General features: G+C 70.7%; 34 protein-coding genes (1 of these 34 only partly in view). 10 read left to right on the top strand and 24 right to left on the bottom strand.

Translation table 11 applies throughout. The features are described from left to right. Positions 1 to 31 precede the first annotated feature (31 nt). The 8 genes from ABD093_RS06820 to ABD093_RS06785 all read right to left on the bottom strand — a co-directional run bounded on the left by ABD093_RS06820 (position 32) and on the right by ABD093_RS06785 (position 8466). Positions 32 to 334 carry a hypothetical protein gene (locus ABD093_RS06820; RefSeq protein WP_343923322.1) on the bottom strand — a complete coding sequence of 101 codons (303 nt, stop codon included), beginning with the start codon at positions 332 to 334 and terminating at the stop codon, positions 32 to 34. Positions 335 to 366: 32 nt separating this feature from the next. After that, complete coding sequence (locus ABD093_RS06815) at positions 367 to 1047, bottom strand: TM2 domain-containing protein (protein ID WP_193117228.1); 681 nt, start codon at positions 1045 to 1047, stop codon at positions 367 to 369. A gap of 63 nt (positions 1048 to 1110) precedes the next feature. Then, positions 1111 to 3423 carry a bifunctional cytidylate kinase/GTPase Der gene (gene der / locus ABD093_RS06810; protein ID WP_343923319.1) on the bottom strand — a complete coding sequence of 771 codons (2313 nt, stop codon included), beginning with the start codon at positions 3421 to 3423 and terminating at the stop codon, positions 1111 to 1113. A 20-nt stretch (positions 3424 to 3443) separates the two neighbouring features. After that, complete coding sequence (locus tag ABD093_RS06805) at positions 3444 to 4553, bottom strand: prephenate dehydrogenase (RefSeq protein ID WP_193117230.1); 1110 nt, start codon at positions 4551 to 4553, stop codon at positions 3444 to 3446. Further along, positions 4550 to 5362, bottom strand: coding sequence for a pseudouridine synthase (locus tag ABD093_RS06800; protein WP_319021553.1), 813 nt, complete (start codon positions 5360 to 5362; stop codon positions 4550 to 4552). Before ABD093_RS06800 ends, ABD093_RS06805 begins: the two co-directional genes overlap by 4 nt. A gap of 86 nt (positions 5363 to 5448) precedes the next feature. Beyond that, on the bottom strand, positions 5449 to 6321 hold the full coding sequence (locus ABD093_RS06795; RefSeq protein ID WP_319021554.1) for a ParA family protein: 873 nt from the start codon (positions 6319 to 6321) through the stop codon (positions 5449 to 5451). 182 nt (positions 6322 to 6503) lie between these two features. After that, positions 6504 to 7502 carry a site-specific tyrosine recombinase XerD gene (locus tag ABD093_RS06790; protein WP_193117232.1) on the bottom strand — a complete coding sequence of 333 codons (999 nt, stop codon included), beginning with the start codon at positions 7500 to 7502 and terminating at the stop codon, positions 6504 to 6506. A gap of 10 nt (positions 7503 to 7512) precedes the next feature. Beyond that, entirely contained in the window at positions 7513 to 8466 is a 954-nt protein-coding gene (locus ABD093_RS06785; RefSeq protein ID WP_193117233.1) for a heme o synthase, read from the bottom strand. Positions 8467 to 8765: 299 nt separating this feature from the next. Between ABD093_RS06785 and tkt the strand changes: the two genes are divergently transcribed. The 4 genes from tkt to pgl all read left to right on the top strand — a co-directional run bounded on the left by tkt (position 8766) and on the right by pgl (position 15496). Beyond that, the gene (gene tkt, locus ABD093_RS06780) at positions 8766 to 10865 is read left to right on the top strand and encodes a transketolase (RefSeq protein ID WP_193117234.1); all 2100 of its coding nucleotides are present in this window, start codon (positions 8766 to 8768) and stop codon (positions 10863 to 10865) included. Between the two features lie 170 nt (positions 10866 to 11035). Continuing rightward, positions 11036 to 12148, top strand: coding sequence for a transaldolase (gene tal, locus ABD093_RS06775; protein WP_343923316.1), 1113 nt, complete (start codon positions 11036 to 11038; stop codon positions 12146 to 12148). A 73-nt stretch (positions 12149 to 12221) separates the two neighbouring features. Beyond that, positions 12222 to 13784: a glucose-6-phosphate dehydrogenase gene (zwf, locus tag ABD093_RS06770; protein ID WP_343923314.1), complete on the top strand. Its 1563-nt coding sequence runs from the start codon at positions 12222 to 12224 to the stop codon at positions 13782 to 13784. Next, entirely contained in the window at positions 13781 to 15496 is a 1716-nt protein-coding gene (gene pgl, locus ABD093_RS06765; protein ID WP_343923312.1) for a 6-phosphogluconolactonase, read from the top strand. Before zwf ends, pgl begins: the two co-directional genes overlap by 4 nt. Before the next feature lie 357 nt (positions 15497 to 15853). Here the strand turns inward: pgl and secG are convergent, their stop codons facing one another. From secG to uvrA, 9 genes are all read right to left on the bottom strand, one after another. Further along, positions 15854 to 16096 (bottom strand): preprotein translocase subunit SecG, encoded by a 243-nt coding sequence (gene secG, locus ABD093_RS06760; protein WP_193117338.1) that lies wholly within the window; start codon positions 16094 to 16096, stop codon positions 15854 to 15856. Positions 16097 to 16223: 127 nt separating this feature from the next. Next, positions 16224 to 16997 (bottom strand): triose-phosphate isomerase, encoded by a 774-nt coding sequence (gene tpiA, locus ABD093_RS06755; RefSeq protein ID WP_193117238.1) that lies wholly within the window; start codon positions 16995 to 16997, stop codon positions 16224 to 16226. Next, entirely contained in the window at positions 16994 to 18196 is a 1203-nt protein-coding gene (locus tag ABD093_RS06750) for a phosphoglycerate kinase (protein ID WP_343923310.1), read from the bottom strand. Before ABD093_RS06750 ends, tpiA begins: the two co-directional genes overlap by 4 nt. A gap of 157 nt (positions 18197 to 18353) precedes the next feature. Continuing rightward, a complete protein-coding gene (gene gap, locus ABD093_RS06745; protein ID WP_193117239.1) occupies positions 18354 to 19358 on the bottom strand; it encodes a type I glyceraldehyde-3-phosphate dehydrogenase in 1005 nt (334 codons plus the stop codon). Between the two features lie 148 nt (positions 19359 to 19506). Beyond that, positions 19507 to 20505 carry a DNA-binding protein WhiA gene (whiA, locus tag ABD093_RS06740; protein ID WP_193117240.1) on the bottom strand — a complete coding sequence of 333 codons (999 nt, stop codon included), beginning with the start codon at positions 20503 to 20505 and terminating at the stop codon, positions 19507 to 19509. Beyond that, complete coding sequence (locus ABD093_RS06735) at positions 20489 to 21628, bottom strand: gluconeogenesis factor YvcK family protein (RefSeq protein ID WP_193117241.1); 1140 nt, start codon at positions 21626 to 21628, stop codon at positions 20489 to 20491. Before ABD093_RS06735 ends, whiA begins: the two co-directional genes overlap by 17 nt. After that, positions 21625 to 22521, bottom strand: coding sequence for an RNase adapter RapZ (gene rapZ / locus ABD093_RS06730; protein ID WP_193117242.1), 897 nt, complete (start codon positions 22519 to 22521; stop codon positions 21625 to 21627). Before rapZ ends, ABD093_RS06735 begins: the two co-directional genes overlap by 4 nt. 41 nt (positions 22522 to 22562) lie before the next feature. Beyond that, on the bottom strand, positions 22563 to 24503 hold the full coding sequence (gene uvrC / locus ABD093_RS06725; RefSeq protein WP_343923306.1) for an excinuclease ABC subunit UvrC: 1941 nt from the start codon (positions 24501 to 24503) through the stop codon (positions 22563 to 22565). Positions 24504 to 24512: 9 nt separating this feature from the next. After that, the gene (uvrA, locus tag ABD093_RS06720; RefSeq protein ID WP_343923304.1) at positions 24513 to 27374 is read right to left on the bottom strand and encodes an excinuclease ABC subunit UvrA; all 2862 of its coding nucleotides are present in this window, start codon (positions 27372 to 27374) and stop codon (positions 24513 to 24515) included. 72 nt (positions 27375 to 27446) lie between these two features. On the opposite strand from uvrA, the gene ABD093_RS06715 reads away from it, so the two are divergent. The 3 genes from ABD093_RS06715 to ABD093_RS06705 all read left to right on the top strand — a co-directional run bounded on the left by ABD093_RS06715 (position 27447) and on the right by ABD093_RS06705 (position 31888). Continuing rightward, entirely contained in the window at positions 27447 to 28136 is a 690-nt protein-coding gene (locus tag ABD093_RS06715; RefSeq protein ID WP_343923302.1) for an MBL fold metallo-hydrolase, read from the top strand. Next, entirely contained in the window at positions 28133 to 29875 is a 1743-nt protein-coding gene (locus ABD093_RS06710) for a bifunctional 3'-5' exonuclease/DNA polymerase (protein ID WP_343923300.1), read from the top strand. The genes ABD093_RS06715 and ABD093_RS06710 overlap by 4 nt, the downstream gene beginning before the upstream one ends. A 225-nt stretch (positions 29876 to 30100) precedes the next feature. After that, positions 30101 to 31888 (top strand): HNH endonuclease signature motif containing protein, encoded by a 1788-nt coding sequence (locus ABD093_RS06705; protein WP_343923298.1) that lies wholly within the window; start codon positions 30101 to 30103, stop codon positions 31886 to 31888. 202 nt (positions 31889 to 32090) lie between these two features. Here the strand turns inward: ABD093_RS06705 and ABD093_RS06700 are convergent, their stop codons facing one another. Beyond that, positions 32091 to 32666 carry a hypothetical protein gene (locus ABD093_RS06700; RefSeq protein WP_193117247.1) on the bottom strand — a complete coding sequence of 192 codons (576 nt, stop codon included), beginning with the start codon at positions 32664 to 32666 and terminating at the stop codon, positions 32091 to 32093. 209 nt (positions 32667 to 32875) lie between these two features. Further along, positions 32876 to 33376: a GNAT family N-acetyltransferase gene (locus ABD093_RS06695; protein WP_193117248.1), complete on the bottom strand. Its 501-nt coding sequence runs from the start codon at positions 33374 to 33376 to the stop codon at positions 32876 to 32878. Between the two features lie 94 nt (positions 33377 to 33470). Between ABD093_RS06695 and ABD093_RS06690 the strand changes: the two genes are divergently transcribed. Both ABD093_RS06690 and ABD093_RS06685 read left to right on the top strand, forming a co-directional pair. Beyond that, positions 33471 to 33941: a pyrimidine dimer DNA glycosylase/endonuclease V gene (locus tag ABD093_RS06690; protein ID WP_193117341.1), complete on the top strand. Its 471-nt coding sequence runs from the start codon at positions 33471 to 33473 to the stop codon at positions 33939 to 33941. A gap of 181 nt (positions 33942 to 34122) precedes the next feature. Further along, positions 34123 to 34503 carry a hypothetical protein gene (locus ABD093_RS06685; RefSeq protein ID WP_343923295.1) on the top strand — a complete coding sequence of 127 codons (381 nt, stop codon included), beginning with the start codon at positions 34123 to 34125 and terminating at the stop codon, positions 34501 to 34503. Positions 34504 to 34544: 41 nt separating this feature from the next. Here ABD093_RS06685 and ABD093_RS06680 read toward each other — a convergent pair whose 3' ends face one another. The 3 genes from ABD093_RS06680 to coaE all read right to left on the bottom strand — a co-directional run bounded on the left by ABD093_RS06680 (position 34545) and on the right by coaE (position 39236). Next, on the bottom strand, positions 34545 to 36260 hold the full coding sequence (locus ABD093_RS06680) for an ABC transporter ATP-binding protein (RefSeq protein ID WP_343923293.1): 1716 nt from the start codon (positions 36258 to 36260) through the stop codon (positions 34545 to 34547). A gap of 114 nt (positions 36261 to 36374) precedes the next feature. Then, the gene (gene uvrB, locus ABD093_RS06675) at positions 36375 to 38477 is read right to left on the bottom strand and encodes an excinuclease ABC subunit UvrB (protein WP_343923291.1); all 2103 of its coding nucleotides are present in this window, start codon (positions 38475 to 38477) and stop codon (positions 36375 to 36377) included. A gap of 135 nt (positions 38478 to 38612) precedes the next feature. Then, positions 38613 to 39236: a dephospho-CoA kinase gene (coaE, locus tag ABD093_RS06670; protein WP_226849968.1), complete on the bottom strand. Its 624-nt coding sequence runs from the start codon at positions 39234 to 39236 to the stop codon at positions 38613 to 38615. 109 nt (positions 39237 to 39345) lie between these two features. Here coaE and ABD093_RS06665 point away from each other — a divergent pair, with 109 nt between their 5' ends. Continuing rightward, positions 39346 to 40326, top strand: coding sequence for a trimeric intracellular cation channel family protein (locus ABD093_RS06665; protein ID WP_343923288.1), 981 nt, complete (start codon positions 39346 to 39348; stop codon positions 40324 to 40326). Between the two features lie 52 nt (positions 40327 to 40378). On the opposite strand, the gene aroD is transcribed toward ABD093_RS06665, so the two are convergent. Together aroD and aroB are read right to left on the bottom strand one after the other, a co-directional pair. Then, positions 40379 to 41233, bottom strand: coding sequence for a type I 3-dehydroquinate dehydratase (gene aroD, locus ABD093_RS06660; protein WP_343923286.1), 855 nt, complete (start codon positions 41231 to 41233; stop codon positions 40379 to 40381). An 11-nt stretch (positions 41234 to 41244) separates the two neighbouring features. Beyond that, positions 41245 to 41272, bottom strand: the end of a protein-coding gene (gene aroB, locus ABD093_RS06655; protein WP_343923284.1) for a 3-dehydroquinate synthase. 1055 nt of this gene lie beyond the right edge of the window; 28 of the gene's 1083 nt are visible here — the last part of the coding sequence; its start codon lies off the right edge, out of view; the stop codon is at positions 41245 to 41247.

The following is a 41272-nucleotide window of genomic DNA, read 5'->3' as shown; positions in this document are numbered from 1 at the left end:
CCGTTCTACGTCAACGACGCGACGCTCCCCATCACCACGAACCGGGAAGAGCCAGGATGACAGGCAGGAACGCGAGGCCGAACGCCAAGACCATGAACACGACATAGGCGAGGGCGATCAGGAGCCCCACGCCGAGGAGCACCCAGAAGATGATCCAGCCGACCTTGTTCATCTGCTGGGCCTGCCGCGGGTCCGCGTTCAGCTGCACGAGGGCGATGATCCCGAAGATCGCCGGGATGGTCCCTCCGCAGAGGAATCCGACGACGATCAACCAGATCGCGCTGGTCTGGATGGATCCCCGATCGGGGGAATATTCCTGGGGCGGATAGCTCATCGTGCTCCTCCGGCGGCGTGGTCGATCACGGGTCAGTCGGTGAGCGGACGACCGCGGGCGTCACGCTCGAAGGTGGGCGACTTCGCGAGCACCATGATGCCCTCGATGATGCCCCACCACGCACCGAACCCGCAGGTGATCAGGGTGACGAGGATCTGGACGATCCCGATGGTGGTGTAGCCCAGCAGGAAGCGGTGCACACCGAAGCCGCCGAGGAAGATGCCGAGCAGGCCGACCACGAGGCGGCTCTGCGCCTGGGGATCGTGCGGGGCCCCCATCGGGGCCGGCTGGCCGCCCTGCGGGCCACTCTGCGGACCGTATCCGGCGGCGCCGGGCTGTCCGAAGGGATCTGCGCCCGACGGGACGGGCCCACCGGCCGGGGTCCAGTTCTGCTGGCCCGCACCGGACGCCTGGCCGTACGGGTCCGACGCCGACGCGCCCGATCCCTGGCCGTACGGCTGCTGGGCCGCGGGCTGTCCGGCCTGCGGGGCACCGTAGGAGTTCTGCTGGCCGTACTGCTGATCGCCCTGTTCGCCACCGGGCGCGCCGTAGGGGTTCTGCTGACCGTCCTGCGGCTGCGCCCACGGGTCCTGTGCGGGCTGGGCATCCTGCGGGGCGGCCCACGGGTCCTGACCAGGGGTCCCCTGCCCCGCCTGCTGGGCGTCGTCGCCGCCCTGAGGCGTCCAGGGGCCGTTGTCGCTCGGGGTGCTCATGTCCCCAGACTACTGGCTCACCGGCCACCTCAGCACGCCGGGCCCGCCTGGCCCGGCGTGCGCTCAGCGGCGGCGCTTCTCGCGGATCCGCACACCGATCACGATCGGCGACCCGGTGAACTCGAAGTCCTCGCGCAGGCGGCGTTCGATGAATCGCCGGTACCCGTGCTCGAGGAACCCGCTCGCGAAGATCACGAAGCGGGGCGGACGGGTGCGGGCCTGCGTCGCGAAGAGGATGCGGGACTGCTTGCCGCCGCGCAGGGGGTGCGGATGCGCCGCGACCAGGGTGCCCAGGAAGGCGTTGAGGCGCCCGGTGGGGATCCGGATGTCCCACGACTCCAGGGCACGCTCGATCGCGGGCACGAGACGGTCGGCGTGACGGCCCGTCTGGGCCGAGATGTTCACGCGCGGGGCCCAGGCCACGTGCGCGAGATCCTTCTCGATCTCCCATTCCAGCTGCTTGTGACGTTCCTCATCGATGAGGTCCCACTTGTTGAACGCGAGCACGAGCGCACGGCCCGACTCCAGCACCATGTCGATGATCTTGAGGTCCTGGGCGGAGATGGGCTCCGAGGCCTCCAGCAGCACCACGGCCACCTCGGCACGATCCAGGGCGGCCCGGGTGCGCAGCGAGGCGTAGTAGTCCGCTCCCTGCGACTGCAGGACGCGCCGACGGATCCCGGCGGTGTCCACGAAGGTCCAGTCCTTGCCGGCGAGGGTGATCCTCTCGTCGACCGGATCGCGGGTGGTGCCGGCCTCGTCGTCGACGACGACGCGCTGCTCCTTGGCCAGGCGGTTCAGCAGGGAGGACTTGCCCACGTTGGGCCGACCCACCAGCGCGACGCGTCGCGGCCCGTTGTCGACCGGGGCGCCCCGTCCCTCCTCCGGCATCGCCGCGAGCATCGCGTCCAGCAGGTCGCCGGAGCCGCGCCCGTGGAGGGCGGAGACGGGGAACGGCTCGCCGAGGCCGAGGTTCCACAGTCCTGCGGCCTCGAGCTCTCCGCGCTGGTCGTCGACCTTGTTGGCGACCAGCACCACCGGGCACTTGGCCGTGCGCAGCACCTTGAGGAGCTGCTCGTCGGTCGTGGTGATGCCGACGTTCGCATCGACGATGAACATCACGACGTCGGCCAGGGAGATGGCGACCTCCGCCTGCTCGGCGACGCGATAGGCCATGCCCTGGACACGGTCCTCCCAGCCGCCGGTGTCCACGAGCCAGAAGTCCTTGCCGGCCCACTCCGCCTCGTAGAACACGCGGTCGCGGGTGACGCCGGGGCGGTCCTCGACCACGGCCTCACGGCGACCGAGGATCCTGTTGACCAGGGTCGACTTGCCGACGTTGGGGCGGCCGACGACCGCGACGACCGGCAGGTTGCGCTGCACGGAGGGACGGGGGTCGTCGGCGTCCTCGCCCTCGAGCAGGGCCAGGTCCTCCTCGTCCAGGTCGTAGCCGGAGAGCCCAGCGCGCAGTGCGGACTCGACGTCCTCGTCGGACGGTCCGTCGGAGTCCGTCGAGCCAGTCGAGTCGGTCGAGCCGGTGGAGTCGTGCGCGTCGTCGGCACCGGTCGAGCCGCCGAGGCCGGCGACGGGCTCAGCGGCGCGCGGGGCGGGCTCGGGCGCGCCGTGGAGGGCGCTCTCCTCGGCCTCCTCAGCCTCCGCCACCAGTATGAGCACGCGCTCGACGACGTCCGGGACGTCCAGACCGGTGGTGTCGACCGTGTGCACGCCCTCGGCGGCGGTCAGGAACTCCGAGACGGTGGAGTCGTCGCGGTCCCGGCGCAGCACCTGGTCAGCCATGGCGGCGCGGGTCTCCTCGGAGTCCTCGAGGTCGAGCTCGCTGGCCCGACGTCTCATCCGCTCCTGGTCGGACGCGGTCAGCAGGACGCGCACCTGGGCGTCGGGGGCGACCACCGTCGTGATGTCGCGGCCCTCGGCGACGCAGAATCCGCGCTCGGCCGCGGTCGCGAACAGGACCTCGCGCTGTCGGCGCTGGAGGATCGCGCGCACCAGGGTGTTCGTGGCGACGGCGCTGACCTGCTCGGAGATCCGCTGCGTGCGGATCTCGGTCGTGATGTCGGTGCCGCCGACGACGACCGTCGCGCCCTCCGGGTCGGTGCCCAGGTCCAGGTCCAGGGAGTCGGCGACCGCCGCGACGGAGTCCCGATCCGCAAGGTCGATGCCCTGCTCGAGGCAGGTCCAGGCGACGGCGCGGTACATCGCACCGGTGTCGAGGATCCCGCCGTCGAGGGCCTCGGCGAGAAGGCGGGAGACGGTCGACTTGCCGGAGCCGGCCGGGCCGTCGATCGCGATGGTGATGCCGGCCCCGGGCTCCGGGCTCGCGAGGGCGGAGGGGTCGTGCGGCGCGCTGGTGTGCATCCCCCAAGGATAGGGGTCGCTCAGGCGTCGGCGACGGTCCAACCACGTTCCGCGAGCGATCGCGTGAGCAGGTCCTCACGCGTGGCGTCGATCGCGACGTGCGCGAGGCCCACCGCGCGTCCCAGTTCGTGCTCGAGGCGGAGGTCCTCGAGGTTGACGCCGATCTGCCCGATCTCCGTGAGCAGCCGCGCCAGCTCGCCGGGGCGGTCCGGGACCAGCACGGTCACGGTCGCGAAGGCGTCGGTGCCGCCGCCGTGCTTCCCCGGGATGCGTCGCACCCCGCGGTTGCCGTCGGCGATGAGTCCCGCCAGCGCCCGTCGTGAGCCGATGGAGGGATCCGGGGAGCCGCGCAGCGAGTCGAGCGCAGCCAGGATGTCGTCGAGGCGCACGCGCACGTCGCCGAGCACATCGGCGACCGCCGCGGCGTTCGCGCCGAGGATCTCGACCCAGAGGCGCGGATCGGAGTCCGCGATCCGGGTGGTGTCCCGCAGACCCTGCCCGGCCAGTCCGAGCGCCGCCTCGGTGGGCTCCAGGAGGGTGCCCGCCACCAGGCTCGCCATCACCTGCGGGACGTGCGAGACATGGGCGACCGCCGTGTCGTGCGCGGAGGCGTCCATCGTCACCGGGACGGACCCGATCTCGGTGGCCAGGCCCTTCAGCGCGGTCACGGCCTCGGGCACCGTGCCGGGGTGCGGGACGATCACGAAGGGGCGGCCCTGGAAGAGGTCCCCCCGGGCGGCGATCACGCCGGAGACCTCGCGGCCGGCCATCGGGTGGGCGCCGATGTAGCGCGGGAGGTCCTCGGCCCGGGCGAGCGCCCTCACGCCCTCGAGCACCGTGGTCTTCACGCTCGCCACATCGGCGACGACCGCCTCGGGCCAGGTGCGCAGCGCCCGGTCGATGACCTGGGCGGCGACGTCAGGCGGCGCGGCCACCAGCACGAGCTGCGGCGCCGGATCCTCGGGGGCGGGGAGAGCCCCGACCCCGAGCTCGACGGCGAGGGCGGTGGTGCCCGGGGAGACGTCCTCGACCTGGACCGCGGCCCCCGCCCGCCCGAGCGCCATGCCCAGGGATCCGCCGATGAGGCCCGTGCCGATGACGCGCACGGGCGAGGGCACCAGAGTCGTCACAGGCCGACCTCGGCCATCAGGGTGCCGAGCTCGCGTCCCGTCAGCTCGCGGGTCTCCCCCGCGGCGAGATCGCCGAGCACGACAGGGCCGATCCGGGTGCGCATGAGCGCCGTCAGCTCGAAGCCCTGGGAGGCGAACATCCGGCGCACGATGCGATTGCGGCCCTCGTGGAGGGTGACCTCGACGACGGCCTCGCGGCCGTCCTGCGCGAGCACCCGGGCACGATCGGCGTGGGCGGGGCCGTCCTCGAGCTCCACGCCGTCGCGCAGGACCTTCACGAGCCCGCGGGGCGGGCCTCCGGGGGCGTCGAAGCGGCAGACGTAGGTCTTCTCGACCTCGAAGCTGGGGTGGGTGAGGCGGTGGGCGAGCTCGCCGTCGTTGGTCAGGAGCAGCAGCCCCTCGGTCTCGTAGTCCAGCCGCCCCACGTGGTAGAGACGCTGGGAGAAGGGCGCGGTGAACTCGGCGAGGTCGCGCCGGCCCTCCGGATCGCTCATGGCGGAGACGACGTGGCGCGGCTTGTTGAGCACGACGGTCACCTTGGCGTCGTCCAGCTGGAGGCGGCGGCCGTCGACGTGGATCACGTGGGCCGACGCCTCGATGCGGATGCCCTGCTCGCTCACCACAGCGCCGTCGACCATCACGCGGCCGGTGGAGATCAGCGTCTCGCACGCGCGCCGGGAGCCGAAACCGGCGCGGGCCAGGATCTTCTGCAGCCGCTCCGCACCCTCCTGGTGGAGATCCGGCCCGTCGCCGTCCGCGGACCGATCGGCCTTCGGGCGCGGCGACCCCTGGTCGTCGCGCAGCTTCACGGTGCGAGGCGGGGTGAAGGCGCTGCGACGACGCGGTCCCCGACCCGAGGCACCCGGACGCCCGGCCTCCGCCGTGGGACCGGCCATCAGGCTGCCGCGCCGCGGGAGATGAGCTCCCGTGCCAGCTGCCGGTAGGCGTCGGCGCCCTTGGTGGACCCCGCGAAGGAGATGATCGGCTCCGCGGCGACCGAGGCGTCCGGGAACTTCACGGTGCGGTTGATCGTGGTGTGGAAGACCTTGTCGGGGAACGCCTCCACGACGCGCTGGCACACCTCGCGGGCGTGGAGGGTCCGGGGATCGAACATCGTGATGACGATCCCGTCGATCTCCAGGCGCGGGTTGATGCGGTCCTGCACCTTCTCGATGGTCTCCACCAGGAGGGCCACACCGCGCAGGGCGAAGTACTCGGCCTCGAGCGGGATGATCACGCCGTGGCTGGCCGCGAGCGCGTTGACCGTGAGCAGGCCCAGGGACGGCTGGCAGTCGATGATGATCACGTCGTACTCGTCCGCGACCGGGCGCAGCACGCGGGCGAGCGCCATCTCGCGAGCCACCTCGTTGACCAGCTGAACCTCGGCGGCGGACAGGTCGATGTTCGCCGGGAGCACGTCGAGGTTCTCGGTGGAGGTGGTCTGGATGACGTCGCGCACGTCGTGCTGCCGATCCATGAGCAGGTTGTAGACCGTGACGTCGAGCTCGTACGGGTTCACCCCGGTCCCGGCGCTGAGCGCACCCTGCGGGTCGAGGTCCACCAGGAGCACCTTGCGGCCCAGCTCCGCGAGGGCGGCGCCGAGGTTGATGACGCTCGTGGTCTTCCCCACGCCGCCCTTCTGGTTCACCATCGAGATGATCCGAGCCGGTCCGTGACCGTCGAGAGGGGCTGGCTCCGGCAGCTCCGGCATCGGTCGGCCGGTGGGGCCGAGGTCGATGTCCAGCTGCTGGTTGGAGGTCGAGCTCACGTCGTTGTCCTGTCGTCGGCGTCGAGGGGCTGTGCGCGGGAGGGACGGGCCGCCGTGGGGACGGCGGGCCACGGGTCCCAGCCCGGGGAGCGGCGGCTGCGAGCAGTCGTCGAGGTCTTGGGGGCGGCGATCCGGGCGGACAGGTCTGTTCTCGTCCTCCCTCGGCGCCATGCCGGACAAGTCTAAGCCCCCCGCTGAGCACGGGGGTGGGCGCTCGCATGCGTTTCGCGCAGCGAGTCGACCGTCACCTGCGTGTAGAGCTGCGTCGTGGTGACCGAGGCATGCCCCAGCAGCTCCTGGACGCTGCGCACATCGGCACCGCCGTGCAGCAGATGCGTCGCATAGGAGTGGCGCAGCGTGTGCGGGCTGATGGGCTCCGTGAGCGCCGGCTCCGCGGCCTCCGCCGCGCGCCGGACCACCTGCCAGGCGGCCTGACGCGTCAGGCGGGTGCCGCGGGATCCGAGGAAGACGGCCGGCGTGCCGGTCCCCCGGGCCGCCAGGGCCGGTCGGCCGCGGGTGAGGTACGCATCCAGCGCCTCGAGCGCGAACCGCCCGACCGGTACCACCCGCTGCTTGTCACCCTTGCCCCGCAGGAGCGCCGAGCGCTGCTCGCGGTCCACGTCATCGAGGTCCAGACCGGTCGCCTCGGAGATCCGGGCACCGATCCCGTAGAGCAGCTCGAGGAGCGCGCGGTCGCGCAGCGCCCGCTGCGCGGAGTCCCGTCCGGTGCCGGGCCGACCTGCCGCCTCCAGCAGCGCCTCGACCTGGTCGATGGCCAGGGGGTGCGGCAGGCGGGAGGGCAGTGATGGTGTGGGGACCAGGCGCGCGGGATCGCCGGTGGTCGAGACGCGCTCGGCATCGAGGAAGCTGTGCAGGCCGCGCACCGCGGCGAGCGACCGTGCCGCGGAGGCCGCGGACAGCGCCGAGCCGCCGTCGGCCCCGGTGCGGAGAGCCTGCAGCCACGCCGAAAGGACCTGAGGATCCACCGCGACCGGGTCGATCTCGGCATGGGCCAGATGCGAGAGGTAGCGGGTCAGGTCCCGACGGTAGGCGGCGAGCGTGTTCGCCGAGAGGCCGCGCTCGATGCGCAGATGGCTCAGGTACTGCTCGAGGATCCGGCTGTCCCCGGGGCGCAGGGCGGCCTGCTCCCGGGATGGTCGCGGATCACCCCCCGGCGTCACAGGGCCAGGCTCACAGCGTGACGAAGGGATCGATCGCGAGGGCCACGAAGAGCAGCGTGAGGTAGGTGATCGACCCGTGGAAGACGGTCATCGGGCCGAGCTTCTTGCCGCTCAGACCACGACGAACGCGCACCGCGTACCGGATCACGAGGAAGGCGAACCAGGCGCCGACGGCCACGGCGCTGACCCCGTAGACCCAGCCGGTCTCCCCCAGCGGGATGATCGCGAGGCTCGCGGCGATCATGAGGAACGTGTGCATGATCATCTGCCCGGCGACGCTCGTGCGCGTGGCCACCACGGGGAGCATCGGCACGCCGGCGTCGGCGTAGTCCTGGGAGAACTTCTCGGCCAGCGGCCAGTAGTGCGGGGGCGTCCAGAAGAAGATCACCAGGAACAGCAGCACCGCGGTCCACGAGACCGTGCCGGTCACCGCGGACCAGCCGATCAGCACCGGCATGCAGCCGGCGACGCCGCCCCAGACGATGTTCTGGCTGGTGCGACGCTTGAGGATCATCGTGTAGAAGACGACGTAGAGCAGGATGGCGCCCAGCGCGAGGGCGGCCGACATCCAATTGACCAGGAGGCCCAGCCAGAGGGTGGACCCGATGGAGAGCGCGATGCCGAACACCAGCGCCGCCCGTGGGGAGATCTCGCCCGTGACGAGCGGACGGTTCCGCGTGCGCTTCATCTTCGCGTCGATGTCGCGGTCGAGATACATGTTCAGCGTGTTGGCGCCGCCAGCGGCGAGATAGCCGCCCACCAGCGTCGCGACGATCAGCCACCACGACGGGAATCCGCCTGCGGCGAGGAACATCGTCGGGATCGTCGTGATGAGCAGCAGTTCGATGATCCGCGGCTTGGTGAGGGCGACGTACGCACGGATCACGGACCGCGCAGTGCGTTGCGGGGTGTGGTCACCGCCCTGCCCTGCGTGCCGGATCGAAGCTCCCTGGGTGGCGGTCACCGCCCACCGTCCTTCCTCCTGAGCGCGACGCTGCCGTCGCGTGAACCCGACCAGTCTAGGTGCTCGAGCTGTGCGAACCCAGTGTTCACAGGGTGAGTCCCGGCACCGTACGGGCACACCGCAGGGCCGCGGCGAGGCAACTGGCTGGACGGGAGCGGTGAATGGGCCCCGGCCCTACTAAGGTAGAGCCATCGCTTCGCGTGGACCCCCATCGCGACGGACCCCGTCGAGGGTGATCTGCCGAAGCTGTCGTCCGAGCGGCCATCGCGGCCGCACTCCGGTGAAAGGAAGCAATCGACGTGACCGAAACGTTCAAGGCCCCCGAGGGCTGGACCGAGCTCGACAAGCGCGCAGTGGACACCGTCCGCGTCCTGGCTGCGGATGCGGTCGAGAAGGTCGGCAACGGCCACCCCGGCACCGCCGTGAGCCTCGCACCCGCCGCGTACCTCCTCTACCAGGACGTGATGCGTCACGATCCGACCGATCCGAGCTGGCTGGGCCGCGACCGCTTCGTGCTGTCCGCCGGGCACTCCAGCCTCACCCAGTACATCCAGCTCTACCTCGGCGGCTTCGGCCTCGAGAAGAAGGACATCGAGGAGCTGCGCACCTGGGGCTCGAAGACCCCGGGCCACCCCGAGAACTTCCACACCAAGGGCGTCGAGATCACGACCGGCCCCCTCGGCCAGGGCATCTCCTCCTCCGTCGGCTTCGCGATGGCCCAGCGCCGCGAGCGCGGCCTGCTCGATCCCGAGGCGGCACCGGGCACCAGCCCCTTCGACCACTTCACCTACGTGATCGCCTCCGACGGCGACCTCGAGGAGGGCGTCAGCAGCGAGGCGAGCTCGCTCGCCGGGACCCAGCAGCTGGGCAACCTCATCGTCCTGTGGGACGACAACGAGATCTCCATCGAGGGCGACACCTCGATCGCGTTCACCGAGGACACCGCGGCCCGCTACGCCGCCTACGGCTGGGACGTCCGGACCGTGGACTGGACCAACGGAGGCACGGGGTACGTCGAGGACGTCGCGGCGCTGAAGGCCGAGATCCTCGAGGCCCAGAAGGTCACCGACAAGCCCACCTTCATCCAGCTGCGCACCGTCATCGGCTGGCCCATTCCCGAGCTCGCCGGCAGCCACACCGTGCACGGCGCCAAGCTCGGTGCCGAGGGCGTCGCCGGCCTGAAGAAGGCCATCGGCTTCGATCCGGAGCAGCAGTTCCAGGTTGACGAGGACGTGCTGGCCCACACCCGCTCCCTCGCCGAGCGCGCCGCCGCCGACAAGGCCGAGTGGGACACGGGCTACCAGGCCTGGCGCTCCGCGAACGCTGACGCGGCAGCCCTGCTGGACCGTCTCGTCTCCCGTGAGCTCCCCGAGGGCTTCGCCGAGGCCTTCCCGGCCTTCGAGGCCGACGAGAAGGGCATCGCGACCCGCGCCGCCTCCGGCAAGGTGCTGGGCGAGCTCGCCTCCGTCATGCCCGAGCTGTGGGGCGGCTCCGCCGACCTCGCGGGCTCCAACAACACCACGATGAAGGGCGAGCCCTCGTTCCTCCCCAAGGAGTACAGCTCCTCCGAGTTCGCCGGTGACGAGTACGGCCGCACGCTGCACTTCGGCATCCGCGAGCACGCGATGGGCGCGATCCTCTCGGGCATCTCGCTGCACGGGCTGACCCGTCCGTACGGCGGCACCTTCTTCCAGTTCGCCGACTACATGCGCGGCGCAGTGCGCCTCGCCTCGCTGATGAAGGTCCCGGCCACCTACGTGTGGACCCACGACTCCGTCGGCCTCGGCGAGGACGGCCCGACCCACCAGCCGGTCGAGCACCTGGCCGCCTACCGGGCGATCCCGAACCTCTCGATCGTGCGCCCGGCGGACGCCAACGAGACGGCTCAGGCCTGGAAGATCCTGCTCGAGCGGGACAACGGCCCCGTCGGCCTGATCCTCAGCCGTCAGGCGATGCCCACCTTCGACCGCAGCGAGTACGCCGGCGCCGAGAACCTCGCCAAGGGCGGGTACGTCATGAAGGACGCCTCCACCGGCACGCCGGAGGTCATCCTCATCGCCACCGGTTCCGAGGTGCAGTACGCCGCCGAGGCGCAGAAGCAGCTCGAGGCCGAGGGCACGCCCACGCGCCTGGTCTCGATGCCGTCCGTCGAGTGGTTCGACGAGCAGGATGAGGACTACAAGGAGTCCGTGCTCCCCTCCTCGGTCACCGCCCGCGTCTCCGTCGAGGCCGGCATCGCCATGCCGTGGTACCGCTTCCTCGGCACCCACGGCCGCGCGGTCTCGCTCGAGCACTATGGCGCCTCGGCCGATGCGAAGACCCTGTTCCGTGAGTACGGCTTCACGCCGGAGGCCGTCGTGGCCGCCGCGAAGGACTCGCTCTCCGCAGCAGGCTCCTGATCGACCGCGGGGCGGGGCCTCCGGGCCCCGCCCCGCACCTCTCCTCCGTCCTGCCCGCCCCATCGCTCGACGTTCCTTCCGCCACAGGTGGGAAGGGTGCCGTCCCGGATCTCGTTGAGCAGGACACCAGCAGTTCGACACAGGGCGCGCAGCGCCCGGAAGGAACGCACATGACCCAGAATCCCCGCACGCAGACCCTCTCCGATGCCGGCGTCTCCATCTGGCTCGACGACCTCTCGCGCCAGCGCATGGACTCCGGCAACCTGCAGGAGCTCATCGACACCCGCAACATCGTCGGCGTGACGACGAACCCGTCGATCTTCCAGGCGGCCATCTCCGGCCGCTCCGAGTACGACGCCGACATCGCCCGCCTCGCCGGCGAGGGCAAGGACGTCGACGCGGTCGTCGAGACCGTCACGACCGATGATGTGCGCCGCGCCGCGGACCTCTTCGCGGACGTGTACACGACCTCCCACGGCTTCGACGGCCGCGTGAGCATCGAGGTCGATCCCCGCCTCGCCCACGAGACCGAGAAGACCATCGCGCAGGCCAAGCACCTGTACGAGGTCGTCGGTCGCGAGAACGTCATGATCAAGATCCCCGCCACGGTCGAGGGCCTGCCCGCCATCACCGCGGCCATCGCCGAAGGCATCAGCGTCAACGTGACCCTGATCTTCTCGGTGGCCCGCTACGAGGAGGTCATCGACGCCTACCTCACCGGCCTCGAGCAGGCCGCAGCGGCCGGCAAGGATCTCTCGACGATCCACTCGGTCGCCTCCTTCTTCGTCTCCCGCGTGGACGCGGAGATCGACAAGCGTCTGACCGATCTGGGCGGCGAGGCCGTGTCCCTGCAGGGCGCCGCCGGCGTGGCCAACGCCCAGGCGGCCTTCGGCAAGTACCTCGAGGCCTTCGGCTCGGAGCGCTACTCGGCGCTGTCCGCGAAGGGCGCGAACGTGCAGCGGGCGCTGTGGGCCTCGACCGGCGTGAAGAACCCCGAGTACTCCGACACTCTCTACGTCGACAACCTCGTCGCCGATCCGAGCGTGAACACGATGCCCGAGAAGACCCTCGACGCGACGGCCGATCACTCCGAGCCCGCCGCCTCGCTGAACGCCGAGATCGCCACCTCCGCCGAGGGCGTGCTCGAGCGCGTCGCCGCCGCGGGCGTGGACCTTGACGACGTCTTCGCACTCCTCGAGCGCGAAGGTGTCGAGAAGTTCGAGAAGGCCTGGGAGGAGCTCCTCGCGACCGTGTCGGAATCGATCGACTCCGCCCGCGCCTGAGTTCCCCACGAGCACGGTCCAGCCCTCCGGGGCGGGCCGTGCTCTTGCCGTCCGTGTCCGAGAAAGGACCATCGTGACCGATACCTCCACTCCCCCTGCCGGGGCCGACGCCGAGGACCGCCTCAACCCGCTGCGCGATCCCCGCGACCGCCGACTCCCCCTCATCGCCGGGCCCAGCTCCATGGTGATGTTCGGCGTCACCGGCGACCTCGCCCGGAAGAAGCTCCTCCCGGCGATCTACGACCTCACCCACCGCGGCCTGCTGCCCCCCAGCTTCGGCCTCGTCGGCTTCGGCCGTCGTGACTGGTCCGACGACGACTTCGCCGACTACGTGCGCACCTCCGTGTCCGAGCACTCCCGCACCGGCTTCTCGGAGAGCGTGTTCGAGCAGCTGCGCGGCGGGCTCCGCTTCGTCACCGGCACCTTCGACGACTCCGCCGCCTTCGAGAAGCTCACCGAGGTCGTCGGCGAGCTCGACCGCACCCGGGGCACGGGCGGCAACCACGCCTTCTACCTGTCGATCCCGCCGGACGCCTTCCCCAAGGTGTGCGGCCAGCTCGCCGAGTCCGGGCTCAACACCCCGCGCGACGGCTCCTGGCGCCGCGTCGTCATCGAGAAGCCCTTCGGCCACGACCTCGCCTCCGCCCGCGAGCTCAACGACGTCGTCGAGAAGGTCTTCCGTCCCGAGGACGTCTTCCGCATCGACCATTACCTCGGCAAGGAGACGGTGCAGAACATCCTCGCGCTGCGCTTCGCCAACCAGCTCTACGAGCCGGTGTGGAACGCCGGCTACGTCGACCACGTGCAGATCACGATGGCCGAGGACATCGGCATCGGATCGCGCGCGGGCTACTACGACGGCATCGGCACCGCCCGCGACGTCATCCAGAACCACCTGCTCCAGCTGCTCGCCCTGACGGCGATGGAGGAGCCGGTCTCCTTCCGCGCCTCGGATCTGCGGGCGGAGAAGGAGAAGGTGCTCTCCGCGATCGAGCTCCCCGAGGACCTCGGGGAGCACACCGCCCGCGGCCAGTACGTGGGCGGCTGGCAGGGCGGCGAGGAGGTGCGTCCCTATATGGAGGAGGACGGCATCCCCGCCGACTCCACCACCGAGACGTTCGCGGCCATGCGCCTGGACATCGCGACGCGCCGCTGGGCGGGCGTCCCGTTCTACCTCCGCGCCGGCAAGCGCCTGGGACGACGGGTCACCGAGATCGCCCTGGTGTTCAAGCAGGCGCCGTTCCTGCCATTCCGTTCCACCGACACGGCGGATCTGGGCCAGAACGCGATCGTCATCCGGGTCCAGCCCGACGAGGGCGTGACCATCCGCTTCGGCTCCAAGGTGCCCGGCACGCAGATGGAGGTGCGGGACGTGACCATGGACTTCGCCTATGGCATGAACTTCACCGAGGAGTCGCCGGAGGCCTACGAGCGTCTGATCCTGGACATGCTGCTCGGCGATCCGCCGCTGTTCCCCCGCCAGAAGGAGGTCGAGCTCTCCTGGAAGATCCTCGACCCCATCACCGACTACTGGGCCGAGCACATGAAGCCGGCGCCGTACCGCCCCGGAACCTGGGGCCCCGACACCGCGCACGAGATGCTCGCCCGTGACGGACGTACCTGGAGGCGACCGTGATCACCACCCTGACCGACACCACCGCATCGGCCATCGACAAGACGATGATCGAGATGCGGGAGACCTTCGGTGCGAACACCATCGGCCGTGTCCTCACGCTCATCATCATCGCGACCGGCGACATCGAGGAGCCCCTCGGCGCCGCCATCAGCGCGAGCCACGAGCACCCTGCCCGGGTCCTCGTGGTCCATGCCGACCCCGACGCCGAGACCTCCGGGCTGGATGCCGAGATCCGCGTGGGTCGCGATGCCGGAGCCGGCGAGATCGTCATCCTGCGCGCCCGCGGCGACATCATGGCGTCCCTGGACACGCTGGTCATGGCCCTCCTGCTGCCCGATGCCCCGATCGTCACCTGGTGGCCGGAGTCCGCTCCGTCCTCCCCTGTCCATGACGTGCTGGGCTCCATGTCCCAGCGGCGCATCACGGACTCGGCGGCGTGCTCCGGGCCCATCGCGACCCTGAAGCGGCTCCGCCGCGGGTACTCCCACGGCGATTCGGACCTGGCCTGGTCGCGGCTGACCCGCTGGCGCGGGCTCGTCGCGAGCGCCTACGAGGTCCCGCCGGTCTCCGTCCCCACGAAGGTCGAGGTCGCTGGCTCCGAGGAGAACCCCTCCGTGGTGCTCATGGCGGCGTGGCTCTCGCGCAGCCTCGGCGTCGACGCGCAGATCGTCGACCCCTCGGACGGCGCCCCCGACTACGCCGGGGTGCACGGCGTGCGACTGACCCGTGAGGACGGCACGATCGATCTCACGCGCGTCAGCGACGAGGCCATCGTGCTCACGCTGCCGACCGATGATTCCGGTCAGCACGTGACGATGCCGCGACGCACCCTGAACGAGCTCCTCGCCGAGGAGCTGCGCCGGCTCGACCCCGACGAGGTCTACGGCGAGGTCCTCGCCACCGCCTTCAGCGGGATCGACGACATGGGCACGTACGCCAGCGGGAAGCCGGCACCGACGGATTCGATCAGCGCCGATGCGGAGGCCGTCGCGGCGGACGCCGCAGAGGCCACCGCGGCGCAGCTCGCCACGGCCCTCGAGGCGCGCTCCTCCGCGCACCTCGTGGTCACCGGCGGCACCGTCGGCACGGCGACCGCGAAGGCACTCCCCGCCGCGCTCTCCGCCGCGGGTGTCGACGTCTCCCGCCTGCACATCTGGTGGGGCGATGAGCGTTTCGTCGACCCCGACTCGAGCGACCGCAACGAGGTCGGAGTCCGCGACCCCCTGCTGGAGCCGCTCCAGGAGGCCGGACTGCCCGCGCGCAACATCCACGTCATGCCCTCGCCCGCCGACGGCATGTCCCTGGACGATGCCGCGGCCTGGTACGGGCAGCAGCTCGACCTCTCTGGCGGCGACGAGCCCTTCCGCACCCGCGGCCGGGCGTTCTTCGACGTGCTCCTGCTGGGGGTCGGGCCCGACGGCCATATCGCCTCCCTGTTCCCGGAGCATTCGGATCAGCGATCCGTCAGCGCGAGCGCCATCGCGGTGACGAACTCGCCGAAGCCGCCGCCGGAGCGGATCTCGCTCACCTGGCCGGTCCTGAACTCCGCCCGCCACGTGGCACTCCTGGTCGCCGGCGAGGAGAAGGCCGAGGCCGTGGCGGCGGCCCACGGGGAGATCAACCCGTGGCCCGTGCCGGCCTCCGCCGTGCGCGGCCTGGAGTCGACGACCTGGTTCCTCGACACCGCGGCGGCCTCCCGGCTGGATGACTGACCCGCTGGACGCCTGACCCGCTGACAGCCCGGACCGGCCGCCGCAGATCCTCGATCTGCGGCGGCCGGTCCGTCGTCGCGGCGGTGGAACGGTCCCAAGCTCAGCCACGTTCTGGGAAGATCTGACCATGCTGGCCACCACTCGCTCCCGGATCGCCGCCTCCCTGATCCAGGAGAGGCGGGCGCAACGAGATCTCGCGGCGCGCCTGCACTACCTTGACGGCCACGGCCCGTACTGAGCGGAGCCGCCCCGCTCCGGGTCCCACGACGTGCCGCGGGCAGCGAACGCCCCGGACAGCACGAAGGGCCGATCACCTCACGGTGACCGGCCCGTCGTGGGAGTGTCAGGGGTGAGCGCTCAGAGGAAGCGCTCCACCACGCCGAGACCGACGCAGGCCGCGCCCCACAGCACGGCGACCGTCACGGTCAGCCGGTTGAGGTTCCGCTCGGCCACGCCGGAGGCGCTGGCCGAGGAGGAGACGCCGCCGCCGAACATGTCGGAGAGGCCGCCGCCGCGTCCCTTGTGCAGGAGCACGAACATGATGGCGAGCAGGCTGAGAACAGCCAGCGAGATCTGAAGGATGAGCTTCAGGAGGGGCAGATCCACGAGGGCGAGCACCTTCCACGAGGTCGGACGGACCGATCCAGCATACGGCACGGGCCGGACCCCGAGCAGGTCCGGCCCGCGTGGCGCGGCTCTCGCCGGGGCGGAGCCGCGCGATGGGCTCTCAGCCCTGGAAGCCCACGATCTTCGCGAACTCCTCGGCCTTGAGCGACGCGCCGCCGACGAGGGCGCCGTCGACGTCGGCCTTGCCCATCAGCTCGACGACGTTCGAGGACTTCACGCTGCCGCCGTACAGGACGCGCACGGCATCGGCGACGACGTCGCCGTGGAGCTCGCGCAGCGCCTCACGGATGGCGTGGCAGACCTCCTGCGCATCATCCGCGCTGGCGACCTCGCCGGTGCCGATGGCCCAGACGGGCTCGTAGGCGATGACGACCTGCTTCGCCTGCTCGGCGTCCACGCCCTCCAGGCCGCCCGTGAGCTGGGCCAGGGTGTACGCGACGTGGTTGCCGGCCTTGCGCTCCTCGAGGGGCTCCCCGACGCACAGGATCGGGGTGAGGCCCGCCGCGAAGGCGGCCTTCACCTTCGCGCTCGTGACCTGCTCGTCCTCGCCGTGGTACTGGCGACGCTCCGAGTGCCCCACCGCGACATAGGTCGCGCCGAGCGCCGTCAGCATGGAGCCGGAGACCTCACCGGTGTAGGCACCGGACTCGAAGGCGGAGATGTCCTGGGCGCCGTAGGCGATCGGCAGCTTGCCGGCGTCGACGGCGACCTGGACGGTGCGCAGGTCGACGAACGGGGGAAGCACGACTGCCTCGACCGCGTCGGTGTTGAAGCCCTTGAGCTGGTCGCCCAGCTCCTCGACCAGGGCGAGGCCCTGCTTCCAGTCGAGGTTCATCTTCCAGTTGCCCGCCATCAGCGGGGTACGGGTGCTCACTTGGTGCCCTCCTCGAGGATCGAAATGCCCGGCAGGTCCTTGCCCTCGATGAGTTCGAGGCTCGCTCCACCGCCGGTGGAGATGTGCGAGTACGCGGATTCATCGAATCCGAGGATGCGGACCGCGGCGGCGGAATCGCCACCGCCGACCACGGTGTAGCCGTCGGCCGTGGCGAGCACCTCGGCGACGGACTTGGTGCCCTCGGCGAAGGCCTCGAACTCGAACACGCCCATGGGCCCGTTCCAGAACACGGTCGCGGCGTCGGAGACCTTCTCGGCGAACAGCTTCGCGGTCTCCGGGCCGATGTCCATGCCCTCCTGGTCGGCCGGGATCTCGGTGGCCTTGACCACGGTGGCCGGGGCGTCGGCGGAGAACTCGGGCGCGACGACGGTATCGACCGGCAGCACCAGCTCGACCCCGTTCTTCTCGGCCCGCTCCATGTACTCACGGACCACGTCGAGCTTGCTCTCGTCCAGCAGGGACAGCCCGACCTCGTAGCCGAGCGCCTTCTGGAAGGTGTACGCCATGCCGCCGCCGATGAGGATGCGGTCCGCCTTGCCCAGCAGCGCGTCGATGACCCCGAGCTTGTCGGCGATCTTCGCGCCGCCGAGGATCACGACGAACGGACGCTCCGGTGAGTCGGTGACCTTGCGCAGCGACTCGACCTCGCGCAGCACCAGCTCGCCGGCCGCCGAGGGCAGCAGCGAGGCGAGCTCGTAGACGGACGCCTGCTTGCGGTGCACGACGCCGAAGCCGTCGGAGACGAAGGCATCGCCGAGGGAGGCGAGGGCCTGGGCGAACACGTGGCGCTCACCGTCCTGCTTCGCCGTCTCCCCCGGGTTGAAGCGGAGGTTCTCGAGCACGGCGACCTGGCCGTCCTGAAGCGCGGCGACGACGCCACGGGCGGAATCGCCGATGGTGTCCGTCGCGAAGGCGACCTCCTGGCCCAGCAGCTCGCCGAGCCGACCCACGACGGGCTTGAGGGAGTACTTGTCCTCCGGGGCGCCCTTGGGGCGACCGAGGTGGGAGATGACCACGACCCGGGCACCGGCCTCGACGAGGCGGGTGAGGGTGGGCAGAGCGGCGCGGATGCGGCCGTCGTCGGTGATCGTGGTGCCGTCCAGCGGGACGTTGAGATCGGCTCGGACGAGCACGCGCTTGCCGCGCAGCTCTCCGAGCGAATCGATGGTCTTCAGCACGATAGGTGTTCCTTCGGTTCGAGGCCGGGCGGCGCCGGGGCGCCGCGACGGCCGTGGGACGAGCGGAGCCCGCCGGAGGCCGACCCCTCGGGGTGGCGACCGGCGGGCTCCGGAGATGTCCTGGTCGTCCGGGGACGACACGGGTTTCAGAGGGAAGTCAGAGCGACTTGCCCACGAGCTGCGAGAGCTCGACGAGGCGGTTTGAGAAGCCCCACTCGTTGTCGTACCAGGAGAAGATCTTCACCAGGTTGCCGTTGACCTTGGTCAGCTGCGCATCGAAGATCGAGCTGTGCGGGTCACCCTCGATGTCCTTGGACACGATGGGGTCCTCGGTGTAGCGCAGGATGCCCTTGAGGGGGCCCTCCGCCGCCTTCTTGACCGCGGCGTTGACCTCTTCGGCGGTGACCTCGCGGGACGCCTCGAAGGTCAGGTCGGTGATCGAGCCGGTCGGGACCGGCACGCGCAGCGAGTAGCCGTCGAGCTTGCCCTTGAGCTCCGGGAGCACCAGTGCGACGGCCTTGGCCGCGCCCGTGGTGGTCGGGATGATGTTCAGCGCGGCGGCGCGTGCACGACGCGGGTCGCTGTGCGGGCCATCCTGCAGCACCTGGTCGGAGGTGTAGGCGTGGATGGTCGTCATGAGGCCCTTGACGATCCCGAACTCGTCGTTCAGCACCTTGGCCACGGGAGCGAGGCTGTTGGTGGTGCAGGACGCGTTGGAGACGATGTGGTGCTTCTCCGGGTCGTAGTCGCCCTCGTTGACACCGATCACGAAGGTCGCGTCCTCGTTCTTCGCCGGAGCGGAGATGATGACCTTCTTGGCGCCGGCCTCGAGGTGGGCCTTGGCCTTCTCGGCGTCCGTGAAGATGCCGGTGGACTCGATGACGACGTCCGCGCCGATCTCGCCCCACGGGATGTTCTTGGGATCGCGCTCGGCGAACGCCTTGATCGTGGTCTCGCCGACGGTGATGGTGTCGTCGTCGAAGGAGACGTCGTACGGGAGCACGCCACCGATCGAGTCGTACTTGATGAGATTCGCGAGCGTGGCGTTGCTCGTGAGGTCGTTGACGCCGACGATCTGGATGTCAGCCTTCTGCTCGAGCGCGGCGCGCAGGAAATTGCGGCCGATACGACCGAATCCGTTGATTCCGACCTTAATGGTCACGGTTCCTCCTAGATTCGCAGGGGATCTGCGAAATATGGACAGTGGCGCGCACGCCCTCGTACGCTCGGACGGCGCCGGCTGTGACCGACGACCGGGACGATCCTATCAATGTCACAGAGTGCTTCTGCAGGACGTTCATCCCCCGGGATCAGGAGACGGGATCGGGAGAGGGCGGCAGCTGCTCCTCGTTGACGCCGTCCTCGGTGCCCGGCATCCCCAGATCGTCGGCCTTCTTGTCCGCCATGGCGAGCAGCCGACGGATCCTCCCGGCGACCGCATCCTTCGTGAGCTGCGGGTCTGCGAGGCGCCCGAGCTCCTCGAGGCTGGCCTGGCGGTGCTCCAGGCGCAGCTGTCCGGCGGCCTGCAGGTGCTCGGGCACGTCGTCCCCGAGGATCTCCAGCGCGCGCTGGACGCGCTGCCCGGCGGCCACGGCGGCCCGCGCGCTGCGTCGGAGGTTCGCGTCGTCGAAGTTCGCCAGCCGGTGCGCGGTCGCCTTCACCTCGCGCTTGGTACGGCGGTCCTCCCACGTGACGACGGTCTGGTGGGCGCCCATCCGGGTCAGGAGCGTCGAGATCGCGTCGCCGTCGCGCAGCACCACCCGATCCGCACCCCGGGCCTCACGGGCCTTGGAGGCCACTCCGAGACGGCGGGCGGCGCCGACCATGGCGAGGGCGACCTCCGGCCCCGGGCAGGACAGCTCGAGGGCCGAGGACCTGCCGGGCTCGGTGAGGGTGCCCCGGGCGAGGAAGGCCCCGCGCCAGGCGGCCTCGGCATCGACCGCGGCGCCGCCGACCACGAAAGGGGGCATGCCGCGCACGGGCCGGCCCCGGGCGTCGAGCAGTCCGGTCTGCCGGGCGAGCATGCCGCCCTCCCTGTCCACCCGCACGATGTAGCGCGTGGTGCGACGGATCCCCGACGGGGCGAGCACCGCGAGATCGGCCCGATGGCCGTACATGTCGCCGATGATCGCGTGCAGCCGGCGGGCGACGGCCGCGGAGTCCAGCTCCGCCTCGACCACGACCCGCCCGGCGACCAGGTGCAGACCGCCGGCGAAGCGCAGCATCGCCGCGGCCTCCGCCTTGCGGGCGGAGGGCCGTGTCACCTCGAGGTGGCTCAGCTCCTCCTTGGCATCACCCGTCAGTGCCATGCGGGTCCTCCTCGTTCGATGGTGCGTCCGCCGTCGATGCACTGTACGGGGTGGCCCTGGCAGCGTCGCCCCGCGTGCTCGGATTCGACTCGACATCACCGTAGGCGTCGTCGAAGAGATCACGATAGGCGGCGGCCAGGCGCACCGGGTCGTGGTGGGGCTGGCCGTCCCCGACGCTCACCTGGCGCAGCAGCGTGCGGATCCCGCGCGCCTCGGCGGCCTCGGAGAGCTCGAGCGCATCGTCGAGGGTCGTGGGGTCGGCCAGCAGGGCGTCGAAACGGCAGTCCCCCGCCTGCTCGAGCAGCACCTCCAGCATGTCCAGGCTCGTCATCCCCTCGGCCTCCTGCGAGCCGACGGACAGGTTCGTGGTGATGCAGCGACGGGCGGGACTGGTGCGGATCGCCTCGGCGATCTCCGGGATCATCAGGTGCGGCAGCACCGAGGTGTACCAGGAGCCCGGTCCCACGATGATCCAGTCGGCACGCCCGATCGCCTCGAGCACCGCCTCGGGCACGCGGGGCCGCGGCGGGTCCAGCCGCACCTGCTCCACCCGTCCTTCGGCGGTCGCGACCTGCCACTGCCCGGCGACGGTGCGCAGCTCACCGTCGCCGCCGCGCACGTCGGCCTCGATGTCGAGGGGCTCGAGCGCCATCGGGAGCACGCGTCCGCGTGCCCCGAGCAGCTCGGCCATCTGATCCAGGCCCTCGATCGGGTCGCCGAGGATCTGCCACAGGGAGACGATCAGGAGATTGCCCAGCGCGTGCCCGTCGAGCTCGCCGTCGGTCTCGAAGCGATGCTGGATCACGTCGCCCCAGATGGATCCCCAGTCGGAGTCCTCGCACAGCGCGGCCAGCGCCATCCGCAGGTCGCCCGGCGGCAGCACGGGCATCTCGGTGCGGATCCTGCCGGAGGAGCCGCCGTTGTCCGCCACGGTGACCACGGCGGTGATGTCGTCGGCCAGGAGGCGCAGCGCACGCAGGTTCGCGGCGAGCCCGTGGCCGCCGCCCAGGGCTACCACGCGCAGGGGACGCTGCGGGTCACCGCGGCGGCCGCGGCGGGCGCTGGCGGACCGGTCGGCGGTGCGCAGGCGATGGCCGCCGGAGCGGGAGGCGATGGTGCTCATTCGCGCCCCAGATCTCGGTGCCGGATCCGGACGGCATGGCCGGCGCTGCGGAGCCTGTCACCGATCCGCTCGGCGACCGCGACGGAGCGGTGCTTGCCCCCGGTGCAGCCGATGGCGAGGGTGGTGAAGTGCTTGTTCTCGGCGCTGTAGCCACGCAGCACGGGCGTGATCATCTCGAGGTACCTGTCCACGAACTCGGCGGCGTTGGCGTCGCCGAGCACGAAGTCGGCGACCTCCTGATCGGTGCCGCGCTTGGGCTTCAGCTCGGGCACCCAGTACGGGTTGGGGATGAAGCGCACGTCGCTGACGTGATCGGCCTCGAGCGGGATCCCGTACTTGAACCCGAAGGACAGCATCGTCACGGTGAGCTGCTGCTCCTCGCTGGTCCCGAAGACGGTGCGCATCTTCATCGTCAGCTGGTGCACGTTCAGCGGGGAGGTGTCGATGACCAGATCGGCCATCGCCCGGTAGGGCGCGAGCATCTCGCGTTCGCGGCGGATCCCCTCGAGCACGCCCTCCTCGCCCTGCAGCGGATGGGGGCGACGCACGGAGTCGAAGCGCCGCACGAGGGTGGACTCGTCGGCCGTGAGGAACAGCAGGCGCAGGCGGAGGTCGGCGCGACGCAGCTCGGCGACCACATCGGCGAGCTCGGAGAAGAACGGGCCGGAGCGGGGATCGACGACGACGGCGAAGCGGTTCTCCCGGCCCACGGCCGAGGCGCGCAGCTCGTAGAGGGTGCCGATCAGCTGCGGGGCGATGTTGTAGACCACGTACCAGCCCATGTCCTCGAGGGCATGGGCGGCCGTCTCACGGCCGGCACCCGCGAGACCGGTGATGATCACGACGTCTCCCGTCGTGTCGGAGCGAGGGGCCAGCGAGGACTCGTCGTGCACGAGGCGCTCCTTCCAGGGTCACGGCGACGCGGACGGGCGGGTCAGCGGTCGAGGATCTCGCCCGTGGCCATGTCGACCGCGACGTCGAGCGGTTCATCGCCCTGTGGAGAATCCGTCGCGGCGTCCGTGTCGGTCGCCTGCTCGGATCGTAGCGCGACCATGATCTGCGCGGCCAACGCGGGCCCGACCCCGTCGACCTCCTGCAGCTCCTCCTCGCCCGCCTCGCGGATCGCGGAGACGGTCACGAATCCGTCGAGCAGGGCGCGCCGACGGGCCGGACCGAGCCCGGGGATGCCGTCCAGGGCGCTGGACTGCATCGCCCGGCCCCGCTTGGAGCGGTGGTAGGTGATCGCGAAGCGGTGCGCCTCGTCCCGCAGCCGCTGCACGAGGAAGAGCGCCTCGCTGGTGCGCGGCAGGATCACCGGGTACTCGTCCCCGGGGAGCCAGATCTCCTCCAGACGCTTCGCGATGCCGGCCAGGGCGATATCGGTGACCCCGAGGTCGTCGAAGGCTCGCTGCGCGGCCGCCACCTGCGGCGCGCCGCCGTCGACGAGGATCAGGGAGGGCGGGTACGCGAAGCGGCGCGACTCCTCCTCCGTCTTCTCCGGCGGATCCAGGTGGTGCTTCAGGCGGCGGGAGATGACGTCGTACATCGACGCGGTGTCATCGCGCGCAGCCTCCCCGCTGACCGAGTACCGCCGGTACTCGCTCTTCTTGGGCAGGCCGTCCTCGAAGACGACCTGCGAGCCGACGACATTGGTCCCGTGGGAATGGGAGATGTCATAGCACTCGATGCGCAGGGGCGGCTCCGCGAGATCGAGCGCCTCACCGAGGTCCTCGAGGGCCTTGGTGCGTGCTGTGATGTCACCGGTGCGCTTGAGCCGGTGGAGCCGCAGCGCGTCGACCGCGTTGTCGGTGACGGTGGCCAGCAGGTCCTTCTTCTCGCCTCGCTGCGGGATGCGCAGGTCCACCTGCTTCCCGATCAGTGCGAGCACCTGCTCGCGGTTGGTGGGCTGGACGGGGACCAGCACCTCCCGGGGTGCGGCGCCTTCGGTGTACAGCGTGGTCAGGGCGCGCTCGATGAGGTCCGGGGCGCTGGACTCGTCGAGGATCTCCGCGGTCCAGCCGCGCTGGCCGCGGATCCGGCCCCCACGCACGTGGAAGACCTGCACGGACGCCTCGAGCTCATCCTGCGCGAGGCCGATGAGGTCCGCGTCGGTGGCGTCGGAGAGCACCACCGAGTTCTTCTCCATGACCTTGTCCAGCGCCGCGAGGTCATCGCGCAGCCCGGCGGCGGTCTCGTAGTCCATGGCGGCGGCCGCGTCGCGCATCTGCTTCTCGATGCGCCGGGTGTAGGTCGCAGTGTTGCCGGCCATGAAGTCCGCGAACTGCTCCGCGAGGCGGCGATGCTCCTCCTGCGTGATGTCGCCGACGCACGGCGCGGAGCACTTTCCGATGAACCCCAGCAGGCACGGCCGGCCGGACCGCTCCGCCCGCCGGTACACGCCGGCGGTGCAGGAGCGGATCGGGAACACCCGCAGCATCAGGTCGAGCGTCTCGCGGATGGCGCCGACCTGCGGGTAGGGCCCGAAGGTGCGATCGCCCTTGGCGCGCGGCCGACGGGTGATGTGCACCCGCGGCACCTTCTCCCCCATCGTGAGAGCCAGGTAGGGATAGGACTTGTCGTCGCGGAACTTGACGTTGAACCGCGGGTCGAACTCCTTGATCCAGGTGTACTCGAGGGTGAGCGCCTCGACCTCGGTGCCCACGACGGTCCATTCCACGCTCGCCGCGGTGGTGACCATGCGCCGGGTGCGCTCGTGGAGCACCGAGAGGTCCTGGAAATAGTTCGAGAGCCGCTGGCGGAGGTTCTTCGCCTTGCCGACGTAGATGACGCGCCCGTGCTCGTCCCGGAAGCGGTACACCCCCGGGCGGACGGGGATGGTGCCCCGCTCGGGACGGTAGGTCGACGGATCAGCCATGGCTCGCGCTCACACGCCCCGGCCCGCGCGCCCGACCTCGAGCAGCGGGGCGAGGAACTGCCCCGTGTAGGACCCGGCCACGGCGGCGACCTGCTCCGGGGTGCCCTTGGCGACGATCTCGCCGCCGCCGGCTCCTCCCTCGGGGCCGAGATCGATGACATGGTCCGCCGTCTTGATGACGTCGAGGTTGTGCTCGATGACGAGCACCGTGTTGCCCTTGTCGACCAGACCGCCGAGCACCTCGAGCAGCTTGCGCACGTCCTCGAAGTGGAGGCCGGTGGTGGGCTCGTCCAGCACGTAGATGCTGCGACCGTTGGAGCGCTTGTGCAGCTCGGAGGAGAGCTTCACCCGCTGCGCCTCGCCGCCCGAGAGCGTCGTCGCGGACTGCCCGAGCTTCACGTAGCCCAGGCCCACGTCCACGAGGGTCTGCATCTGACGACGGATCGGGGGGACCGCGTCGAAGAACTCGAGCGCCTCGGAGATCGACAGGTTCAGCACCTCGGCGACGTTCTTGTCCTTGAACTTCACCTCGAGCGTCTCGCGGTTGTAGCGCTGACCGTGGCAGACCTCGCACTGGACGTAGACGTCGGGCAGGAAGTTCATCTCGATCTTCAAGGTGCCGTCGCCCGAGCAGGCCTCGCAGCGGCCGCCCTTGACGTTGAAGGAGAAGCGCCCGGCGGTGTAACCGCGCACCTTCGCCTCATTGGTCTGGGCGAACAGGGTGCGCACGCGGTCCCACACGCCCGTGTAGGTCGCGGGGTTCGAGCGCGGGGTGCGCCCGATCGGCGACTGGTCGACGTGGACCACCTTGTCGAGATGCTCGAGGCCGGTGACGCGCTTGTGCCGGCCGGGGACGATCCGGGCCCGGTTGAGCTCCTTGGCGAGCACCGAGTAGAGGATGTCGTTGACCAGGGACGACTTGCCGGAGCCGGAGACTCCGGTGATGGCGGTCAGCACGCCCAGCGGGAAGCTGACGTCCTGTCCCTTGAGGTTGTTGGCGCGCGGGCCGATGACCTTGATCATGCGGTCCTTGTCGACCGGCCGCCGCGCGAGCGGGAGCGGGATCTCGAGGTCGCCGGAGAGGTAACGACCGGTCAGGCTCTCGGGGTTCTTCTTGAGGTCCTCGACGCTGCCGGAGTGGACCACCCTGCCGCCGTGCTCACCGGCCAGAGGACCGATGTCCACGACCCAGTCGGCGGCGTTGAGCGTGTCCTCGTCGTGCTCGACGACGATGAGGGTGTTGCCCAGGTCGCGGAGCCGGTTCAGGGTGGTGATGAGGCGGGCGTTGTCGCGCTGGTGCAGACCGATCGAGGGCTCGTCGAGCACGTACAGCACACCGACGAGTCCCGAGCCGATCTGGGTGGCCAGGCGGATGCGCTGGGCCTCGCCGCCGGAGAGGGTCGCGGCGGCGCGCTCGAGGCTGAGGTAGTCCAGGCCCACGTCGAGCAGGAAGCCCAGGCGCGAGCGGATCTCCCGCAGCACCTCGTCGGCGATCGCGGCCTCGCGCACGCCGAGCCGGAGCCCCTCGTGGAAGGTGAGCGCGTCGCGCAGCGACATCGCGCAGACCTCGGCGATGGAGCGGCCGCCCACGGTGACCGCGAGGACCTCGGGGCGCAGCCGCGCCCCCTTGCAGGCGGGGCAGGGAACCTCGCGCATGAACTGCTCGTAGCGCTCCTTGGCCCAGTCCGACTCGGTGTCCGAGTGACGGCGCTCGAGGAAGTGCATGATGCCCTCGAAGCCGGTGGAGTAGGTGCGCTCGCGGCCGAAGCGGTTGCGGTACTTCACGTGGACCTTGTGGTCCTTGCCGTGCAGCAGCGCCTCGGTGGCGCGCTCCGGGAGGGCCCGCCAGGGCACGTCCATCGAGAAGCTGAGCTCCTCGGCGAGCGCCGCCATGACCTCCTGGTGGTGATCGGAAGAGCCCATCGTCCAGGGGGCGATGGCACCCTCCGCGAGGGTGAGGTCCTCGTCGGGGATCACGAGCTCGGGGTCGACCTCGAGGCGCATGCCGATGCCGGTGCACTCGGGGCAGGCGCCGTAGGGGGCGTTGAAGGAGAAGGTGCGCGGCTCGATGTCGTCGATCGCGAGGGGGTGGAGGTTGGGGCAGGCCCGCTTCTCGGAGAAGCGACGGGTGCGCTCCGCGTCCTCCTCCTCGAGGTCCACGTAGTCGACCAGGACCACGCCCTCGGCGAGGCGGAGCGAGGTCTCGACGGAGTCCGTGAGGCGGCGACGCGCGTCGGGCTTGGCCGCCAGGCGGTCCACGACGACCTCGATGGTGTGCTTGAACTTCTTGTCGAGCGAGATCTCCTCGTCGAGCCGACGCGTCGTCCCGTCGATCCGCGCGCGGGCATACCCCTGGGAGCGCAGCGAGCTCAGCAGATCCGCGTGCTCGCCCTTGCGGCCCTGGACGACGGGTGCCAGCAGCTGGAAGCGGGTGCCTTCGCTCTGCTCGAGCAGCGTGTCCACGATCTGCTCCGCCGAGGAGGAGCTGACGGCCTCGCCGCACACCGGGCAGTGCTGCACGCCGGTGCGGGAGAACAGCAGGCGCAGGTAGTCGTAGATCTCGGTGATCGTGCCGACGGTGGAGCGCGGGTTGCGGTTGGTCGACTTCTGGTCGATCGAGACCGCCGGGGACAGGCCTTCGATGAGGTCGACGGAGGGCTTGTCCATCTGGCCCAGGAACTGCCGGGCATAGGCGGACAGCGACTCCACGTACCGACGCTGACCTTCGGCGAAGATCGTGTCGAACGCCAGGGAGCTCTTGCCCGAGCCGGAGAGCCCGGAGAAGACCACCAGCCGGTTCCGGGGGATATCGATGTCGATGTTCTTGAGGTTGTGCTCGCGCGCACCGCGGACGACGAGGGATTCAGTCACCGGATCATCCTACGAGCGGGACACGACGTTCGAACAGCTGTTCGCCGGAGACGAACGCGACATACTGGGGCCATGGACGAGAGCGAATACACCGGACACGTCGAACCCCATGGTGAGAGCGGCGTACGCACGCTGAAGGGCCTCCAGATCCGCAAGGCGTCGGTGGGACCGATGGACAACAACGCCTATCTGCTGACCTGTCGGTCGACGGGGGCGCAGCTCCTGATCGACGCCGCGGCGGAGCCCGATCGCCTGCGACGCCTGGTCGCCGAGGGCGCGGAGCACAACTGGCTCGATCTCATCGTCACCACGCACAGCCATCACGATCACGTGGGCGCGCTCGAGGAGCTGGCCGCCGCCACCGGGGCCCGCACCGCCGCGGGGGCGGAGGACGCGAAGGAGATCGTCGCGAAGATCGACCTGCCGCTCACCCACGGCCAGGTGCTCGAGTTCGGGGAGCAGTCGGTGCGGATCATCGCCCTGCGGGGCCACACCCCGGGCTCGGTCGCCGTGCTGTGGAGCGGGGTCGACGACGCCGGGGACCCCAGCGACCACCTCTTCACCGGGGATTCCCTCTTCCCCGGAGGAGTGGGCAACACGGGTGATGATCCGCAGCGCTTCACCCAGCTGCTCGACGACGTCGAACAGCGGATCTTCGCGGAGCTCCCGGACTCCACCTGGGTCTACCCCGGCCATGGCGACGACACCACGCTCGGTGAGCAGCGTCCCGCGCTCCCCCAGTGGCGCGAGCGGGGCTGGTGAGCACGGGGCCGTCCCCCGTCTGGTGCGTCGTCGGCCGGGGCACCGGCGGGCGCACCGCCCTCGTCGACCTCGACGCGCAGGGAGAGCGGATCGGCTCCCGCGAGCTCGAGCCCGCGCAGCTGGCCGACGCCGTCTCCCGGCGCGAGGCCGAGCACTCCCCCCGCTGGGTCTGGAGCGATACACCCACCTGGTACGCCCGTCTCCTCGCCGCCGGAGTGACGGTCGCCCGCTGTCACGACCTGCGCCTGATCCACGTGATCCTGCGCCACTCGCAGCTGGTCCGCGACGCCGAGGAGATCCGTGATGCGACCGCATGGGACGCTCCCCTCGATCTCCCGCTCGAGGACCGCACGGTCGGAGCGACCCTCTTCGACCTGGATGCGTCGTCGGCCCGGCGCGGAGGGGTCCCGCACGATATCGACGCGGCGCTCGCGGAGCTGGCCCGGCAGCTCGCCGCGATCGACGCCGCCACGGCTGCTTCCCGACTGCGACTGCTGGTCGCCGCCGAATCCGCGGGGGGCCTGATCGCGGCCGAGCTGCATGCGGCCGGGATCCCCTGGGACGTCGCCGAGCACGACCGGATCCTCACCGAGTCCTTGGGGCCGCGTCCCGCACCCGGCCATCCGCCCTCGAAGATGGTCGCCTCCGCCTCCGAGGTGCGCGCCGCGCTGGGCGACCCTCAGCTGGCGCTGGACTCGCCGCCCCGCCTGCTGCGCGCTCTGCATCGGGCGGAGATCGACGTCGAGTCCACCTCGAAGTGGGAGCTGACGCGCTACGACCATCCGGCGATCGAGCCGCTGCTGCGCTACAAGAAGCAGTCGCGCCTGCTCACCGCGAACGGCTGGGCGTGGATCGACGAATGGGTGCACGAGGGCCGTTATCGACCGGTGTACGTGCCGGGCGGGGTGGTCACCGGGCGCTGGGCCAGCAGCGGCGGCGGGGCCCTGCAGATCCCCCGTCAGCTGCGGCCGGCGCTGCGGGCCGACGAGGGCTGGCGTCTGGTCAGCGCCGACGTGGCCCAGCTGGAGCCGCGAGCGCTCGCGGCGATGTCCGCCGACGCGGCGATGGCCACCGCCGGCGCCGGCAAGGACCTGTACTCCGGCATCGTCGAGGCGGGGATCGTCGCTTCTCGGCAGGAGGCGAAGGTGGGGGTCCTCGGCGCGCTGTACGGCGGCACCACCGGGGACAGCGGCCGCGTCGTGCCGCGGCTGCGGCAGAACTTCCCCGACGCGATGGCCCTCGTCGACGGGGCCGCCGCGACCGGCGAGCGCGGCGGGACCGTCTCGACCTGGCTGGGACGCTCCTCCCCCGCACCCGAGACCGCGTGGACGCAGGCGCAGACCAGTGCCTACCTCCCCGATTCGGCGGCCGGTGAGCAGGAGCGCGCGAGGCGCTCTGCCCGGGATCGCGGACGCTTCACCCGCAACTTCGTCGTGCAGGGCACCGCAGCGGAATGGGCTCTGTCGTGGCTGGCGGCGCTGCGCCTGGCCCTGGCCCGTTTCGAACCGGTGGCCCCCGCGGCCGGGGCGCACGCGTCGGGCCCGGTGTTCGCCCGCCGCGCACACCTCGCGTTCTTCCTCCACGACGAGGTGATCGTGCACGCCCCGGCCCACCAGGCCGATGCCGCGGCCACCGCGATTCGAGAGGCCGCCGACGCCGCCGGCCGTCTGCTGTTCCCTGGCAGCCCGGTCGACTTCCCGTTGGACCTGACGATCACCGAGCGCTCCCCCGCGAAGTGAGGCGCCGCCTCGGCGCAGATGCGTACACGCTCGCGGACGTCCACACACACACACCCACACGCACACACGTGGTCGGACGGACGGACGGACTCGCACAAGAGCGCGGGCCGAGCTGCTTCCTCCACACCGCCGCCCCGTCCACACTGCGCAGGGTCCGGACAACGGATCGGCGGCCGACGGTTTGACTGGAACGGAGTCCAGAGCTCCTGCCGGTTGGAGGCCGCCATGTCCCTGATCCCGCTGACGCCCGGGCCCGAAGTGCCCGATGGGCCCGGGCCCGATCCGCTCGACGAAGTCCCCGAGCCCCACGCCGACCGCGAGCCCGAGCCCGACCTCAGCCGCTGCCACGGCACCGGCTCCAACCCCAACCCCAACCCCAACCCCGACAGTGGATCAGCAGCTGCCAGCGGGACGAGCGAGCACTCTCCCGAGCAACCCCTCACTCCCCGGGCCCGTCTCGATCGCCAGGGAGCCGAGGAGCTCGGCGAGCGCATCCAGCAGCAGGCGGCCATGATCGCCGAGGCCACCTGCGAGCTGCTGCTCACCCTCGGAGACTTCGATGCTCGGGGAGGGCTCGACTGGTACACCGGGCTGAAGTCGACGAGCCACTGGTTGGCGTGGGCCTGTTCGATGACGCCGGGCACCGCCCGGGAGCATGTGCGGGTGGCGCGCGCTCTCCCGGGAATGCCCCTGACCGTCGCAGAGTTCCGCACCGGCCGTCTGTCCTACTCGAAGGTCCGGGAGATCAGCAGGGTCTCCGACCGGGTCGAGGAGTCGGTGCTGGTGGAGATGGCCCGGGCGATGACCGCCTCCCAGCTGGCGCGCACCATCTCCTCGTTCCGAGCCGTCGACGGCAGCCGCCTCTCCCAGGACGCCATCCGCCATGCGCGCTGGCAGACCAGGGAGGACGGACTGGTCGAGATCCGCGCAGTCCTCCCCGCGGAGATGGGCGCCGAGCTGATCACTGCCCTGGACCTCTCCCTGGCTCGCGACGGCCACGACCCCGACCGTGGCGCCCTCGACGACTCTGCCGCCCCCGCCGACTCGGCCCCTGTCGCCGGCTCCTCCCTGTCGAACGCCGACGACGGGGCCGAGGAGGTCGACAGGACGGCGCGTTACGCCGCCGACTCCACGACACCCACCCTCGAGCAGCGCCAGGCGGACGCTCTGCACAACCTCGCCCGGACCTTCCTCTACGCCGAGCCGGAGGATCGCTCCGGGGAGGACCGTCATCTGGTCGTCGTCCAGGTCAGCGCGGAGGCACTCACGGGATGCGTTCCCGCGGGAACGTCTCCCTCCTCCCCTGCCGCGGTCCTTTCGGTCGGCCCACCGTCGCCCTCCCCCGGGGACGCCGCTCCGAAGAACCTCGCCGCGGCAGGATCACCGACGCCGGCTCCTGCCGAGGGCGTTCCCGCGGGAACGTCTTCACTCTGCGGGGTCGTCGGCCTGGGACCTCTGGAGCCCCGCACGGCAGAACGTCTGGCCTGCACCGGGAAGGTCGCCCTCATGATCACCGACGCCGGCGGGGAGGTGCTCGATCTGGGCCGCTCCCGCCGGCTCGCCTCCCGTGCCCAGCGCCGTGCTCTGAGACTCCGTGACGCCGCCTGCACCTTCCCCGGCTGCCACCAGACCCGGCATCTCGATGCTCACCACACGACCCCCTGGTCCCAGGGCGGTCCGACGGACATCGACGGACTCGCCCTGCTGTGCCGCCGCCACCACGTGATGGTCCATGAGGGCGGGCTCCGTCTCGTCCCGATCGCTGCCCCATCCATCCCGTTCCCACCTCGATTCGAGGTGGTGGACGCAGCGGGCCGACCCGTGCAGGCACGATGGCCGGCGATGCTGGAAACCCTGGCGCTTCGTCTCGTTCCTCCGGCCGGGCGCGAGACCGGGGGCGGTATCGATCCGGACCCGGAACGGATCGCCGCGACCACCGGCGGGGCCGACTTCCGTCTCGCCGATTGCGTCGACGCCCTCTGCCGCAACGTCGTGCACCCCACCGCCGCCTGATCTCGCGTTCCGCGTGCCGTCACTCGTGTCGGACGGCAGACGGAGCCTCGGCGAGCGGCGATCACGGGACGTTCCCGCAGGAACGGGACCGGCGGAACGGATCGGTCCCGACCCAGCTCCTCGGACGCCCTCGGGCCAGTGCCCGGGGATCTCCGGGGTTCGGTGCGCTCGACAACGCCGGCGGGCGAGCGGAACCTGCCGATCAGCTGTCGGAGTGCGACGCGTGCCCGGACTCGTCGGTGTCGGATGCCGTGATCGCCACCGTGATCAGCCCGGTCGCCAGCCCCATGATCAGCCGCGGCGCAGGGACTCCCCGCGAACGCAGGGCATCCTCGATGCGATGGTCCACCCAGATCGCGGCTGCACCGGCTCCCACGAGGAGAGACCCGAGCCCGAGGGACAGCACGAGCCGGAAGCCCTGTGATGTCGGGACCTCGTCCTCACCTGCGTCCTCGCCCTCGTTCTCGTCCTCGTCCTCGCCCTCGTGGGCGGATCCTGCCGGGTCGTCCGCCCCAGCCGTCTCCCCCACCGTCTCGGCCTCGTCCCTCGTCTCCACAGCCGCTGCCGTCAAGGGGGCGGAACCGGCGTCGCGGGCCGGTCGCTGGCCAGGCTTCCCGAAGGCGGCGTAGGTCAGGACCGCGGTCAGCGCTCCAGGGATGACGACATAGGCGATCCGGAGGGGACGCGGCAGCCGGTGGAGCGGAACGGTGCCCAGTGCCGCAGCAGCCACACCTCCCACGGCAAGGGGAAGGATCTGGTCCTGTCGTGGTGCGTGCATCGCTCGGGTCGCTCCTGGGGTCGGGGCCTGTGGTCGGTTCCTGGGGACGACGCTGTCGCGCAGCAGTCTGCCGCGCCGACGTCTTGCGCGCCGTCGTCGTCGCTCCGGTGATCGACGGTATCGAAGCAGACGGCGTCAGGACCCCGACGATCGGATGGATCGTCGCGACGACCGACGGGCCGGGGCGCGGCTGGAGCGCGCTGTCACCCTCACAGCTCGCGGACGTGCACCTGCATGTCAACGGGTTCGCCGAGCTCATTCGTGCTGGGGACCTCACGCGTACGGGTGAACCCCGCCTTCTCGGCGACTCGTCCGGAGGCGACGTTCTCGGCCTCGCAGCGGATCACTGCGCGTTCCCCCTCCGCCTGTTCGCTGAGCTGCGCGCAGAGCAGGCCGACCGCGTGAGCCGTGATCCCCTGCCCGCGCATCCAGGGGGCGATCGCATAGGCGATGTTCACGTCCCCGGGACCGATGCCGTCCTGCGGATCGGCGTCGTGGTCGATGGAGCCCACGCATCGCCCGTCCACCTTGATGGTGAAGGCCCGTTTGGTGCTGCCAGCAGCCGCCCGCTGCTCCAGGAGCTGCACATACCGCCTGGTGCCCTCGACCGTGCTGCGTCCGCCGGAGAACCAGCGGATCGTCTCCTCGTCCTCGGCAGCGACCAGGTCCTCGGCGTCCTCGACCGACAGGGGCTGCAGAGTGATCTCCATGCAGCGATCATGCGGTGTCGCCGCGGGCACGTCCATCGAATACTGGTCCCCGTCGACCGACCGCGTCGTCAGCCACATGCCGCATGCTGGGACCATGCGCCTGTGGTCCCTGCATCCCCGTCACCTCGATCGCCCCGGCCTGACCGGCTGCTGGCGGGAGTCGCTGCTCGCTCAGGCCGTGCTCGCCGGACGGACGACGGGATACCGTGCGCATCCGCAGCTCGAACGGTTCCGCGCTCAGGACGATCCGCTCGCCGCCGTCGGGATCTACCTCGAGGCGATCGCCGAGGAGGCCACCGAGCGCGGGTACCGGTTCGACCGCACCCGTATAGACCACCGACCGAGCGCCGACGGGGAACAGCGAGACGGCGCGCCCTCTGCCGACGGTCGCATCCCCGTGACCACCGGCCAGGTCGCGCTGGAGTGGGAGCATCTGCTGCTCAAGCTGTCCGACCGGGACGCCGAGCGCTGGGAGCGGGAGTCCGCCCGGACGGGACCGGAGCTGCATCCGCTGTTCGTGGCGGTGCCGGGCGATGTCGAGTCCTGGGAACGCGCCGGCAGATGACGGGGCGCTGGGGAGTCCTCCCCATCGGCTTCGACGCACGATCGGCATAGCCTCCGAGCAGACGCCATCCGCAGCCGGAGGAGGACCCATGAGCACGAGCACGACGACGACCACCCGGGCGGCCGAACGCCGAAGCGCCGGCATTCTGAGGACGCGCCGCTGCGTGCTTCTCCTCCTGCCGATGAGCACCCTCGTCGCCGGGTGCGGGCTCGGGGAGGCCCTGAACCCGTCCCCGACAGTCACTCTCACCGTGATCTCGAGCGATTGGACCGGCTGGAGCAAGGATCAGCCAGCGCCGGAATCAGCGTCCGAGAGCGTCACGAAGGGATCCGAGTTCACGCGCGACGGCGTGGGCGGCGAACTCACCTTCACGGTGAAGTCGGTGGACGACGAGGAGCTCACGCTGCGCACGAGCCAGCCGATGTCCGAGCGCTCCGAGACCGGCGGGATCGACCTCACCACCAACCAGAAGTCCTTCACCGTCGCCGTCGGTGACACTCTGGAGATCACGACCCCGACCATGGACGGCGGGACGACGTACGCGATCACCTACGAGGAGTGATTCCGCAGGACGTGGCCCGTCACCTCTGACAACGCTGCCCGTCACCTCTGCTCGGCGAAGATCGCGGCGAACCTGCCGTCGAGCGCGAGCAGCTCCTCGTAGGTCCCCTGCTCGGCGACCCGGCCCTCATCGATGACGTAGATCCGGTCCATCTCCTTGAGCGTCCAGGCACGGTGCGAGACGACGACCGTGATCCTGGTGTGCTTCGTCCGCTGCAGCTCGTGGAAGATCTCCTGCTCGGCCTCCGCATCGATCGCCGACGTCGGCTCGTCCAGCACCCAGACCGGCGCATCCCGGAGATAGATCCGCGCCAGCGCCAGCCGCTGCCACTGGCCCCCGGAGATGCCCACCCCGCCCCACTGCTCACCGAGCTGCTGGTCCAGACCGTCCGGCATGGACTCGACCATGGCTTCCGCGTGAGCCGATCGCAGCGCGGTCCAGACCTCTTCGTCGGACACGTCCTCTCGCGGCGACCCCAGACGCACTGCGTCGCGCACGGTCAGCTCGAAGCGCCCGAACTCCTGGGTCAGCAGCCCGAACCTCGCGAGCCAGGCCGCCTCCCCGAGCTCGGTGCGGGTTGCCCCGTCGAGCCGGGCCTCCCCCGCCTGCGGCGTCACCAGTCCGAGCAGTGCGTTGACCGTCGTCGTCTTTCCCGCGCCGTTCACGCCGACCAGCGCCACCACCTCGCCGAGTCGAGCCTCGATGCTCACGTCGGTGATCGCGTCCGTATCCCTGCCGCTGTAGCGATGCGTGAGGCGCTCCGCCCGGAGCTCCCGGACCGCAGGGGCGACGGGATGCACCCGGCTGGGCCGGGCCACGGCCAGAAAATGATGGAGCCCTCGTGCCAAGGGAAGAGTCTCGATCGCGAGCCCCGCATTGAGCCCGGCACCGGCAGAGGCGGTCATCGCAGCCATCACGCCATAGATGCCGGCCACGGCCGATGACTCGAAGTGGGCGCCGACCACCACGGCGAGGATCGCCCCGCCCAGCAGGACTGTCGATACGATCCCGCTGGCGGCGTTCCCGAGCGCCTCGGGCCGCAGCGCCTTGGCCATGATCGAGTCGACGATCCGCCAGCGCACCGCGACCATTTCCCCGACCCGCTCGGAGGTGCCCAATCCGGCGAGCTCGGTCGCCGGCCGTTGACGCACGATGAGCTCACGGAGGTAGCGCTCTCGGTCGTAGTGCGGGCTGACCTCCGCCCACTGCCGTTCCCAGACACCTGAGAGATGCCGGGAGTAGATCAGAGGCGGGATCAGCGCGATCAGCGTCAGCACACCGGCGATAGCGCTGAACGAGAAGACAGCGGCGATCACGCCGATCGAGGACAGAAGTCCCATGAACGCTGTCATGTACTGCTTGAACGACCACGAAATGCCTTCACCGATCGCTCGGGAGTGCCGTTCCACCTGCGACGAGATCGAGGAGTTGACCAGTTCTTCCGGCGAGATCCTCGCCGCTTCGCGCACGAGCGAGGCATTCAGCTCGGCCTGGAGCCTCTGGGCGGCGCGCATCTGGAAGTCGCCGCAGATCATCGAGATCGACGGCGTCAGTCCCACGAGCAGGATCATGGCGAGCAGCGCGCCGGCGATGTCCTGAAGCCGTTCTGCCTCCCCGAGGGCTGCGATCAGCTCGGCGATGACGAGCACCTGCAGCGCAGGAACCGCTGCGAGGACGAGCGCCACCAGCGTCGTGCAGACAACCATGACCGGAGCGGCCGCCAGGGCACGCCGGGAGATCCATGCGATGGTGCGCAACGATGCTCCCCTGTCGAACTCGACCTGGATGCCTCCGGGCGGCAACCCTGTCGATCGTCCCACGCCAACCGGCCCGATGCGGGGCGAACGGTCGGACCGATTCGGGGACAGTCCCTACGAGCGCTGCACCGCCCGCAGCTCCTTCTTGAGCTCCTGGACCTCGTCGCGCAGCCGAGCCGCCTGCTCGAACTGGAGGGTCTCGGCGGCCTGGTGCATCTGCGCGGTCATCTCGTCGATCATGCCGGTCAGGGAGCCGACGGGATCGTCCCCGAGGTCGACCGTGCGGCCGCTGACGGCGTCCACCGCATTGGCCCGGGCGCGGTCGCGCGAGACCCGCTCCTTGCCGGAGCGGTAGTCGGTGGCCATGAGGGTGTCGGTGTCGATGTCCTCGCGGGCGAGCATGTCGGTGACGTCCGCGATGCGCTTGCGCAGCGGCGTCGGGTCGATGCCGTGCTCCGTGTTGTACGCGACCTGGATCTCGCGGCGGCGGTTGGTCTCGTCGATCGCGGACTGCATCGAGTCGGTGATCCGGTCGGCGTACATGTGCACCTGGCCGGAGACGTTGCGGGCGGCGCGGCCGATGGTCTGGATCAGCGAGGTGCGCGAGCGGAGGAAGCCTTCCTTGTCCGCGTCGAGGATCGCGACGAGCGACACCTCCGGGAGATCCAGCCCCTCACGCAGCAGGTTGATGCCCACCAGCACGTCGAACTCGCCCGTGCGCAGCTGGCGCAGCAGCTCGATGCGGCGCAGGGTGTCGACGTCCGAGTGCAGGTACTGCACCCGCACGCCGTTCTCCAGCAGGAAGTCCGTGAGGTCCTCCGCCATGCGCTTGGTCAGCGTGGTCACCAGGATGCGCTCATCGCGCTGGACCCGCTTCTCGATCTCCTCGCGCAGATCGTCGATCTGGCCCTTGACCGGCTTGACGATGACCTCGGGGTCGACCAGGCCCGTCGGCCGGATGATCTGCTCGACCACGCCGTTCGCCTTGCCGAGCTCGTAGTCCGCGGGGGTCGCGGAGAGGTAGACCGTCTGGCCCGTGCGCTCGGTGAACTCCGAGAAGGTGAGCGGCCGGTTGTCCAGGGCGCTGGGCAGGCGGAACCCGAAGTCGACGAGCGTGCGCTTGCGGGAGCGGTCGCCTTCGAACATCGCCCCGATCTGCGGCACGGTGACATGGGACTCGTCGATGACCAGCAGGAAGTCCTCGGGGAAGTAGTCCATGAGGGTGTTCGGGGCGGTGCCGGGGTCACGGCCGTCGAGGTGCCGGGAGTAGTTCTCCACGCCGTTGGTCGACCCGACCTGGCGGAGCATCTCGAGGTCGTGCGTGGTGCGCATCCGCAGCCGCTGGGCCTCGAGGAGCTTGTTCTGGTGCTCGAGCTCCTCGAGCCGCTCGGCGAGCTCGACCTCGATGGTGCCGATCGCGCGGGAGAGGCGCTCGGGGCCGGCGACGTAGTGGGAGGCCGGGAAGATGTGGATGTGGTCCTCGGCGCGGATCACCTCGCCGGTCATCGGGTGCAGCGTGTACAGCGCGTCGACCTCGTCGCCGAAGAACTCGATCCGGATCGCGAGCTCCTCGTACATCGGGATGATCTCGACAGTGTCGCCGCGCACGCGGAAGGTGCCCCGCTCGAAGGCGACGTCGTTGCGGTCGTACTGCATGTCCACGAAGCGGTGCAGCAGCTCATCGCGGTCCAGCTGCTGGCCCACCTGCAGCTGCACCATCCGGTCCACGTACTCCTGCGGGGTGCCCAGGCCGTAGATGCAGGACACGGAGGAGACCACGACGACGTCGCGGCGCGTGAGCAGGGAGTTGGTGGCGCTGTGCCGCAGCCGTTCCACCTCGGCGTTCACGGAGGAGTCCTTCTCGATGAAGGTGTCCGACTGGGGGACGTACGCCTCGGGTTGGTAGTAGTCGTAGTACGAGACGAAGTACTCCACCGCGTTGTTCGGCAGCAGATCCCGGAACTCGCTGGCCAGCTGCGCGGCGAGGGTCTTGTTGTGGGCCATCACCAGGGTGGGGCGCTGCACCTGTTCGATCAGCCAGGCCGTAGTCGCGGACTTGCCGGTACCGGTGGCGCCCAGCAGCACCACGTCCTGCTCGCCGTCGTTGATACGACGCGTGAGGTCGGCGATCGCCCGCGGCTGATCGCCCGAGGGCGAGTAGTCGGAGACGACCTCGAAGGGATGCTCGGCGCGGACCAGATCAGTGACGGGACGCATGCGTCGAGCCTACGTCCCGGGTCCGACAGCCGAAAGGTGACGGCCTGTGCGTCAGCGCACGGCAGAATCCTGCGTGATCCCGGCGTCTTCCGCGTCCGCGGGCATCATCCACCCCCCTCACGAGGGTGTCCGAGGTCAGAGCGCGTCGACGAGGACGGCCAGGGCGTGCCGCGCGCGCTGCGCGAGGGTCCCCCGATCCGTCGTGTTGAGCACGAGGCGATCCGCCCGACGGATCCGCTCGAGGTCGGTGACCTGGGCGGCCATGATCGATTCGACGTAGGCACGGTCCTTGCCGCGGTCGCGGACGACCCGGTGGATGCGGTCCTCCCAGCGGGCGAGCACGGCGACGACGGCGGCGTAGTCCAGGCCGCGATCCTTCTCCAGCAGCAGGGGGCTGTCATGCACGACGAGCGCCTCGCCCGCCGCGGCCGCCTCCCGCTCCTCCGCGGCGACCGCGCGGTCGACGCGGCTGAGCACGATCGCCTCCAGATCGGCCCGGGCCTCGTCATCGGCGAAGACGAGGGCCGCCAGCGCCGCCCGATCGATGATCCCGCCGGAGGTGCGGAATCGTTCCCCGAATCGGGTCACGGCCTCCTCGACCCCGTCGCCGGGGGTGTCGAGCACCGCTCGGGAGTGCGCATCGAGGTCGATCACGCGGTGCCCAGCGTCTCGCCAGATCGCCGCGACGGTCGACTTCCCGGAGCCGATGCCGCCGGTCAGACCGATGCGGGGCGGGGTGGCACGAGCGGAGATCGTCATGCGCCGATCGTACGGGGCATCGCTCCCCCGCCTCCCGGGCGGGCAGGTGGATGCCGTCTCACATCGCGCCGGATCCTCACACGGCGTCCGAGCCGACTACCGTCGAGACGTGGATCCTCTCCAACTGCTCGTCACCAACGACTTCCTGCGCGTGCTGGACCTCATCGGGGTCTTCGTGATGGGTGTCGCCGCAGGCGCCCTCGCATCGCGCCTGAACTTCGATGCCGTGGGGTTCGCGATCATCGGGATCGTCGCCGGTCTCGGCGGAGGCCTGGTGCGCGACCTGATCCTGGACTACGGCACACCGGCCGCCTTCGACGGCCCCTGGTACCTGACCTGTGCGCTCGCCGGGTCGCTGTTCACTTTCGTGATCGCGGCCGACGGGCCCTGGTGGCGGGGCCTGGTCACTGTGCTGGACATCGCGGCGATGGCGCTGTGGGCGGCGACCGGCACGGCGAAGTCGATCGGTTACGGCCTGGATCCGCTGCCCGCGATCCTGCTCGGGGTGACCAGCGCCGTGGGCGGCGGCGTGATCCGCGATGTCCTCGTGGGCAGGATCCCCGCGATCTTCGGCGGCGGGCCGCTGTATGCGACGGGCGCCCTGGTCACCGCGATCGGCACCTGGGGCGTGACGGCCATGGGCCTGGAGTCGCCCTACGTGCTGGTGGCCGTCGCCCTCGGCGCGCTCCTCGCCGGGCTCGCGGCCTGGCGGCGCTGGTCGCTGCCCGCCCATGGGGAATGGCAGGTGACGATGTCCGCCTCGCAGGTCAAGGCCCTCGTGCGGCGCACGCGACGCTCGGAGCGCGAGCGGGTCGCGCAGGAGACCGGGGCGATCCCTGTGGTCGATGCCACGGTCGACGATCTCGCCGACGACTTCAGCTTCCTGGATGCCGATGCCGGTCAGTACGCCGATCGGGCGTTCGCGGACCACGACGGGGACGCCGTCCGCTTCCCTGGGCCCGATTCCGGGCACGGGCACGGGCACGGGCACGGGCACGGGACAGGGACAGGGCATGTCGCGCCCCGGAGCACGGACGGCACCGGCGACACGGACCACCCCGGCAGCCCGGACCCGTCCGACGCCCGCTGAGCGGACCCGCACGACGGGCCACCCGTCGGGCCACCCGTCGGGCCGACAGCGCTCAGGGGCGCAGCAGCTCGAGCATCCGGGCCACGTCGTCAGCCCCCAGCTGGCCCGGGGCGGAAGCCGCCCCGGCCGTCGCGAAGGTCGCGGCGCTGCCGAAGGATTCCGCAGAGACCCTGCTGGCCACGCCGAGGGTCCCCATGCTGATCGCGATGTGGGGCCCGGTGCGCTCGGAGGCGACCGTCAGGCTCGCTGAGAGCAGCGTCAGCACGTCGCGGGCGGTCCGCGGGGTCACGGCGATCTTCGGGACGTCGGCTCCGAGGCGGCGCTGGGAGCGCAGCAGCTCGGCGATCTCCGCCTCGTCGGGGGTGCCCTCGAGGTCGTGGAAGGAGCCGATCACGACGACGCCGTTGCGGTGCGCGGTCGTGATCACGCGCGCGACGATCTCGGGCGAACGCGACGTCTCGATGTCGATCATGTCGACCTGGGACTGGGTGCCGGCTCGTCGGGAACCCATGAGCGCCTCCAGCAGCACCGCGAGGTCGAGGTCGCGGATCCGACGGGACCCGCCCTCCGCATCGGTGCGCACGGTGGCCAGCAGCGCCTTGTCGGGTCCGAGCTTCGCACGCAGCGCCGGAAGGGTCGCGAGCACCACGTCGCGGTGGTCCTCGGAATCCTCCAGGTCGGGGCGGAAGCGGTCGATGCGCCATTCGATGATGCGGGCCGGGGTCTTCAGCGCGGCATCTGCCTGCGCGAGCACGGCGTCGTGGTCGTCGCCCACCAGCGGGACGATGATCTCGGGCCGCGCACGGCCGAGCTCGATGCCGCGCACGGTGGCGGTGACCGTGGTCCCTGCGCTCTCGGTCGCGGTGGGATCCGTGGGGGTGCTGGATGTGGGGGTGCTGTCGGTCATGGTGTCCTCCGTCATTCTGCGGTGATCGCTGCGTAGGCG

It is taken from the genome of Brachybacterium tyrofermentans (genome assembly GCF_039526165.1).
GTDB classification, from domain to species: Bacteria; Actinomycetota; Actinomycetes; order Actinomycetales; family Dermabacteraceae; genus Brachybacterium; species Brachybacterium tyrofermentans.
Note: the sequence above shows the minus strand (reverse complement) of the source record. Positions and strands in the feature narration are given on the sequence as shown.

What these genes read in the sequence shown, in the direction of transcription:
- ABD093_RS06820 (WP_343923322.1), bottom strand. Translation starts at nt 334, where the DNA reads ATGAGCTATCCGCCCCAGGAATATTCCCCCGATCGGGGATCCATCCAG.
- ABD093_RS06815 (WP_193117228.1), bottom strand. Translation starts at nt 1,047, where the DNA reads ATGAGCACCCCGAGCGACAACGGCCCCTGGACGCCTCAGGGCGGCGAC.
- der (WP_343923319.1), bottom strand. Translation starts at nt 3,423, where the DNA reads ATGCACACCAGCGCGCCGCACGACCCCTCCGCCCTCGCGAGCCCGGAG.
- tal (WP_343923316.1), top strand. Translation starts at nt 11,036, where the DNA reads ATGACCCAGAATCCCCGCACGCAGACCCTCTCCGATGCCGGCGTCTCC.
- whiA (WP_193117240.1), bottom strand. Translation starts at nt 20,505, where the DNA reads ATGGCACTGACGGGTGATGCCAAGGAGGAGCTGAGCCACCTCGAGGTG.
- ABD093_RS06735 (WP_193117241.1), bottom strand. Translation starts at nt 21,628, where the DNA reads ATGAGCACCATCGCCTCCCGCTCCGGCGGCCATCGCCTGCGCACCGCC.
- uvrC (WP_343923306.1), bottom strand. Translation starts at nt 24,503, where the DNA reads ATGGCTGATCCGTCGACCTACCGTCCCGAGCGGGGCACCATCCCCGTC.
- ABD093_RS06715 (WP_343923302.1), top strand. Translation starts at nt 27,447, where the DNA reads ATGGACGAGAGCGAATACACCGGACACGTCGAACCCCATGGTGAGAGC.
- ABD093_RS06705 (WP_343923298.1), top strand. Translation starts at nt 30,101, where the DNA reads ATGTCCCTGATCCCGCTGACGCCCGGGCCCGAAGTGCCCGATGGGCCC.
- ABD093_RS06700 (WP_193117247.1), bottom strand. Translation starts at nt 32,666, where the DNA reads ATGCACGCACCACGACAGGACCAGATCCTTCCCCTTGCCGTGGGAGGT.
- ABD093_RS06695 (WP_193117248.1), bottom strand. Translation starts at nt 33,376, where the DNA reads ATGGAGATCACTCTGCAGCCCCTGTCGGTCGAGGACGCCGAGGACCTG.
- ABD093_RS06690 (WP_193117341.1), top strand. Translation starts at nt 33,471, where the DNA reads ATGCGCCTGTGGTCCCTGCATCCCCGTCACCTCGATCGCCCCGGCCTG.
- ABD093_RS06685 (WP_343923295.1), top strand. Translation starts at nt 34,123, where the DNA reads ATGAGCACCCTCGTCGCCGGGTGCGGGCTCGGGGAGGCCCTGAACCCG.
- uvrB (WP_343923291.1), bottom strand. Translation starts at nt 38,477, where the DNA reads ATGCGTCCCGTCACTGATCTGGTCCGCGCCGAGCATCCCTTCGAGGTC.
- coaE (WP_226849968.1), bottom strand. Translation starts at nt 39,236, where the DNA reads ATGACGATCTCCGCTCGTGCCACCCCGCCCCGCATCGGTCTGACCGGC.
- aroD (WP_343923286.1), bottom strand. Translation starts at nt 41,233, where the DNA reads ATGACCGACAGCACCCCCACATCCAGCACCCCCACGGATCCCACCGCG.